Here is a 57,329-nt window from a genome sequence, read left to right as displayed (position 1 = left end):
TTGGAATGTATTGAAATTCCAAGAAGAAATCGATCCAACTTATCGCAGGGCACAAATGAGGTATATCGGCCGCGGCGCTACAGCCAACAATGATGCGAATGTGATTGCCGCTGAACACTTTACATTAAGCACAATGGTTTTACCTGCAGGATGCCAGGGACCGCTTCACTTACATGACGATGTGGAAGAAGTTTTCTTTGTGATCAAAGGAAGCATTACAGCACTGATCCAAGAAGAAGGCGAAAGCGAAGTTCATGAAATCGTCTTAAATGAAAGGGATTGCATTAGTTCACCTCCTGGGGTATATCGCGGACTTCGCAATGATGGTGATGAAGAGGCATTAATGCTTGTTATGTTAGGAGCAGTAAAGCCAAATTTACCGACCTATCCAAAAGGAAGTGCGTTAGAAGAACTTCGAATCAATCGTGCTAAAGAAAGAGAAGCCATTATCAAAGGAATTTAATGTTAAAAAATAGGCGGATGTTTCATTTGTAAAACATACTTCTTGATTGTCGTTTAACTTAGGATGGTCCCCTTACGAATACGGGATCATCCTTATCGATTTTATAAAGATAAAAAATGGAGGTGGCAGGATGTTAGGGATCACTCATTTAAGACATATCAGCTTAATCACTCCCGTTCTCCAAGAACAGGCTGATTTTTACGAAAAAATTTGGGGTTTAGATAAAGTTTCGGGGGACGATCATTCCGTTTACTTTCGCGGAGCCGGACCTGAACATCATATATTAAGCCTGCATGCAGGTGAAAAAAGAGGTCTTCACCATATTGCGTTTGGAATGGTGGATAAAAATGCGGTCGACCGGGCAGCAGAAATTCTTGCTACAAAAGGTGTGAAGATTGTTTCACCTCCGGGGTATTTGGATGAGGAAGGCAAGGGGTACGGCCTTCGTTTTCTTGATCCGGAAAATCGCTGTATTGAATTATCCGCATGGGTGGAGATTCATACCTCCATTTGGAATAAGAAAAATGTGGACCCTGTAAAGCTTAATCATGTTGTGATGAATACGAAAGACCTCGATATGATTACTGATTTTTATACAAATATTCTTGGATTTAAGGTGACAGACTGGAGTGAGCATCAAATGTCCTTCCTGCGCTGTAACCGAAAACATCACTCGATTGCCTTCAATCAAGAAAATCATGCCTCTGTTAACCATATTGCCTATGAGGTCGATACGGTTGATGAAGTGATGAGAGGAATCAGCAATGTAAGAAAAGCCGGGTATCAAGAGCTTTGGGGTCCTGGACGCCATGGTCCTGGAAACAATGTATTTTGTTACTTTCAAGACCCTGCTAAGTTTGTGATGGAGTATACCTGTTATTTGGAAACGATTGAAGACGAATCAGAATGGAGAGCGCGTGTTTGGAAGCGTGTCCCGCACTTAATGGACCAATGGGGAATTGCCGGACCGCCAAAACCGGAAGCCCGTGCTGCCATGGGCGGAGAGCCTGATCCTGGCTGGGTTAGCGAAAAGACTTTGGTTTAAAAGGGGTGTCATGATGGAGTTAGGTCTAAAAGATAAGGTAGCGGTCATAATGGGCGGCACATCTGGAGTCGGTTTAAAAACAGCAGAATTGCTTTTACAAGAAGGTGCAAAAGTTGCAGTTTGCGGAAGAAATGTGGAGCGAAAAGAAAAAGCATTTGAACACCTGCTGCAATTTGGGACGGCAGAATCCATTTATACAGCTTCATGTGACGTTACCAATAAAGAGGAAGTAAATGATTTTATTGGCGGAACCGCTTCCTATTTTGGCGGGATCGATATTCTCGTAAATGCTGCAGGACAAAGCGTGATGGGCTATTTCTTTGATGTGACAGATGAGCAGTGGCAGCAGCAAATCCAGCTGAAATATTTTGCGATCATTTACGCTGTCAAAGCGGTCCACCCCTATTTAGTCCAGCGCGGCGGCGGACGAATTATCAATATCAACGCTACTTTAGCGAAAGAACCAGAAAGGCATATGATTGCTACGGCTGCAACGAGAGCCGGTTTATTGAATTTAAGTAAAACACTTTCTCAGGAATTGGCACCAGATAATATCTTAGTCAATTCGGTAAGTTTAGGTCTGATTCGTACCGATCAATGGGAGCGAAGAAGACTGAAAAATGCTCCGGAGATGAAACCAGAAGACTATTATGCGGACTTAGCCAAAAAGAGAAACATTCCTTTAGGAAGAGTAGGGGAAGCAGAAGAAGTAGCGAGTGTGATTTTATTTTTAGCATCCAATAAAGCAAGCTATGTGTCGGGTTCAACGATTGAAACAGCTGGAGCGCTCGGGAAAGCGCTTTAAATACAGAAAAGGCAGGAATTTATGATGAGTGAACAAAAGCAAATGGAATTTACAACAGCTGATGCGGTGGTAAAAGAACTTGTTCGTGCGGGCGTTGAAGTCGCATTTGGAATTGTCAGCATCCACAATATGCCAATCTATGATGCCATTCTTCGAGAGGGCAGCATTCATTTAGTATGTTCCCGCGGTGAAAGCGGTGCCGCCAATATGGCAGATGGCTATGCGCGCGCTACCGGTAAATTGGGGGTTGTGATTACGAGTACAGGAACTGGAGCAGGAAATGCAGCAGGCTCTTTAATTGAAGCATGGGCGGCAGGCGTCCCAGTTCTTCACCTTACCGGCGAGGTTGCTTCTCCCTACTTGGGAACGGGCAGGGGCTATATCCATGAGTGTAAGGATCAATTGTCGATGATGGAAGGTTCCTGTAAGAAAGCAATGCGCTTAAGAAGACCTGAGCAGGCAGCGGCCGTCGTCAGACAAGCTATCCAAGATGCTTTTGCCCATCCTGCAGGACCGGTAACACTTGAAATCCCCATTGATTTTCAATCTGCCATTATCCCTGATTCTTCGATTGAAGAAATGAGAATAACAGCTTCAGCGATTCCTTCCTTACCTGAAGAGGTACTATCCAAAATCAGGAGTGCCCGTAGGCCTGTTATTTGGGCAGGTGGAGGAGTGATTACCTCTGGAGCAGCCAATGAGCTTCAAGAGCTTGCCGAAAAAATGGGTGCGGCCGTCATCACGAGCCAATCCGGAAAAGGAAGTATACCGGAAGATCATCCGCAATGTATCGGACATTTTGCTGCAAATGCATTGACGAAACAATTCCTTAAAGAAGCTGACTTACTAATTAGTGTAGGCGTAAGGTTTAGGGGGAATGAAACCTCTAACTGGAAGGTCACTGTTCCAAACGAACATCTATCCATTGATGCCGATTGGCAGGCGATGAATCGTAACTATGAAGCCTCCATGGGTCTTGTCGGAGATGCGAAACAGATATTGCAAATCATTAATCAAGAACTATCGCAAAACTCGATGGTCCCGAACCATCAGTATCTCGAGGAAATCAAGTCGGTTCGGGAAGAATTACGTTCAGCGTTACGAGCGACGCTTGGACCATATGAACAAATCCTTGATGGAATGCGAAAAGTGTTGCCGCGAAACGCGATTTTGGTGCGCGATGTAACCGTCCAGGCAAATGTTTGGGGCAGCCGATTATTTGAAATTTATGAACCAAGAACATCGATTCATGCTTCTGGCGGCGGGATTGGCCAAGGCTTGCCAACCGCTATTGGCGCACAAATGGGCTTTAAAGATCGGCAGGTTGTGCTGATGGCTGGCGATGGCGGATTTATGGTCAATGTCGGAGAAATGGCCACTGCTGCTCAAGAAAATCTGCCGTTAATCGTCGTTCTATTTGATGATGCCGGTTATGGGGTCTTGCGAAACATTCAAAGCGCTGCCTATGGCCGTCAGGTAGCGGTTGATTTAATGAGTCCTGATTTTGTGTTATTAGCGCAATCCATGGGATTTGAGGCATCCCGAATCGGATCGCCTGAAGAATTTGTGACGGAACTGGAAAAAGCGGTCGATAACCAAAAACCAACGATGATTGTTGTCGATATGGAAGCGGTGGGACCAATGGCAAAACCGTTTGGAGGACCTCCAGGTGCCGCAGACGCATTCAAACCGAAAAAATTGTAGGGAGGCATGAAAATGATATCAACACATCCATTTGTTTCAGGAAAATATCTGATTGCTGGAAAGTGGGTTCAGGCTGAAAAAACGGCGAATGTTATCAATCCTGCAAACCATCATGAAGTGGTCGGTGAGGTTGCGATCTGTTCTAAAAACGAGGCAGAGGAAGCGGTTGGTGCAGCTGTAAAAGCCTATGAAAGCTGGTCACAAAGTGAAATTGAGGACCGGGCGAACCGAATGAAGCTTGCAGCCGATGAGATTAAAGCAATCATTGAAGAGAATGTCACATTGCTAGTTCGCGAGAATGGTAAGGTTTTAGTAGAAGCAAAAAAAGATTTGCTGCGCTGTGTCGATATCATGAAGCAGGGGGCAGAGGAATTACTCGAATGGTGGAGGCCTGAAAGCTTACCCGGTTACCAAAAGGTGCAAATTCGCAGGCGTCCACGCGGGGTTGCCGCCATCATTTCTCCATGGAATTCACCGATGATCCTTACTTTTAAGCGAGTGATTCCAGCCATTTTAGCAGGCAATACGGTGGTCGTTAAGCCGGCAACCAGCTGTCCCTTAACCATCATGACTTTCTTAAAAGTAGTTGCGTCCTATTTTCCAGATGGCGTCATTAATGTGGTAACCGGCTCAGGCCGTGTGATTGGAGATGCGCTTTGTTCGGATCCACGCGTTCGTACCATTGCTTTCGTCGGAAGCACTGAGACTGGAAAGGAAATTATGCGTGCTGCTTCCGGGACCGTAAAGAAACTCTATATGGAGCTTGGCGGCAATGATGCGGCGATTCTTCTTGAAGATGTTCATCTGGATCATGAAGCCATCAAGCGTCTTCGCTTCGGGATCCTTCGCGCTGCAGGGCAGGTATGCTCAGCCATTAAAAGAATCTATGTACATGAATCCAGATTTGAAGAAGTTGTTGAAAAACTTAAGAAGGAATTCAGTCATATCCGTGTGGGGAATGGGATTCAACCGGATGTTGAAATGGGTCCTTTAAATAATCAAGCGCAATACGACTATGTAAATGGTTTGATTGAACGCGCAGCGGAATCAGGAGCAACTGTGATATCCGGTGGTATTCAGTTAGATCCAGATACATGGGAGCAGGGTTATTATATTTTACCGACCATCATTACCGGTGTGGACCAAACAAGTGAAATTGTCCGTGCCGAACAGTTTGGTCCTGTTATTCCCATCCTGCCATTTTCAGAGGTTGATGAAGTCGTCCGCCTCGCCAATGACAGTGAATTTGGCTTACGGGCATCCGTTTGGACAGAGAATGAAGAAATGGCCTTAAATTTAGCTGACCGTTTAGAAGCAGGCGCAGTTTTTCATAATAACCACACCGTATTTCAGGATCTTCATCTGGATTTCCCTGGTCTAAAAGAAAGCGGTCTTTCTCGTGAAACTAGACATTGCGGACTGGAATATTTCGCAGATTCATATGGTTTGGCGAATTAAAGGGGGGCATCAGATGAGAATCGGGTTAATTGGCGGAGGTAATATTGGAAAATTCCTTCTTCAAAGCATCAATATCGATGGACTCCTTCCAGGCGCTAAAATTGTCGGTTTATTTACACGAAATGAACAGTCAGCGAAACAACTTGCCGTTCAATTCGACACAGAAAGCTATTCGGATATTCCATCGCTGATTCATTCAAATGTAGATATATTGATTGAGGCTGCAACAGTCCAAGTGGTAAAAGATATAGCAGAGCTTGTATTAGAAAGTGGTAAGGATCTGGTATTAAGCAGTGTCGGTGCCCTTGCTGATGTAGATTTTTATCATAAACTCGAAAGATTATGCCAAGACTATGGTACGAAAATTTACTTGCCTTCAGGAGCTATTGGCGGTTTGGATGTATTGAAAGCTGCAAAATCGATTGGAGAGCTTGATTCCGTTTCCATCGTTACAAGGAAGCCGCCCCAAGCCTTGCCAGGTGCTCCTGTAGACCGGGAACATGTGATGTTCGAGGGGTCCGCTTCTGATGCCATTGAATTATTCCCAAAAAATATTAATGTCTCCATCATCTTGTCCTTGGCTGGCTTAGGGGCGGAACAAACGAGTGTTAAAATTATTTCTGATCCTTTCGTAAAGAAAAATAACCATATAATAGAAGCAACCGGGTCTTTCGGGAAATTATCCTTGCAAGTGGAAAATAACCCGATGCCGAATAATCCAAAAACAAGCTACCTGGCTGCATTAAGCGTCCTGTCTTCGCTGAAAAATAAGGATGCATCTATTTTAGTAGGATAAATGCTAAACTAAAAGAACCCCAATTGATGAATCAAAATCTATTACATAGGAGGGATAATCAGATGATAAAAACTAACGTGAATTTAGAAAACCTGTCGCAAAAAGAAGCGATTGAATACTTAAAAGAATCTGTGCAACCAGAAATTGGCGCTATTCCTGCCTATCTCTTAGGAGATCCTACTGTTTTTGATATTGAACACAAAAAAGTGTTTTTAAGAACATGGGTGTTCGTTGGTCATGAATCAGAAATCCCGAACAAAAATGATTTTATGACGAGAGATGTTGCCGGCTATTCCGTAATTATTACCAGAGGCGCTGATGGGGAGATTCGCGGTCTTTATAATATGTGTACACATCGCGGCATGAAGCTTTGCCGGGCAGATGCGGGAAATAAGGCTTCCTTTACTTGCCCATATCATGGGTTTAATTTTAAAAACAATGGTGATTGCATAGGTGTGCCGCTACAAAAAGATATTTACGGTGAGGAATTTGAAAAATCGCGCTTAGGGCTTTATAAAATCAGAATTGAATCCTATAAGGGGCTTCTATTTGGAACATGGAATGATGAAGCCGAGCCCTTAGCCGATTTCTTAGGTGATTTTAAATGGTATATCGATATTTTGGCGGGCCGTGCCGAAATGGAAGTATTAGGGCCGCCGCAACGATATGTCATTCACTCCAACTGGAAAATCGGCGCGGATAACTTTGTCGGTGATTCCTATCACACCATGGTTACACACGGTTCTATTGCAAAATTAGGAATGGTCCCGAGTGCTACCTATTCGAAAAAAGGATACCAAATCCACACCGAACATGGACATGGCCTTAATCTTGGCACACCAAATCCGGACTTTGCTTTCCCCGAGGAACTGAGGGAAGAGTACAAGGCGAATTTATCGGATGAGCAATATGATGTTTTGTGCAATTTGAAAAATATGATCGGTAATATTTTTCCGAATCTTTCCTTTCTCATTTCTCATACAAAGGTAAAAGGTCAGTTAATTTCGAATACCTCTATTCGACTTTGGCGACCAGTTGATGTGAATAAAATGGAAGTCATTACTTGGTTCTTAGTGGAGAAAAATGCTTCAGAGGACTGGAAAAGAAGATCACGTGAATCCTTTGTTTTAACCTTCAGCCCTTCAGGAATTTTTGAACAGGATGATACAGAGGTATTCACGGATATTACGGCGGCCGCTTCTGGTGCCATGCCATTAATGAAACAATTAACCTTTAATTATACAATGGGTTTACACAGAGAAACGGTTAAGAATTTTGTTGGTCCAGGTGTTGTCTTTGATGATAAGTTTACGGAAGCGAATCAAAGAAACTTTTATCGTTATTGGCTGGATTTAATGACGAAGTAATGATCATTCTTTAGAGATTGGAGGATTAACGATGAGTTTGGAGAAAATGCTGGCGACCTATGAATTTGAACAATGGCTCTACCAAGAAGCAAAATACCTTGATGATATTGATTTTGACGGATGGTTTAGCATGCTCCACCCGCAAATTTCCTATCAGATGCCGGTAAGGGTCAATAAAGAAGGGGTAGAACGCCCCGATTATTCGTTCGACATGTTTGCCTTTGATGATGACTATGAATTATTGAAAATTCGTGTCGATCGTTTAAAGACCGACTATGCTTGGGCTGAATTACCGCCATCCCGAACAAGAAGATCGGTAAACAATGTGCAGCTTCTTGAGTATATTCCTAATGAAAAAGCGGTAGTAAACAGTTATTTAACACTATACCGCAGCCGAAGCACAGATATTCACCATGATATTATTTCAGGTGAACGCCAGGACGAATTCACATATGCTGATGGGGCATGGAAGCTTTCCAAGCGAGTATTTATTGTCGATCAAACTACAATAAATACAAGGAATCTTGCCGTCTTCGTATAACCGTTACTAGATAACAAGAGAGGTTGGGTCTAATGCCAGAGATCTTACAAGATAAAGTAGTGTTGATTACAGGTGGAGCTTCAGGAATAGGAGAAGCTGTCACACGCCGTTTTATACAAGAAGGAGCAAAAGTGGGCATTATCGGCCGTTCTAAAGAAAAATTAGAGAAAATGAAAGAAGAATTTGGTGAAAATATTCTCACTTATCAGGGAGATGTTAGCAAATACGAAGACAATGAGCAAGCTGTTCAAGCTACTGTTAAGCGCTTTGGAAAGTTAGATGTTTTTATTGCTAATGCTGGCGTCTTCGATGGATTTGCTAAATTTGCTGATGTGACTCCTGATGCGCTTTCCGATGCATATGATTATCTTCTCAATATAAACTTAAAAGGCTCATTTTTCGGCGTGAAAGCAGCTCTTGAAGAACTACAAAAAACAAATGGCAATATTATTTTTTCTGTTTCAGGTGCTAGTTTCTATCCAGATGGCGGCGGCGTTTGGTACACAGCCAGCAAGCACGCTCAAGTCGGACTGATGCGCCAGCTTGCCTTCGAACTCGCACCAAATATTCGCGTAAATGCGGTAGCGCCAGGAGGCACACTGACAGACCTCTCGGTTATTCCACCACTGCATCCATTTGTTAAAATCGTGGATAATGAGACGAAAGCAAGCAGCATTAAAAAGCGAAACCCACTTCAACTCGCCCAGATGCCAGAAGATCACGTTGGGGCGTACCTATTGCTTGCTTCTGATCAGGCGCGAGCCATCACCGGTGAAGTGATTTCCAGTGATGGAGGTTTGGCTGTCCGCGGGCTAGGATAATTTAAGGGGTCTAAATTAAGGGGTCAGTCCCCCGGCGCTTTAAAGCGCCGGGGGACTGACCCCCATTTTTTGTGTAAAAATGGACGCGCTTTTTGCTAGTTGGTATGATTAAGAAAATCAATTAAAGCGAAAGGAGCTAATCCATGATGGAGAGAAAGGCATGTAGTGTGTCCAGAACCATTCAAACTGATCTTGTTTTACCGAATGATACGAACGTTCATCACACCTTATTTGGGGGTGCCCTCATGAGTCGGATTGACCGTGTTGCCGGAATAGCAGCGCTGAAACATTGTAAAAAGTCGGTTGTCACGGCAAGTACGGATTCCGTTGATTTTTTACATCCGATCACCCTTCAGGATGCGGTAACGTTAGAAGCCTTCGTTACTTGGACAGGGAAAAGTTCGATGGAGGTGTTTGTAAACGTGACAGCAGAGAACACGCGAACAGGGGAAATCCGGACGGCGGCGACCTCCTTTTTAACGTTTGTCGCTATAGAGGAAGATGGAAATCCTTCTGATGTGCCTTCTGTTTATCCGGAGTCAGAGGAAGAAAAATATTTGTTTGAAACGGGAGAAGAGCGGGCCCATGTTCGGCAAATGAGAAGGGGGCAGAGCAAACATTTTGCCCACAAGTTCGGACGAAAGAAATAGAAAAAGACACAGTTTTAAAAAGGTAGGCACCTTAAAAGTGCCTACCCTTTTAAAACCTCATCCAGAGATATGATTCTATGTATTAATTCTTCATTTGAGTTTAAAACACCGATTACAATTTGATTATCTTTTGTAATGGTCGCATATCTGAATTGTTCTTCCCCGTTAAGGAATAAAGCGGATGCCTGTTCTGCCTCCATCTTCCCAAAGACACTTTCTGTGTACTCAAGTGGAAGAAAATCATCTAATCTTTCTGTTTGTCCACCCACCCATTTAAAGAGGATATCTTTAATTGCAGCTTGTTCAATCATCGTTAAATTTTCCTTAAATGCCAGCTGATCCACGGATACAGTTTTCACCTTAATCACTCCTCAAATAGTAAGTAAAGTGTATACTTTCAATTTCCTAACATCAACTGCATTACGGTGACAGAATATTTACATTTTTATTTCAAGCAAAAGAAAGACACTCCTGATTTCAAGAATGTCTTTAATTAATTCCCCTTATAAAAGCCCCGCTTAAGTAACTCCATCTCTAAAGAAAAGGTTCTGATTGCTTGGTTCATATTTAATTCCTGTGCAAAGGCATGAACAAGATTTTGCAAGGTTACGGCTAACATCATTTTAATGATGTGGTATACTTCTTCTTCGTTGGTTACGTTTAAATTTTCGGTGTTGATGGAGCTGGCTATTCCTAAATAGCGGCTTTTTACTTTTTCGTCATACATATTCTGGGTAATGGTTTTTTCAATTTTATAATTCATATTTAAAAAGGCATTTTTCAAAAATTGTCGATTTTCCGGTTCTTCCATGAGGAGAAGAATAGATTTAAACCAATCAATAAAGGACTCAATTAAATCTCCATTGTTCATTATGATGATCGAATTGAAACGCTCATAATTTCGTTTGGAATACTCATCTAATAAAAAAAAGAATACATCTTCTTTGTCTTCAAAATATTGATAAAAACTTCCCCTGGGTATTCCGGCGTCTTTAATGATATTTGAAATGGATGCTTCATTTAATGAAACCCTCGAGAATTCCCTCTTGGCAGCACTGATCAATACTTCTTGTTTTTCTTTGGATAAATTTAAAAAGGTTGGTTTCGGCATTGATTTTACTCCCTTTTCCAAACGACATTTTGTCATAGCTACTCATAAATATATGATAATAGACCTATAAATGATTGTCAACGAACGAATGACAGTGTGTCACTTTTTTGTTGACACCTAACGATTCACTGTTTATAATTTATTGCTATAAGTGATATTTCGTATACGAAATGTTTTAGATAGAAAGCTTAGGAAAACAAAGGAAAGGAGATTGGTGATGTTCGTTTTAAATAATGAGATTTTTGAGTCATTCTGGGTGATCCAAAAAGCCATTAGTCGACTGATTAAAGTTGATGCGGATCGATTGGGGATTACCACGGTCCAATTAAGAGTCATATACAAGCTCGCCTCAAACCCCAATATTAGTTTAGGGGAGCTCGCTGAAAAATTAAAAATGACGAGCAGTACCACCAGCAGTGTGATTGAACGCTTAGTCCAAAATGGTTTAGTTGAAAGGGTGATTCCTCCAGAAAACAGGAGGGCTGTCTCCATTCGCCTAACAGAAAAAGGAAAAATGACATTAGATCACTTTCATTCTTCGGATTCGCTATTGATTAAAAAAATAAACGAGGTCCAGGCATTACCGAAGGAGGATATCTCTGAATTACTGCGTCTGCAAAAGCTTGTTTTAAATAAACTATCCATAGAGGAGGAAGCAGGTAAATGAATACAAAAAGATTGGTATTAATGAATATTATTATTTTGCTAGTTTTAGTTGGCGGAGGTTTTGGGAGTTATGCCTATTACAATAAAACGGTCAATTATTTAACGACCGATAATGCCCAAATTGCCGGTCAGCAAGTAACGATTGCCGCAACGGCAAACGGGAAATTAACAGATTGGAAAGGCAATGTTGGGGGCCATTTTTCAAAAGATGCTACTGTAGGAACCATTGCAACCACGGGTGCAGATGGAAAGCCAGTCAATGTGAATGTGACTTTTCCAACTGCTGGAACAATTGTCCAAAATAATGCCGTGCAAGATTCGTTTGTTGCCGCCGGTACTCCGCTTGCCCAAGCGTATGATCTAAATCATTTATGGGTAACCGCAAATATTGAGGAAACAAGTATTGATGAAGTGGCAGTAGGGCAGGATGTCGACATTTATGTGGATGCTTTCCCAAACAGCACATTAAAAGGAAAAGTACAGCAAATCGGCTTAGCCACAACGGGAACGTTCTCGCTCTTACCAAGTTCAAACACAACAGGTAATTACACAAAAGTGACTCAAGTCATTCCTGTAAAAGTATCCATTGATGATAATAAAGGTCTTGCCATTGTCCCTGGTATGAACGTAACCGTAAGAGTTCATAAGTAGGTGATGATATGTCAATCTATATCACAAGTTATGTAATATTAGCCATTTTGCTGTTGCTTCTTATCAATTTAAGGATGATAAAAACAAAAAAACCGGGGATCAATGAAGCGATAAGCAAGGATATGGCTCAACCTCTTCCAAAGGATCAAGAAAGTGTTTCTCGAACCGATGCTGCACAGGTGCAATTTTCCGCCATACCTGAACCGGTATTGGAAGATGTCAAAGAGGATATTCAGCCGAAAGAAAGCTTGAAAAGGCGGCACCAACCAGCTGCTGAAAAAGATTCAGGAACTGGAAAAGTGCTTGTGGCTTTAATGCTCGGAGCGTTTGTGGCGATTCTAAACCAAACGTTATTGAATGTAGCCATTCCGCATATTATGAATGATTTGGGTGTTTCGGCCAATACCGTTCAATGGCTTTCGACAGGTTATATGCTGGTAAACGGAATTGCGATTCCTATAACTGCCTACCTGATTGAAAAGTTTGGAACCAGGAAACTATTTATCGCCGCTATTTTTCTTTTCACATTAGGATCGCTGGCTTGCTCCTTGTCCGCCAACTTTAGTATGCTAATGGTGGGGAGGGTCATCCAGGCTTGCGGTGCTGGTGTTATTATGCCCCTATTAATGACTGTCTTTTTCGCGTTGTTTCCTCCGGAAAAGCGCGGCAAGGCAATGGGAGTCATGGGCATTGTGATGATTTTTGCTCCTGCCATCGGCCCGACCTTATCGGGGTGGCTGATTGGCCATTATTCCTGGAGATTATTGTTTGACATTGTCATTCCAATCGGAGTGCTTGATTTAATTCTCAGCTTCCTATGGATGAAGGACGTAACGAAGGTTACCAATCCTAAATTTGATTTTCCGGGCTTTTTATTTTCAACCTTAGGTTTTGGGTTCTTGTTATACGGCTTTAGTGAAGCGGGAAATGATGGCTGGGGCAGTACCACGGTGATCGTCTCCTTAGCGGTGGGGATTATTTCCTTAGTGCTCTTTGTCTGGCGTGAATTAACCACTGACAAGCCGATGCTTGATTTGCGAGTTTTTAAGTATGATATTTTCGCTTTAACGACGGTTATTAGTATGATTGTCAACATGGCAATGTTTGGAGCAATGATCCTGCTTCCAATCTATTTGCAAAATCTTCGTGGCTATACAGCCCTGCAATCGGGGCTGTTGATGCTTCCCGGAGCCATTGTGATGGGGATTATGTCGCCGATATCAGGTGCTCTTTTTGATAAAATCGGGGCAAGATGGCTGGCCGTCACCGGTTTAACGATTACAGTCATCACCACATGGCAATTTAGCAGTCTGAGTATGACCACAAACTATAGCCATATCCTGCTTCTTTATGTGCTGCGGATGTTTGGGATGTCGTTCATCATGATGACGGTCATGACGGAGGGTCTAAACCAGCTGCCACGTCACCTTGGGGCACATGGGAACGCGGCCTCCAACACAGCACGGCAGGTGGCTGGCAGTATTGGGACGGCACTCCTTGTGACGATCATGTCGACAAGGCAGGGGGTGCATTATGGTGAGTATACCAATACGATCACAAGCTCCAATCCGTTTATCGCAAATAGTTTTTCACAGCTTAGCCAAGGCTTATCGGCCGTCACACACTTGCCGGCTGCAGCAGGCGGACAGCTTACTACCTATCTGATGTACGGTCAAACGATGCAGAAAGCTACCATTGATGGAATTAATGATGCCTTTATTTTTGCTACTGGAATCGCCTTTGTTGCATTAGTATTATCGTTCTTTATTAAACGGGCGAAAGTTAAAGAACAGTAAATGGAGGGGATAGGGTATCTCGGGAGGGTTCATTCCTTCCCTGGGCTAGCTTGTCCTTCTTCCATTTTATATAGGAATATAAACAAGATAATAGGGCGAAGATTTTAATACAAATATCGTTTTAAAGAAAGAAGGGGTAGACATGGCAGATTTAGGACTTCTGATCATTCGGCTGGCCGTTGGCTTGACGTTCATTGGGCATGGGGCGCAAAAATTATTTGGCTGGTTCGGCGGACCGGGCATAGTCCGGTTTGGTGAGTTTTTAGGGTCGATTGGAATCAAGACTGGCGGGAAAACATGGGCGATATTAGCCGGATTGTTCGAACTGATTGGCGGTATCCTTTTTTCAGCCGGTATCCTTACCTGGTTGGGCGCCATCCTGATCATCATCGTGATGATTGATGCGATTTTCACCGTCCATGGAAAAAATGGCTATTGGATAACCGAAGGGGGCTTTGAATATAACTTTATTTTGATAGCCGTCGTCCTCGGAGTAGCCCTCATTGGTCCTGGCAGTTTTGTATTACTTTATAAACTGTAGATACCGTTGGGGGCCAGTCCTCCACTTGGTTAAAGCGGTGAAGTGTGGGAAGGCAACTTTTTTGATTCGCCGATAAAAGGCTTAGATTCGCCGATAAATGAACGGAATTCGCTGATAAAAGGATTTTGGCTCGATTTTATAACATTAACAAGTGTAACTTTTCACTTTATGCTGGTTCCGAATGAAAAAAAGACCTCCAATGAAGGTCTTTTTTTCGTTTAAAGCCTTTTTAAGAACACATAGCTGGTTTTGTCATACTCCATCTTATCTTCATAAAAACGATGGGCATCCACTCGTTGCAGACCTGATGAGAGTGAAACAACACCATAGCCATTTTTCTTTGCCCAATCATGAACAAAATTTAACAGGGCTTCCCCATACCCTTTTGAACGGTTGTCGGCATCAGTCACTAAATCACAAACCCAGATGAACCGTCCATTATATAAGGTGATCATCGGCATAAAGCCTGTTACGGCGACGATTGTTTCTTTTTCATATAAAGCAGCAATTTTATACCCTTCCTTTTGAGCTGCTTCCTGAACCAATTGGAGAAAGCTTGCTTCATCCAAATGGGTCCGCAATTGTTTCATGACCAAAAAAGCTTCCTTCCATTCCTTCTCATTAGTTAATTCCTTTATCAAAATATCCATTTTTTTCATCTCCTTTATCATAATTTAATCGCACACTGGTATAATCGAAAGTACCAGATTTGATGAATTTAATGGTACCAGTTAAGCGGCGGGGGAGGAGAAGTTATGATTGAACTAACACCTGTATTGGATAGCAATAGCCCTATTCCGTTATATATCCAGCTAGCCAACTACATGAAACAGGAAATTTTATCAGGAAGAATAAAGCCTAAGGAAAAATTACCGTCCAAACGAAATTTGTCCCATTATCTTGGAGTGAGTTTAAATACCATTCAATCAGCCTACGATCAATTGTGTGCAGAAGGCTATGTGGAAAGTAAGCCCCGCACAGGAATATTTGTGACCACATTGGATGATGAACTCATCTCAAACCCACAATTCCCTCAAAAATTAGAGCTAAAAAGAGAGCAAGGCCAAGCGAATATTCAGATTGATTTCAATTCGGGCAAGGTCGACTTGGAACACTTTCCCTATGCTATATGGCGAAAATTAACGATGCAATCTTTATACGAGGATCAAGGCGAATTATTTTATAGTGGAAACCCTCAAGGGGAATTGCTTCTTCGAGAACAAATTGCGACTTATCTTTTTGCGTCCAGAGGTGTCAGGTGCTCTGCCGATCAAATCATTATAGGTGCCGGTACGCAGGTGCTGATGTGCTTACTAAGCTTGATCATCGGTAAGGACCATCTCTATGCACTGGAGAATCCCGGTTTTCACCGAACCAGAATCGTTTTACAGGATCAGGGGGTCCAGACGGTTTCCATCCCTCTTGATGAAGATGGGATTCAGATCCATCCTTTAAAAAATAGTGAGGCCGATGTTGTTTATGTTACACCCTCCCATCAATTCCCTTATGGAATGATCATGCCAATCTCACGCAGAATGGAGTTGTTAAAGTGGGCGGAGGGGAAGAACGGGTATATTATTGAGGACGATTATGATGGTGAATATCGTTATAAAGGGAAGCCGATTCCTTCCTTGCAGGGACTGGATACAATAGGAAGTGTAGTATACTTAGGAACGTTTTCCAAGTCTTTGATTCCCTCGATTCGGATCAGTTATATGGTTTTACCGCCAACTCTGCTTCAGAAATACCAAGAGCATTTTACGATTTATAAACAGACGGTTTCCCGTCTTCACCAGGATACACTTTATCGTTTTATGTATGAGGGGCACTGGCAGACTCATTTGAATAAAATGAGAACCCTTTACCGTAAAAAGCACGGAGCCTTAATGTCAGCGATTAAAAAATATTTTGGGGACAGGGTAAAGATCATTGGTGAAAATTCCGGGCTTCATATTGTTTTGGAAGTGAAGAATGGGATGGAGGCAGACCAGTTAATTCGTTTGGCCTTACATGTTGGTGTAAAAGTCTATCCGGTATCGATCTATTATCAAGGGTTAATAGAAAGCATGAGTCCTAGAATCGTATTGGGTTTCGGAGGGTTGTCGGAAAGGGAAATTGATAAAGGAATTCGGTTATTAAAGAAGACTTGGGAACTCAAATAGCCTGCTTCCGCCATATAGTGAAATAAAGAACCGCTGATCTTCTTCAGCGGTTCTTTGTGTTTTATTCATGGGTATTAAAAATGAATTAATATATTCCCTTTTGAAAAAATAGATTTACAATCATTCAAATTATTGGTATTATTCTATTTAATAAATGATTCTAAAAATTTGATTATTTATGATTTTAAAATTGAAATCGTTTTCTAGCTACTTATTATTTTGAAAAAGGAGAGTTTAATATGAACGTTATGATAACCAATGAATACGAGAAAATGGCAGAAAAACTAGATTTGCGCACCCAAGCATTTATTGATGGTCAATTTGTTAATAGTATCTCTGGTGATACTTTTGAGACAACTAGCCCTGTAAACGGTCAAGTTATCACAAAGATTGCCAGTTGTGGAACAGAGGATGTGGAACTGGCCGTGTCAGCAGCGAAACGTTCCTTTGAAGCTCGTGTTTGGGCTGGGATCGAGGCAGTTGAGCGCAAAAGGCTCTTGCTCAAATGGGCTGACCTCATCGAGGAGCATTCAGAGGAACTCGCGATCATGGAAACTCTGGATAGCGGTAAACCTATTACAGACAACATCAATACAGATGTCCCTGAATCTATTGCAGTTATCCGTTTCCACGCCGAAGCCATCGATAAGCTTCAGGACGATATCACCCCTTCTAGTGACAAAGGACTAAACATCGTGGTACGTGAGCCAATCGGCGTTGTGGCAGCCATCCTTCCCTGGAACTTCCCGCTGCTTATGGCTGCATGGAAATTAGGGCCTATCCTTGCCGCTGGTAATAGCGTGGTCGTAAAGCCTGCAAAACCTACGACTCTAACCATCCTCAAACTTGCCGAGCTTGCCAAAGAGGCCGGTATCCCTGATGGTGTGCTCAACATTCTCCCTGGTAATGGGAGTGTGGTGGGTGGCGCACTGGCTCGCCATGGTGATGTACGACTCATTACATTTACCGGCTCTACGGAGGTGGGGAAGAAACTTTTGATTGACTCTGGTGAGTCCAATGCCAAACGAGTACTGCTCGAAATGGGAGGCAAAAATCCTGCTGTTGTCATGCCGGATGTAAAGGATCTTGATTATGGGGCTGACTGTCTTGTCTCATCTGCGTTTTGGAATATGGGTGAAAACTGCACGCAGAATTCGCGCATTTACATCCATAAAGACATCAAGCCGCAGCTTACCAAGCTGATTGTTGAAAAGACCAAGGGGCACAAAGTCGGTAATCCATTTGACCCTGTGACTACTATCGGTTCACTGATTGAGAAAAAGCATATGGAGACTGTTTTGTCTTATATTGAGATTGGTAAGGCTGAAGGCGCAAAGATTATTTGTGGCGGCAATCAAGTACTGGTTGAAACTGGTGGTAACTATGTGGAACCCACTATTTTTGACGATGTCGAGCACAATATGCGGATTGCCAAAGAAGAAATTTTTGGCCCTGTCGTTGCGCTGATTGAGTTTGAGGATCTAGACGAAGTAATCAAGATGGCCAATGATTCAGAGTATGGTCTCCAGGCTTCTGTGTATACCTCGGATCTCAATACGGCCAATAAACTCGCACGCGGTATTCAGGCCGGTGTCGTATCGGTAAACTGCTACAGCGAAGGCAGTACCAATGTTCCTTTCGGGGGCTTCAAGCAATCAGGTTTCTTCGGAAGGGATAAATCTGTTTGGGCAAACCTTTCCTATACTGAAACAAAATCTATCTGCATCGCATTAAATTAGTAGTTTTGACATGATTAAAGCCGATTTTCCTACGCTAGGGAATGATCGGCTTTATTTTATTGAATTAAGGGCTTTGCCCTCCTCCAGAAAAAAATTAAATAGCCTATGATTCAGAGGTGAATAGAAAACCATGATAGAGAGAAAGATTGCAGTCGGCCTTCAGCGCGGCCTCCAGGCTCAAGGTGCTACTGAGTTTGTAAAAAAAGCATCTTCATTTAGTTGTGACATCAACATTATTAAAGAAGGTAAATTCGTTGCAGGAAAAAGTATTATGGGCGTTATGTGCTTGGCTGTTAGAAAGGGAGAAGATGTCATTCTAATGGCAGATGGAAGGGATGAACAGGAGGCAATTGAAGAATTAACAAGTTTTCTTTGTTTTTCTGATGTTAAAATGGATGAATGAATGAAAATAAATATTCCCTTTTTAAAAAAACGGTTTACAATAATTCATTTATTTGTTATCATCTACTCATGAGATAATTCAGAAAATTATCTAATTAATAATTTTCAGAAAGATAGAAATATTGAGTTGTAGATTTTAATTTTATTAACATTTATGAGGAGGATAAATTATGTTGAAACCTTTTGGAATGATCCCAGCTTTACCTACACCGATGAATGAGGATAAAAGTATTGACTTTAAGGGGCTTGAACAACTCATTGAACATTTGATAGATGGTGGAATGAACTGTCTTTTAGTGGGAGGTAGTACTGGAGAATACTCACTAATGAGCTTGGAAGAACGAAAAGCAGTCATTAAATTTGTGTGTGAAACATCAAATGGCCGATTACCTGTTATGGCGGGTACAGGATGTCATCGAACAGAAGATACAATTGAACTTACGGGGTACGCAGCTGAAGTTGGTGCCGATTTTGCCTTGGTCATTAATCCTTACTATATGACAACGAGCAGAAAAGGAATTATTGATCATTTCAAGGCTGTTGCAGAAAGCGCTGACATTGGAATTGTCATCTATCATTATCCAGATGCTACAGGTGTTGAACTTGATCCAGAACTAATCTATGAATTAAGTCAAATAGATGGAGTTGTCGGTATTAAAAATACAGCTGATGGAATTCACACTTCAAAGCTTATTGCTTTAACAAAAGACAATCCAAACTTCGCGGTACTGACTGGATTTGAACATTTAATCCTACCTACATTAGCATTAGGCGGACATGGTGCTGTTGGAGTAGTCCACAACTTGGCTCCGAAAAAAATTGCCAAACTATATGATTTAATCGTTAATGAAAACAACTTAAAAGAAGCGACTAAATTAAATTTGGAATTGCTAGAGTTATATAATGCTATTGAAGAAGAAACGATTCCAGGAACAGTAAAGGCAGGCTTGGAAGCACTAGGATTATCAGGAGGACCAAGCAGATCGCCACTAGTGCCTGCTTCCGAAGAATTCAAATCAAAGATTGAAAGAGTATTAAATGAATTAGGGGAACTAAAATTAGTCCAACAATAATTGAATTGGGGAAATTATAAATACACGAGGGATGGGATGAATTCCAATGAAAGATGTCGTTATAATAGGCGGTGGACTTGCTGGTTTGTCTGCTGCCTGGCAGCTTAAACACCATGATATTTTACTTTTAGAATCTGATGATCGTATTGGCGGGCGTGTACGATCTGAGCGCCGAGGAGATTATTGGTTAAATTGGGGCGGACATTTATATGCTGGAGCTGGTTCAGCTACAGATGAATTATTTAAATCTGTAGGAATAAAGGCAGAATCTGTACCAGGAATATTAACGGCCATGTCTTTGAATGGGAAGCTGCTTAAAGATGGTCCGGTTGAACTGTATCCATTTAGGGCCCCTATGTCGTGGAAAGCTAGATTTGCGATGATCCGTGCAGGTGCTAAAGTGCGGGCAGCCGTTATCAAATATGGAAAAATGGCAAAAAAACGTCCGGGAGAGGACTATAGAGTTCAGCAACAACGAATTTTAGAATTTATGGATGATCGAACTTTTGCCGAATTTACTGGAAAATTACCACCAGATGCAGATGCCATTTTCAGACCTACGGTTAGCCGTTCGACAGGCAGCCCTGAGACCATGACGGCAGGGTCTGGTGTAGGATATTTCCACACTGTATGGAACAAGGACGATGGGTTAGGAAGAAATATTGTGGGGGGACCATCCACGCTTACGAACACGATTGCCACAACACTAGGCGACCGGGTTCAACTAAATGCAAACGTTTCAGAAGTTCTTCAGAAAGAAGACTCTGTTGTCGTACACTATATGCAAGATGGCGTGAAGCATGTGGTGGAAGCACGTTATGCCGTACTCGCGACTCCTGCCACCATTACAAAAAAAATAGCAAGAAACATTGACCCAGAAATCGCAGACGCTCTTGGAAAGGTTAAATATGGTCCACATGTTAGTGCAGCATTTTTAACAAATGAAACAGGACCTCAAGTTTGGGATGATGTATATTCTTTTGCAACGCCTAAAAGATCATTTGACATTATTCTTCATCAATCGAATCTAGTCCGTTCTTGGGAAACGGAGAGGAAACAAGGAAGTAGTTTTATGACCTTTTCACCTGGTGAAAGTGGGCGTCGGTTAATGGATAAATCTGATGATGAAATTATTCAAATGAAATTGAAGGATTTAAATGAAATATTCCCTGGTTTTAGTAATCATGTCGTTGAGTCTCACGTCATGAAATTTCCGTTCGGATCCGCTTATATCTTCCCAGGTCGTGCAGAACTACAGCCAATTTTAACAAAATCTGCGGGCAGATTGTTCTTAGCCGGTGATTATTTAGGCTCCAAATATACGGAGACAGCCATTCAGACAGGATTCACTGCAGCACAAAATATTAATAGCTTACTAGAATTCACGGTTCATGAATCTCAAAAAGAGAAGAAATTTAAGGCTGTGTCTGGTAATTAATTACTATGATTATAGTGAGTCATGCAGCTAAATTCATTATGTTATTATAATAAGACTTATATAGTTTGAAAAACCCCCTCATTAAATCCAATCATTTACAATCAATGATGTGGGTTTATGAGGGAATTCCCCAAACCTTTTAGGGGTAAATTCCTTAACAACGGAAAATGCAAGCGTTTACTAGGAGTGGGGGTTATTTGTTCGACTCATTTTCCCATTTTGAAAACTGAGCGAATAAATTTTCATAATATTTCCACAAAATTAATTGTGCTTTTTGGAAAGGGATGGCTTGAAAAAATTTATTTCAATAATAGGGGGAAAATCATGAATAAAGTCCGTACAATGGAAGATATGCCCTTAAGTCGATTTCATTTTAAAATGTTTGCCTATTCCAGTGGAAGTGCATTCCTCGATGGGTATATAATAGGAATTATTGGGGTAGCCCTTTCAGTCATAAAGAATCAATTCGATATGTCTTTAACCATTATGGGACTTCTTGGAACGGCCACTCTTGTGGGGATGTTTTTTGGTGGATTAATAGGAGGGTATCTTACAGACATTATTGGCCGGAAGAAGATGTTTCTCATCGATATGCTTGTCATGCTGGTTGTGTCAGTCCTTCAATTTTTTGCCCATGATCCTATACAGTTGGTCATTTTGCGAATTGTTTTAGGTATTGCGGTAGGGGCAGATTACCCCATTGCAGGAGCTTTAATGGCGGAATTTTCACCGAAAAAAAATCGTGGCGGCTTACTTGGAGGGATTAATTCACTCTGGTATGTCGGATATGCTAGTTCCTTTTTGGTCGGATACTTTATGCTTTCCATCGGTGATACGAGCTGGAGATGGATGCTTGCAAGCAGTGCGGTCCCAGTATTAATTTTGCTTATTGCTCGTTTAAATATGCCAGAATCCCCTCAATGGCTGGCTAGTAAGGGTAGGGAAAAAGAAGCAAACGCTATTATTCAGAAAATATTCGGGGATCATGTGGTCATAGCGGCCGAACCATTGTCTAAAGTGAAAACCAGCTTTCTTGATATATTTCGAAATGGTAATGGGAAATGGACCATTTTCGTATCGGTTTTCTGGTCCCTTCAACTTATACCCACTTTTGGAATAGGAACTTATATCCCTGAGATCCTTGGACAATTTGGTTTTGCTAGTGGAAAGATGGAATATCTTGGATCAGCAGTCCTTAATATCATCTATCTTGCTGGCTTGATTCCTTTTCTCTATTTGGTTGAAAAATGGGGAAGAAGACCGACAATTATTTGGCCCTTCTTTATATCTTCCATCTCTTTATTCATACTGGGAGCAACCTCTGGATTAAAAATGTCATTTGTTTTTGTCTTAGCACTCTTTGTTATCTATGGAATTTTTAATAATGCAATGGGAATGCATGAATGGATCTATCCGAATGAGCTTTTCCCAACCCATATTCGGGGTACGGCAGTAGGATTTACTACAGCAATAAGCCGTGCTGCCTCCGCTACTAGTACGTTTCTCTTTCCAACCATTCTGGCGAACTATGGTTTGGCAAATACGTTGTATATTTGTGGGGGACTGTTTTTCATTGGATTTTTAATCTGTCTCGTTATTGCTCCGGAGACAAAAAATATGAGTTTAACCCAATCTAGTTCAATAAAAAAAGCTAGTACTCTTGGGACAGAAAGCCCCGTAGCAAGGGAAACCGTTTAATAAAAAAGAGTAAAATTGAGTTTCTAAGGGAGGGTTTGACCCGGCTAGTGGAAAAGTGGCTGACCGGTGTCATTCCCTTTTTAAAATGAACTGAAATTAGCATACAACTTAATAGGAAGTGAATGATATGGAAAAACGGCCAAGTTTGAGAGTTTATCTTACTACAATTCTTGGTGCGGTATGTTGGGGACTTATTGGTTTATTTATTGCTCCATTGTATGCTCACGGCTTCACGGCTTGGGACGTAGTTGCGATTCGGGCTATTTTTACCTTTGTTTTCTTAATTCTGCTTATGGCAGTATTTTATCGTGATCAGTTACGTACCAGATTAAAGGATCATCTTTATTTCGCTGGTGCGGGAATTTTAAGCATTGCTTTTTTTAATTTTTTTTATTTTGAAGTTTTTTCAAAATCGAGTTTAGCTCTTGCCGTAACCCTTTTATATACAGGTCCATTGTTTGTCACCATTCTATCCCGGCTCTTTTTTAAAGAACCGTTGACCATTCGTAAAGGCATTGCACTTGCCGTTGCTATTATAGGTTGTGCTTTTGTTGTAGGTCTACTGCCATTCGGTCAGGAAGGTATACCTATGAAAACATTGGTAATGGGGATTTTATCTGGATTTTGTTATGCATTGTACAGTATTTTCAGTAAACCTGTAACTAAACGGTATTCTGGATTGACCATTACAACGTACACATTTCTTTATACGAGTATTTTTATGTTACTGACAAGTGACATCATAAGAAAGACCTGTCAATTTCAACATGTAGATGTATGGGTGTCAGCGCTATTGTTAGCGTTAGTATCAACGGTTGCAGCTTTTGTTTTGTACACTTCAGGTCTAAAACACTTAGAAGCTAGTAAGGCTTCCATTTTAGCAACGATAGAACCCCTTATTGCCGTATTATCTGGAGTACTTTTTCTTGGGGAACATCTGAGGGGGTGGCAGGTATTAGGGATCGGATTGGTTTTGTATTCAGCCATTCTTGTCTCAGAGAAGCGGTCTAAGGCTAAGAACCTTACCCCGGCTGCCTTAACCTATAAAAAAGGCTAATCAGATTACCCTTAATATGAACGGGCGCCATTCAGGTGGCGTCCTTTTTGAATTGGGCCATTTTCTTGAATATGGGATATAATAGACTAAAGATAAATCAATTTTGATGGATAATCTACAAATTGAAGGTAAAAAGGTGATTCAAATGATATTAGATAATCCAGGAACAACCATTCATAAAATCATGGAGATTAAAGATTCTTTACCAAAAAGACAAAGACAGTTATGTGATTATATTCTAAAAAATTATCAGTCATTAGGATTGATAACAGTTAAAGAGCTTTCGGAACATGCCAAAGTTGGTATTTCAACCGTGATGCGTACGATCAATGCTTTAGGGTATGAAAGTTTTAATGACTTACGTAAAGATATCTATGGTGAATCGGTGCCATCTGTCTCAAAATGGACATTAAAGAAGTCCTTGACAGAAATTCAAACAGATGAAGAGAAAGTTTCAACTTTGATGCAGGTTTGGAAAGAATCAGTTCATTTATTAAATAAATCATTGGATTCTAATTTAATGGAAAACTTCGAAAATGCGATTGATTTGATTTTAAAATCAAGTTATATCAATGTTTTGGGTACTCGGCCGTACAGAGCAACTGCCTTATATTTAGAACTGTTGCTTGGAGAATTCTATCCTAAGATTAGGCAACTAGGCCATGATACGGAAGTCATTTATGATAGGATTTTGCAATTTGAAAAAGATGAAATTTTAGTGGTTTTTGCATTCGAACCATACACAAATCGAATTATCGACGCGGTTAAGCTGGCCCATGAATTAGGTAATAGCATTATATTGATAACAGACCATATTTCATGTCCAATTATTTCATATGCATCTGTAACATTGAAAGTAGAAGTAAGTGAAGAACAATTTTCAGTCATACCTATTATGGCATTGATTGATGCATTGGTCATTGAAATCGGTAAACGATCATCAGAAGAATCAATTAAAAAGTTGAAAAGATTGGAAAAAACGCTTTTAGAAAAGAATATTACTTTTTCTTATTAAAACTAGATTAAATCATTATTTGAGAGGAGGAAAGCACAACATGAAAACACTAGAGCAGGAACAAAGTGTATATGATGTTTTAGAACAACTAAACATTCCTTTTAAGAGGTATGAACATATACCTGTTTTCACAGTTGAAGAAATACGTAATTTGGATATGACGATTCCCGGAGGACATACCAAAAATTTATTTTTAAGAAATCAAAAAGGGGATAAACATTTTTTAGTGATTGTGTCAGAAGATAAGAATGTAGATTTGAAAAGTTTACCTAATCTTATTGGTAGCACCCGCCTAAGTTTTGGTTCTCCTGAAAGGCTGGATAAATATTTAAAGGTTTATCCAGGAGCAGTCGGCGCTTTCGGATTGATAAATGATACGACTAACCATGTGCAGGTTGTATTAGACAGTGATTTACTTGATATAGACTCAATTAACTTTCATCCCAATGTAAATACAGCAACAGTTAATCTTTCAGTCCAAGACTTTAAAAGATATCTTGATTCGATCCATAATCCTGTTTCAATGATAAAATTTCCAGCGTCACAATTTTGAACATTTTTTTCATGGAATAAACCAAGATTATAAAGGAATCTTGGTTTAACCGCTTTCATTTTTTGCGAAATCAAGGAAACCTCTCGATTTTACTCTGTACTAGCCCCACCTACGCTAAATACTATGATGTTCACATTAACCATCCAACCCAGTATAATTATACAAATATATGTTTATATATTCAATGTTTATTAATATGCTAATATATTCCATGTTGCGATGGGGGTCAGTCCCCCACTACGTTAAAGCGTTAAAACTAGTTCATATAAATAACTCTAAACCTTCCAAATGCAGGATGTTGGAGGGTTATTTGGCGTGTGGATTTTTAGGAGTTACACATTTAATAGATTAGTAAGATAAATTTAATTTAATCTTTAGATGAAATTTAATACATTCTTCTACAATTATGTTTGGGCCTTTTACCAAACCGTCTCTATGCATTAAGGGCGATTATGAAAGGTTTTGAAAAAAAAATGAGGGTTATTGGAGGGACAATGAACCGATTAAAATCAAAATTCAAGTGGCAGTACCTGGGGTTATCTGCCATTTTATTCATTTCTATTATTCTTAATTTTTATAAGTTAGGGCAGGAGGGATATGGAAATCTTTATTATTCTGTTGCCGTAAAAAGCATGCTGGGCAGCTGGCATAATTTTTTCTTTAATTCATTTGATCCTAAAGGATTTATCACCATTGATAAGCCTCCGGTTGGATTTTGGCTTCAAGCCTTGAGTGCATACATTTTCGGATTTAAAGGTTGGAGCCTGTTTTTTCCACAAGCTTTGGCAGGCGTTCTATCGGTTGCATTACTATACCAGCTTGTAGCTCGTGTATTTGGTGTCGGAGCTGGACTGCTTTCAGCGCTATTTTTAGCCATTACCCCCATTGTGGTAGCGACAGACCGAACCAATGAGGTAGATAGTATGCTCATGTTTGTTACACTGTTGGCAACATGGGCACTAAGCAAGACAACAGGGGATAAGCCATTAAAATGGTTGCTGCTTGCTAATTTTCTAGTTGGGGTTGGGTTTAACATTAAAATGATGGAGGCATTCCTAGTCCTACCAGCCTTTTATCTATTTTATTTGCTTTCTGCTAAATTGACCTGGCGGAAAAAAATAGCCCATTTATTTTCTGCAACTATCGTTCTTGTTGTTGTGTCCCTTTCCTGGTCGGTCATCGTTGATTCGATCCCTTCAAACCAGCGGCCCTATGTAGGGAGTACGCAACATAATTCAATGGTAGAGTTGGCGGCTGGATATAATGGGATCAACCGCTTGATTGGGCAGCAGCATGGTTTACATGGAGGTTCATGGTCGCTGCAGGGTCAGCACGCCAATAGCCAAATGGGTGGCAGCCGAAATCATTATGCTTCAATTGGATCAAATGGTCACGATTCTACGATCATGTCTAAAGGAGGAAACCACGGTAATAGAAATTCGGGTTTTCTCAGGCTGTTTACCACTCCTCAGCTAGTTGGTCAGCTAAGCTGGTTATTGCCAATCGCCTTCATTAGTATAGTATCGCTTCTATGGGGTTTGCGTTTTCGTGCTCCTCTTGGTCGAAAGAGGAAGATGGCCATTTTTTGGACCGTGTGGGTTTTAACCATGTTCCTATTTTTCAGCCATATTGCCAATATGATGAACAGTTATTATATGGTTATGATGGCTCCGGGAATTGCTGCGCTGGCTGGTGTTGGTTTTAAAGGAATGTGGGATCAATGGAACAGGAAGGACAAAAAATGGTTTTTACCGATTGCTTTGGTAGGCAACGCTGCCTTTGAGATTTCAGTGGTTTGGATGTATCCGGCATTACGTACCCCGGTTTCTTTTGCCATTGGAGCACTGTCATTGCTTGCCTTGATTTGTTTGTTATTTATTCAAAAATTAAAGGATACTAGTAAGAGAGCCCTGTCTAACATTGCTGCCTTGGCAGCTGTTTTGGCTATCATTTTTGCTCCGACGGCATGGGCCATGTCGCCAATTCATTATGGAGGCTCAGAAACAAAACCGTTTGCGGGACCGGAGCTTAAAACTCAAAGAATATGGAATGAGAAGACAGCCAGCCCTAAACTTGAAAACTTTTTAAAAGCTAATTATCGAAAAGGAACTTTCTTGGCTGCCACAATGGATGCTCCTACAGCCGCGCCTATCTTACTCGATACCAATCTGCCTGTTATGGCAATGGGTGGGTTTAAGGGGAGCGATCCGGCATTAACGGTTGAGAAATTACAAAAGATGGCCATGGAAGGTCAAATCCGATATTTCTTGCTTCAGGGCGAGTCGCGTGGAAATGAACAAGCGGCTATAATCAACTGGATCCAAACCAATTGCCGTGTTGTACCAGCTTATAAGTGGCAGGATTCATCTTTAATGAATCGTAGTTACCGGAGTTGGTCAGGCTTAGGAAACTCTACGATGAAGCTTTATGAATATGTGAAAAATGATTCTCTAGTTACGAAGAAATAGGTGAGGACATTCCCGTGACAGGCACATTTGGGAATGTCGAATCATTTCCCGACAAATAATTTACTATTTTTCAAGAGGAAATCCTTATTTAGCAAGGGTTACAGCTGTTTTAACCAAACGTTTGATTAATAAGCTATTTTGAAAGAAAAGGTCGAAGGACGTAAAACGAAATGTTTTTTATAGGCTAATGGGGAAACATGACTGAAAATGGAGAAGGTCAATAAGAGAGTTTAGTCCTTCCAGCAAAAGCTGGAAGGACTTTTCACTTTCTAGCAAAAATATGTCTGGCATTTACGGAAGGATATTGCCGGCAGCACGATAGATGCTATACCATTCTTCACGTGTCAGTTGAATTTCGCTTGCGTTACAACAGTCTCTTAATCTGTCAATATTCATTGTCCCGATGACCGGCTGCATTTTGGCAGGATGACGCAACAGCCATGCGATGGCGACCGTGGTGTTGCTGACTCCATATTTGGCGGCGATTTCATCAATCTGCTGATTTAATTCCGGGAATTTGTCGCTTCCGAGGAATACACCTTCAAAGAAACCATATTGGAATGGTGACCATGGCTGAATGGTGATATCGTTCAGTCTGCAGAAGTCAAGTATGCTCCCATCCCGGTTGATCGCCGCATCATTTTCCATGTTCACATTGATTCCATTGGAAATCATGTTGGCATTGGTGATGCTTAATTGCAGCTGATTGGCAACGAGCGGCTGCTTTACAGATTTTTTAAGGAGCTGGATCTGCATCGGATTCTGGTTGGAGACACCAAAATGACGCACTTTCCCGGAGTTTTCAAGAAGATCAAAGGCTTCTGCGACTTCTTCAGGCTCGACAAGCGCATCCGGACGGTGAAGCAGCAAAACGTCAAGATATTCCGTTTTCAGCCGTTTCAAAATACTGTCAACCGATTCTAAAATATGTTCTTTTGAAAAATCAAACATGCCATTACGGATACCGCATTTGGATTGAAGGAAGATTTTTTCCCGGACCTCTGCGTTCATGTGAATGGCATCGGCGAAGATTTCCTCGCATGTTCCGCCGCCATAAATGTCGGCATGGTCGAAGAAGTTTGCGCCTTCATCCAAGGCTGTTTGGACAAAGCGCTCAGCCTCAGCTTTTTCTAAAGAGTTAATGCGCATGCAACCGACTGCAACGACCGGCACCTCTAATCTGCTGTTTCCCAGTTTCATTGTTCTCATGATTCCCTTGCCTCCAATTTATTAGGATTTCTTGTTTGACCTAAGTGAAACCATTCATGCCTATTCTTATTTTACACACGCGAATAGTAGGAACCAATTATACTGCCTGACCTAAAACATGAAAGCCCATTTCAGCTAAAATAGTTGAAAATGGGCTCTATGATTGAATTAGCTACTTAGCGCATATTCATATCGTTCGGATGGGGCCCTTTACGTCGATTGCGGTTAAGTTGGTTAATTTCCTGCATTTCCTCTGCTGTTAGTTCGAAATCGAAGACATTGAAGTTTTCTTCGATTCTCGATGGAGTGACGGATTTTGGGATAGCGATGGTATTATTTTGTAAATGCCAGCGCAGCACCACTTGGGCAGGAGTTTTGCTGTGTGACGAGGCAATCCTTGTAATCACTTCATCACGCAGGACGTCTCCGCCCTGTTCAAGAGGACTCCACGCTTCCACAAAGATTTCATGCTTTGCACAAAAATCCTTTAGCTCATTCTGAGCAAGGTATGGATGGCATTCCACTTGGTTTAAAACCGGCTTTACTTCGCATTCCTTTAATAGGCGCTCCAGATGCTCGATTTCAAAGTTGCAAACGCCAATCGCTTTTACGCGTCCATCATGATAGAGCTTTTCCAGTGCTTTATATGTATCAACATACTCATCAAATTGAGGGGTTGGCCAATGGATTAAATATAAATCTACATAATCAAGGCCTAATCTTTCCAGGCTTTCATCAAATGCCCGTAATGTATTTTCATAGCCCTGGTCAGTGTTCCAAACCTTTGTTGTAATAAACAGCTCTTCGCGGGGAACAGAAGCTTCTTTAATCGCTTTCCCAACGCCTTTTTCATTCTTATAGATCATTGCCGTGTCAATGGAGCGGTAGCCCGTTTCAATGGCTTTTGCCACTGCCGCAGCGGCTTGGTCATCGGCAACCTGCCAAACACCGAATCCAAGCTGCGGCATCTTTAATCCGTTGTTAAGGGTAACAAAATTCATTTTGTCTTTCTCCTTTTATAAAATATTTTGATTCAAAGCTGCATAGGTAGTGTCCCCCGATTTTGGAAAAACACCCCAATAAATCGTCTTTATATTATACTGCAGTAAAAGGTGGGTGGGAAAGTATTTAGTATTACGAAAATTTCGGCATGGTGACAGGCACCGAAAAGGCACCGAAAAAGAGAGTGTCTTTTGGACACTCTCTTGCATTAATTCGACTATTTATTAGTCACATTACCTTGTGCATCGCGTTGTACTTTCATTTGTGTTACAGGAATATAGCCTTGTTTAGTCACAATATTTGTTTGTACTTCATCACTCATCATGTAGTCAAGGAATGCTTTTGCAATTTCGTTTGGTTGGCCTTTAGTATAAGCGTGCTCATAAGCCCAAACTGGGAATTTACCAGTTGTTACATTCTCTGAAGTTGGTTGAACTCCATCAATTGAAAGTGGTGTTACCGTGTTATCAGTTAAATAGGAGAAGGCAAGGTATCCAATTGCGCCTGGTGTTTGATTAATAATTTTCTTCACTGTGTTGGATGAATCTTCTGTAATGCCTTCTGCAGGTGTTGCGCCATCTAAAGCTAATTTATTGAAAACTGCACGTGTACCAGAAGAATCAGGACGGTTTACAAGAGTAATTTTTTGATCTGGACCGCCAAGTTCTTTCCAGTTTGTGATTTTACCAGTGAAAACTTTGATAAGGTCAGCTTTTTTAATATCTTTAATTCCAACTTTAGGATTAACGGCAGCTGTAATACCAACTACGGCAACTTGGTGGTCAACTAACTGGGTCGCATCTACCTTTTTTTCTTCAGCAAAAAGGTCAGAGTTACCAATTTGAACTGCACCTTGGGCAACCTGTGATAGACCAGTACCAGATCCACCGCCATTTACTTGAATGCTAACTTTTGAGTTTTTATTCATAAATTCTTCTGCAGCAGCGGAAGCTAATGGCTGTAATGCAGTTGAACCGGAAATAACCAATGAGCCGGATAGTTCTTTTGTTTGGGTTGTAGTATTGTTTGAAGTTTGACTTGATGCAGCTTTATTTGTGTTGCCACCACATGCAGCCATTACTACCATTAACGCTGCTAGAATCGTTATCAGACTAAACTTTTTCAAACTTTTCATTTACTTATTTCCCCCTAAGGATTTTGATTAGTTGCTTGTTCTTTCTTACATGTTTCATAATAACTTCAAAGTATTAAGTCGGTTTGAATTAGATATAAAGGGTTCGTAAATAAATGTTGAGTTATTGTAAATATTATTTCTTTTGTTAAATCTATTGAAGGATTACATCAAGAACTAAGGATAATATTATGGGTAATTATGGTAATGTTGGCTTATTTAGAATAAGAATTAGATTTTCAAACACCTTATAAGAAACTGGAAATGACCGTTTGTTCAAAAGAAAGGTAAGCTATCAGATGAAACTTTCTCTTTTTATCGATGTCTCTGTCATTTTGATTATTTGCGTAGTTATGTATAATAAAAAACTTCCTTTACTCGAGAATATATTTATTATGATGGTATTGGAATTCATCGTCTCCAGTTATTGTGCCATTTTGTACATTAATTTAGATGTATGGGAGGTGGCAAACGGGACGGAGCTTTTTATTATTTTCCGAGTATATGAAGCAATCATGAACCCGTTTATCTGGCTGCTATATTTCAATTTGCTGCCCAGGATGGTATCCCGAGTGTCTAAATCGATCGTGACGCTGTTTTTTGCCGGGCTTCAATATTCTGTGGAACAATGGATGGTACGATGGGACGTCATCACGTATAGAGGATGGCATTTTTGGCAGTCACTTTTTGTCCAATTGATGGTCTTAGCGATCACTAGCCTTTGCCTCATGTTGTACCGTCGTATATTACAAAAAGAAAGGATTCAATTCTAGATGATGCCTCTCCCGCAAAGATTTGACCAAAATGAATGGTTTCTTATTATTTCTATCGTTATTTCTTATTCCATTATTCTATTTTTACCAAGGAGATTTCCTTTAGGGATTACGATCCTTCTTATGTTCTTTGGTTCGGTTGTGGCAAGGCTCTCGGATCATTTCTTGGCTTCACCCAAACTTGATTTATATAATTTAATGGATACACCAAACTACGATTTATTCGACCTCGTTACCTATCTTTTATATGCCCCATTTTCCTATCTTTTCATTTACTTTTATGATAAATGGAAGGTGAAAGGACTTTGGAACCTGCTTTATATTTTCCTATGCACAGTAGCTGGTACTCTATACGAATGGGTATGTAAAGTATTTCATCTCTTTACGTATAAAGGCTGGCATCTTTCTTATTCTTTTACTATTTATTTAATCGTTCAATGTTTAGCCTTACTTTTTTATCATTTGGTTAAACGGAACTACCAATTATTACTTAAAAGCAGATAGGTAGGAATACCTGTTTATCCACTTATTCCAGCAAAAAAGGTATTTTTTTCACCCTTTTGGGGCATTACTTGACCATAAACCGTTAAAGAGAAAAATGCTTTAAAATGTAGGAGGGGAAGAAATGAAAAGAGAATTAGATGAAGCGATTATCGAACTGAATCATCTTATCGCCGCCAAAAAGAAAGACATTGAAGATTGTGAAAGAGAACTGAATTACTTGCATCACGAATCCATCGTTAGAACCGCCCTATTGTTCTACCGATCCGAGTCACAATACCAATTAAACAGATATACAAACAAATTAAATACTGCCCTTATGGAATGGGGTCAGTCCCCCGTCACGGTAATGCGGTAAAGTGAATATGAACAAAATATAAAAACCAGCCTGTTGGCTGGTTTTTATATTTTTATTTACAGCCAGACCACTTCGAATCCTCTAGTAGAGATCGCCATAATAGAAATTATAATTTTCGTCTAATTCTTCCTCATAATCTTCATCGAGTTCATCGTCAGCTAGTTTGTTTTTAAACCAATTAAGGATTGTTGATAGCATTTGGACCACTCCTTGAAGTATATATTTTTGGAACCTTGTACTACTTTAGAATACAGCTCAATTGTAAAAGGAGTATTAACTCAGTTTTAAAATCGTATTAATTTTACTTTTCAAAAAAGTCGCAAGCAAATTCGTTTGAGATTTGTCTGCCGTCCAATTTTTATAAAAATGTACTTATCAGGATGATTGCTCCTACTGCCCAACAATAGATGGCAAAGGGTCTCATTGCATTAATTTCTTTTGTTTTAAACCATTTCATTAGGATATAGACACTGATAAAGGCAAAGATCCCAGAAAGAATCCCACCAACAATGGACATTTGCAGCAAACCGTGTGTTCCGCCTTTTGCTAATTTGGGGATTTCAAGGACGCTTGCTCCCAAAATCACCGGTGTGGCCAATAGCATCGATAATTTCGCGGATGCCTCGTGCTTGAGCCCCATCCAAAAACCAGCAGTCATACTAGAACCGGAGCGGGAAAAACCAGGTATTAAGGCCAATGATTGAAATAAACCGATGATAAAGGCTTGTTCATATTTAAGGTCCTTGATCTCCTTGGTTCCACTTGAACGCAGTTTTTCACCGAAATAAAGGAAGAATCCGTTTACGATTAAAAAGATGGAGGCACTTGTCACGCTGCTAAAGATAAGGGTTAGCTTTTTCTCAAAGACAACGCCGATAATGGCTGCTGGTAATGTTGCGACAATTAGCAGCAGTAAAATTCTACGATTCGTTTTGGCGTCTCCGTTGAAAAGAGAGCGAATGAGGTCAAGCCAATCTCTCCAAAAGAATAAAAGCAAGGCTACGGCGGTCCCTAAATGGAGCATAACCACATAGGGTAAGAAGTGTTCTTTTAGGAACTCTGGGCTAAGATTCCAATGGAAAACATAAGGAGTTAATACGCCGTGAGCCACACTGCTAATAGGGAAAAGCTCAGTAATACCCTGAATAATAGCAAAAACAATTGTTTTAATAATAACCACTTCAAATTCCTGCCTCTCTAATGATCAATCGACTTCATTATAGCAAGGGGATCATTGGATAAAGTGGACCTATTCGATTCTTTACCGTAACTTTACATCTTCTTTACTTTTCTTTAAGTCCCTCATCACCTTTTTGTATTGTTTTAACGAGTTTAACTTGCCTATATAGCCCCTCTTGTTTTTGAAATCAGCGGAAATGAACAGGATGGCGCGGTATGGGAAAAATTTATTTGTCCGAAAGCGGAGGTCATGCCAATCTACAAAAAAGCCGCTTTTGCATTCACGAACAAATGGATACGCAAAATGGGTACTCGCAAGAAAGTCTGAAACGGCTGGGTCCTTTTTGCTGTCTGAAATCAATTCCGGAGTGTATGCATTTTTTGAAAGGGTGTGTTCAATAAAAAGACTGTCTTCAGAATAATTACCGAATAGGAAGGCTTCATTCGACTCAATGATGACATCCCATTTAAACAAAGCTGTCTGTGGGATTAGTTTGATGCGAATGGCATTTCGGAAGTGATGCTGTAATTGCTTTTTCACTAAAATTGCGGTAAACGTTCGAATGACAAGGTATATAAAAAGGAATAAATAAATCGCCAGAAAGGTTTTCCCGCTACGAAAAAACGGGAGTAAACTGAAGCCGAGAAAATGGAGCATTAAAATATATGGATCTACTAAGGGAATAGCATCAAAAGCAATCCATTTTCGGGAAAAAGGAAGGAGGATCTGTGTTCCATGGACATTAAATAAATCAAAAAGGCAATGGAACATAACGGCTAAAAATGTCCATAAAAATAAATGAAGAAAATTGGCAGATGGGAAGAATAGATAAACGCCACAGGAAACTACCATGCCCCATAAGGGAAGGGCAGGAAGTGAATGGGAAAAACCTCGATGATTTCTAATATAGCTGCCTTTCCCTCGCAATCTATAAATAAAGTCAAAATCAGGAGCATTTGAACCAATGACCGCCCCGATAATAACTGCTTGTGTTAGCGTAGAATGATCGGAGACGGATGGATCGAGCTGTGCAAGGGCACCAATTCCCAAGCCGATGACAATATGCGAAAAAGTATCCATAGGATCACTCCTTATTAAAATCATCCATATATTTGTATCTTAGGTTTCTCGATCACGTCATGGTAATGCCAAAGCAAATGCGTGAAGATGTGGTCCCAGTTTTTTGTCAGCGCATAATTTCTTCCTTCGATTCCTAATTGCATTCTTAAACTATCATTTTCTAATAGCTCAAGAATAGCTTTTATAAATGCATGTACATTCCCTGGTTCACACAAATACCCTGTAACCCCTGATTTAATAATATTTTTTACACCGCCTGAATGGGCGGCAATCACCGTGGTACCACTTGCTAGTGCTTCTATCACAACATTTCCGAAAGTTTCGGTAGGAGAAGGAAAAATAAAAAGGTCTGATGTGGAGTAGAATTGGGCTAATTGTTCCCCTGTTAAATATCCCGTAAAAGTCATGTTCGCCGGCGCTTTTTGTTGAAGCTCTTCCTTTAGCGGACCGTCTCCAATTACGAACCATTGAATTTGCTCTTTGACCTTAGAAGGCAGTGCATCTGCAATCGCCAGGAGTGTATGGACATCTTTTTCAGGTGCGAGCCTGCCTACAAACGTTAGGAGGTATTTTTTTGTGATTCCGTATTGCTTTCGAACAGCTTTTTTATCATAAAAAGGATGATAAATCTGGCAATCGACGCCACCCGACCAGATTTCCAGATTCGAGAATCCGTTCGATTTTAGCTGTGTTAACGTTTCATGGGAGGGGACAAATAATTTTATACATGGTTTATAGAACCATTTCATGTATTTCCAAAGGATTTTTGAAAGAAATTGAAGATTGTAAAATTGCAAATAATTGTCAAAATCGGTGTGATAGGAGCCGACAAGCGGAATGTTTAATTTTTTGGCCCAATAGACGCCGCAAAGCCCTGCGTTAAAGGGGGTAGCGACATGAATAATATCAGGAGAAAAATCTTGCAATTCTGCTTTAGTTTTAAGAAGGTTTGGAAAAGCAAGCTGGCATTCTGGATATAAGAAAAAGGAAAGGCTTTTAAAGCGGCGGATGTGTTCAGAAATATATTCGTTTGAATGAGAATCAGGTGCAAAAACTTTATAGGATATGTTTTGGTCATCTAAATAATTTGTCAATTGTTTTAGTGTTCGGGCCACCCCATTGATGTCAGGATAGAAGGTATCCGTGAAAATCGCAATTTTCATACATATCTCCTCCTTAACCATTTCCAAATCCTAGTACCATCCCCCGTAGAATTATTCTTCATCCAATCCCTCCAAATGATAAGGTCACTTTTATTGTACTAAAGAAAACGCATGTCAATTATTAAGAATTGTTTGAGTTTTTGTAAAACTACTGTTTCACAAGTATAAATACGAATTATTTATGTTATAAATGGATTGAAATGAAGGTTGGAAAGTAAAAAAGAAAGGTGCTGTTCTATTTTGTTAAATAATGCCGTTCTGCAAAATGATTTTAGTGTACATACCTATAATCCCATCATTCATCATCAATTCAATCGAGGGAAGAAAGTCAAAAATGTTATCCTACTGATCGGCGATGGGATGGGCTTTTCTTACACCACCGGCCTTCGATATTTTAATCATGATCCCCAAAAGGGGCTGATGAATCCTACCATATTTGATCAATTTTTTGTTGGCACACAATCCACCTATTCTTTGGATAAAAATAGTAATATTACAGATTCAGCAGCGGCAGGCACCGCCTTATCAACTGGTTTTAAAACGTATAATGGCGTCCTTGGACTCAATATCGACAGTCAATCGGTTCCAACGATTTTAGAATATGCTAAATTTCGCGGCAAATCGACTGGACTAGTGGGAACGTGTCAGATCAATCACGCGACCTTGGCAGCGTTTGCCGTACACCGGGAATCCAGAGAGCAATATTTGAAAATCGCGGACGATTATCTGGACGAGCGAATCAATGGCAAGCCGAAAATAGATGTCATGCTAGGAGGGGGCAATTCTTATTTCCTTCGTGATGACCGAAATTTAATAGAAGAGTTTGTTAAAAATCGTTTTGGCTATGTCACAAATTTTAAAGAACTGCTCACCAATAAAAATGAGCAGCTTTTAGGTTTATTCGCGCCTATTGAGCTGCCTAAACAGATCGACAAGGGCCCCGATGTTCCGTCACTTGCACAGATGACAAGAGCTGCGCTAAAACGTTTGCAGCAAAATCAAAATGGTTTTTTTCTATTAGTGGAAGGAAGTCAAATTGATTGGGCGGGGCATGATAATGATATAGTAGGTGCCATGAGTGAGATGAAAGATTTTGAGGCGGCCTTTAAAGCGGCACTTCAATTTGCCTTAAATCGAGAGGATACGATTGTAATTGCCACGGCTGATCACTCAACCGGCGGAATGAGTATCGACCGAAATGATAATTATAAATGGAATCCAAGTGTCATTAAATCCATTACTGCAACCCCACATGTGATTGCGGCAAAATTGCATCAAACAAAAGATATGGAAACTTTAAAGGATTATATGCACGTTCCGCTTAGTAATGAGGATTTGCAAACCCTTCATGCGACATTAGAAATGGAAGAAGAAGATACCCGTCTTGCCCTCATTGACATCATTAATCACTATTCAAGTACAGGCTGGACAACAAAAGGGCATACCGGTGAGGATGTCCCCATCTATGCTTACGGTCTAAATCGACATTTATTCAGCGGAAGGATAGAAAATAGTGAAATTGCCAGGATTCTTTTTGAGATTATGGAATAAAAAATTTCCCAAAACAGGCTCGGTAATCTCCGGGCTTTATTTTATTTCAATTTGATTAAGAGTTATAATTTTCAGAATTATATGGTTGCCATCCTGTCCTATTTATTGATACGATTTTTATGGTAAAAGAAAAAGGAGGGGCATGGATGGTTCATTCAACATTAGATTATGCATTGCAGCAGGATTATGAGGATTCACTTCGACGGTTTCGCGGTGAGTTTTATCTAAAACCGGATTGGATTTACATGGATGGAAACTCACTGGGGCTGCTTTCCAAGCGAGCAGAATTATCACTCCTGGAGGTCGTGGAGGCTTGGAAGGATCATGGGATCGATGGCTGGACAAAAGGTCAATATCCTTGGTTTTCACTTTCTGAGAGATTAGGAGAATTGATGGCTCCGTTAGTGGGTGCTTCTAGTGAAGAAGTAATTGTAACCGGTTCCACGACCGTCAATCTCCATCAGCTTGTTGCGACATTTTACCAGCCAAAAGGCGCGCGAACAAAAATTTTGGCCGATGAGCTAAACTTTCCATCAGATATTTATGCACTGCAAAGCCAGCTTCGCATTCATGGATATGATCCGGATGAGCATTTGATTCGAGTGAAAAGCCGGGATGGCCGCGTAATCGAAGAGACGGACATTATTGAAGCGATGTCGGAGGAGGTTGCCTTAATTATTCTTCCAACCGTCCAGTATCGGAGCGGGCAAATCTTGGATATGAAACGCTTAACGGACGAAGCGCATAAAAGAGGGATCCTGATCGGCTTTGATGGATGTCATTCGGTGGGTGCTATTCCTCATTCATTTCATGAATGGGATGTTGACTTTGCTTATTGGTGTAATTATAAATACTTAAACGGCGGACCTGGAAGTGTCGGCGGTTTATATGTGAATAAGAAGCATTTTGGAACGAGCCCGGGATTAGCCGGATGGTTTGGTTCGCGCAAAGATAAACAATTTGACCTCGAGCATACGTTAACAGCTGCAGAAGCAGTGGGAGCTTATCAAATTGGAACACCGCATGTATTAAGCCTTGCGCCATTACTTGGTTCATTGCAGATTTTTGCCGAAGCTGGCATTGAAAATATCCGCCAAAAATCGCTTCGGATTAATCAGTATTTAATGGATTTAATAGAAGGAGAGCTGGCAGGATTCGGCTTTGCGATTGGAAATCCTCGGGACGATGTGCGCCGGGGCGGGCATGTCAGTTTGGAGCATCAAGAAGCAGCCCGGATCTGCAAGGCTTTAAAAGAAAATAGAATCATTCCTGACTTCCGGGCGCCAAACATCATCCGCCTGGCACCCGTGGCCCTCTATACTTCCTATGAAGAAGTTTGGAAAGTGGTTCAAACGTTGAAAGCAATCATGACAGAGAAGCAATATGAGAAGTTTTCGAATGAACGAGAGGTTGTCGCTTAATTACAAAATTAGGAGGGTATAAAATGAACAACTCAGAAAATAACAATCTTGAAAAAAGCATTCAATTAGATTTTCAAAAAGATATGTCGTACGGTGACTACCTCTGCCTTGATCAGATTTTATCCAGCCAGCATCGGCTATCGAATCATCATGATGAAATGCTTTTTATCATCATCCATCAGACAAGTGAGCTGTGGATGAAGCTGATTTTACATGAATTAAATGCGGCAACCCAGTGTATCCGCCGCAATGATTTGGAGCCGTCCTTTAAAATGCTCTCACGGGTGTCGCGTATTCAGCAACAGTTAATCCAATCATGGAGCGTTTTGTCGACATTGACTCCTTCTGAATATATGCAATTTCGTGATAAGCTGGGCCATTCCTCAGGTTTCCAATCCTATCAGAACCGCTTGATAGAATTTACGCTGGGAGGAAAGAACGCTCATACACTTGCAGTCTATCAGCATCAGCCTGAGTTATATCCGGCCATGGTCGAAGCTCTTCATGAACCGAGCATATATGATGCTGCAATCACTGCCCTTGTCGCTCATGGTTTATCGGTAGATGAAAAAGCCCTGGACCGCGATTGGTCTCAAAACTATGAAGAAAATGCGAGTGTTGAAGATGCGTGGCTGACCGTTTATCGCAACACCGACCAGTACTGGGATTTATATGAACTGGCGGAAAAGCTCGTCGATATAGGCAACCAGCAGCAGCTATGGCGTTTTAACCATATGACTACCGTAGAAAGAATCATTGGGTATAAAAAGGGAACGGGCGGCTCTTCGGGTGTTTCCTATTTAAAAAGAGTGCTGGACCAGCAATTTTTCCCTGAGCTGCTGAGTTTGCGGACGAAGCTTTAATCGTTTTTTGAAGAGGAGGGAAGATAGATGAATTCATGGATTGATATTTCCCAGCGGCTGGACGAGCATGTCGCTGTTTGGCCGGGGGACACACCTTTTACGTACAAGGTCAATTGGAGCAAGGAAGAAAGCGGTTCTGTCAATGTTGGGCAAATCCTCATGAGCACCCATACCGGCACCCATATTGATGCTCCCTTTCATTTTGATAATGATGGAAAAAAAGTAATCGATCTCGATGTGAATTTATACATTGGCAGGGCCAGGGTGATTCATCTACCAGATAAGCCATCGATAGGAGTCAGCGAACTAGCCGATTTTAACCTGGAAGGGGTAACCCGATTGTTAATCAGGACAGATGCATGGGGTGATCGGCAGCAGTTCCCAGCTGCTATCCCTGCGATTGAGCCAGAATTAGCGGCCTTTCTTTCAAAATGGGGAGTTCGTCTGATCGGCCTCGATTTGCCTTCTGTAGATCCTATCGATAGCAAAGAGCTTTCGGCCCACCATGAACTAACCCGACATGGAATCCATATCTTGGAGGGCTTGGTGTTGGATAAAATCCCTCCAGGTGACTATGAGTTGGCGGCTCTCCCACTTCCGCTGGCCGAGGCAGATGGGAGTCCGGTTCGTGCGGTGCTGCGGAATCTTTCAGGTGTCAAATAGGGATAAACTTTTTGCGGTGAGTTCTACGTGCCCGAACCTGCTATGAAAAAACAAAACAGGTCACGTAGAGGATCCTACGAGCCCAAACCCGGTAGGGAACACCAAAGCAGGTCACGTAGAGAGGTCCTACGAGCCCAAACCCGGTAAGAAACACCAAAACAGGTCACGTAGAGAGATCCTACGAGCCCAAACCCGGTAGGGAACACCAAACCAGGTCACGTAGAGAAGCCCTACGTGCCCGAACCAGGTAAGAAACAGCAAACCAGGTCACGTAGAGAGGTCCTACGTTCCCGAATCCAGTATGGAACACAAAACTAGGTCACGTAGAGAGGTTCTACATGCCCGAACCCGGTAAGAAACACCCAACTATGTAACGTAGAGAAGTCCTACGTGCCCAAACCTGGTAGGGATCACCAAAGCAGGTTGCGTAGAGAGGTCCTACGAGCCCGAACCCGGTAAGAAACACCAAACCAGGTCGCGTAGAAGAGATCCTACGAGCCCGAACCCGGTAAGAAACAGCAAAACAGGTCACGTAGAGAGGTTCTACGTGCCCAAACCCTGAAGGGAAAACCAAACCAGGTCACGTAGAGAGGTTCTACGTGCCCGAAACTGGTAGGGAACTACAAACCAGGTCATGTAGAGAGGTTCTACGTGCCCGAACTCGGTAAGGAAAACCAAACCAGGTCACGTAGAGAAGTCCTACGTGCCCGAACCCGGTAAGGAAAAGCAAAACAGTTCACTTAGAGAAGTCCTATGTGACCGAAATGAGGAGGAAGCTCAAATGAATCAAAATTATAAGAATCATACGAGGTATCATCCGCTTTTTCATTATATTTTATCGCTATTAATATTAATTACAATCATTTGTGCCATATGCTTTGCTGTTAAAAACGGACTGTGTCTGCCGTCTATCCTTGCTTTAGCCATTTCTATCATTCTGGCTATCATGTTTGTCTTAATTCGTACGTATCCATTAAAGGCGCAGGACCGGGCGATAAGAGCGGAAGAGAATCTTCGACACTATGTCTTAACGGGAAAATTGCTTAATCCAAGACTTACTGTAAGACAAATAATTGCTCTCCGTTTTGCTGATGATGCGGAGTTTCCTGCACTAAGTGAAAAGGCTGCTTCACAAAATTTAAGTCCGGATGATATTAAGAAACAGATTACCAATTGGAGACCGGATAATTACAGGATTTAGGATCTTGCCATTAAAAAAGACGATCGCGAAATTCAAGCAAAGAATTTCGCGATCGTCTTTTTTTAATAGGATTCATTTGTGATTGCAAAAGTGCCGCTGATCTTTAAAAATATGGGGTCAGTCCCCCGATACTGTAATGCGGTAAAGTGTTAATCCGCGAATAGTTTAATAAATTTCATTTAAAAAACACTGCAACCCCTTGGTACATAAAGGGGCTGCAGTGTTTTTTAGAATAGGCTAGTTTTAGTCATGTTAGTTTATTATTGTGACCTTTAAATGTTTTACGCCAAAATTGATGGCATCTTGTTCAGAAGGCATAAAGATATCAATTCTGTTTCCTTTAATGGCTCCACCAGTATCTCCTGCGATTGCTTCACCATAGCCTTCTACATAAACTTTACTGCCAAGCGGTATAACAGATGGGTCAACTGCGATGACTTTTTCATTTGGGTGTGCTTTAATGTTTATTCCCGTAGCCGTAATACCGGAACATCCTGCACACGAAGCCGTATAGGCTGTAGCTTTCACCGTAATTTCCTTTGAACTCGAATTACTTGTTGCTTCAGCTTTTACCGCAGGTGCACTTTCCTTGGGTGCCTGTGCTTCAGGATTTATAGATTCTGTATGTATCGATTCTGTATGGAATGAATGCTTCTTTAGTTTTACTGTTAAAGCATGATTAGTAGTTTTTAAGCCATCAAAAATTAATAGATTTAATCCAGGATGGATGAGATCGGTATTTAAATTGTTCCATTCTTTAATTTGCGAAACAGTTACCTGATGATCCATGGATATATCCCATAATGTGTCACCTGGTATAACCGTATGATGTTTTTCCGGTGCAATTGTTAGTACATCCCCAGGGTGAATAAGGTCTGTATTAAGGCGATTCACCATTTGGATATTTTTCACAGTCGTATTATTTACGCGTGATAGATCCCAAAGTGTATCCCCTTTTTTTACTGTAATCGTTGCAGCGTTTGCATTAGCACTTACAGTTACTGAGAGCACAGCAACTGCTATTATTGATAGAATTTTTTTAAGCATTTCTTTTACCCTCCGTGTTCTTTGGTTGCTAATTTTTCTTAATAGTAGCATAGAATTTTCTGAGAAAAAGAACAGGGAGGTGTTAAATCGTTTACATACGTGGCAAATATATTGCAGTAATATGTCTAAAATAATTGAATAATCAGAAAAAATGTCATTTTTTAAACCGTTTTCATAACAAAAAGCCCAGCACTATGCACTACGGAGCTCCATTTCTATTTATTAAAATAATATTACAAAATATGAATCTGATGGTAATTCATTCCCAAATATCCATTAAAAAAAATGGGGTCAGTCCCCCGCTATGGTAACGCAGTAAAGCGTATAACAAAAGAAATAGGAATAATATTCCAATTATTTTTCAAAAAAAAGACATGTTTTTATAAAAAAACATGCCTTGTAATATTTTATTCTACTTAGATCTTATAGTAGGAACGATTTCATTTTTAAGAGCGTTCAATAAGTTGGTTCCATCTGGACTACCCAGACCTGTGCATGGATCCCAACCTGGCCCGGCGGTATAAGCCCCTCTTACACTACTTGATTCATTGTTTCCCATTGTAATATCATGATAGGCATTGCTATCAGTCGATAGTTGATAAAGAGTTGGGTTTATAAATCCTACCGGCTTACCGATTTGTTGGTTTATGAGAGCAATCAAGCCTGCCCAGAGTGGGGCAACTGCGCTAGTTCCACCATATACAGCCTTCTGTCCATCGACAAGAACTTCATAGCCGGTAGCGGGGTCAGCGTTTCCAGCAACATCCGGAACACCTCGTCCTTTTTTTCCTTTGAGATTTGCTGAAGAAGGGACATTGGCTGACGCCTGCCAAGGAGGCAGATTAAATACGGCACTAACCCCGCCTCCGGTACTGCTGTCAGGTCCTTCATTCCAAACATCTTCGCTCGTAATGGTTTCTCCCAAACTCTCAAGCTTTGTCCCGCCGCAGCCGAGGACATGGGGGCTGGAAGCAGGGAAATCAACATGAACGAGACCGTCATTCATGCCATCGGCGGAGCCGCGGTCACCAGAGGAGCAACAAATGGTGACACCTAGTGCTGCTGCATCTTGGAAAGCGCGATCCATCGCAATCATTGCCTGGTGAGTCCATTGATCTTCCGCGGCACCCCAACTAATAGAAATGACAGAAGGCTTATTGACGGTGTCGTGAATAGCCGTCGTAATGGCGTTCAAAAATCCTGCATCTGTGTTGGGGGCAAAGTAAACCGCCATTCTCACTCCCGGAGCAACAGCTCCAGCCACCTCAATATCTAACGCTACTTCACCGTCAGGACCGCTTGGGTCTCCTGTCGGCTGATTCGTTGCCTCGTCTACCGATATGTCTACTAATACTGGTTCCGTTACTCCAAGCGAGGAGAAATATTGTTGCATTTCAGCAGGGTTATAGCCGCCGCCTAATTCAATAATACCGATGCACTGTTCGCTGCAATTAATATTCTCTGGAAAATTATAAAGGCTGGCCACTTGAGGTGGGGTATAAGACTTCCTTGATGTTTGATCTCTATGGGGCACGATCTTTTCCTCAAAAATCTGAAAATGGGGCCGAAGCTGTGGACGGTTGTCCAGTCCAACCACTGCCTCAACAATATCGGCAAGGTCCTCTGGAATATGAATGGGCCCGGTACGTCCCCGATAGTTAAATTTTAGATGTTCGTAGTTTGTGAGCTTTACTTTAAAGGCATTACTAAAAGCTGATGCTGATCCAGAAAGCAAGATGGTACCTGCAGCCGCGTTCATTTTTTTAATTGATAGGCCACGGTTTTTAGCGAAATCTTTCACTTTCAATAGATCATTTTGATCTACCCCATGAGCTACCACAAATTCTTCACGGCTAAGATGCTGTACTTTGGTAAAAGGGAGAGTGCTCTTCTTTTCTAAAAAACTAGTAACCGGCGGTCGACGAACTAGTAAAGTTACAGACATTTCTTCATCAGGATGAACTGGAGTCAATTTAACGGCAAATGGTAGCGGGGTTCTCTCACTTCCAGGTATCTGCACGTACCCGGATTCTTCTTGGCTATTTGAACGATTTTCCTTTTCCATCTTTTCATCCTCCTTAAATTTGTCCTAGAACTCTATTATATATAGGAAAATTTTAACATGATAGGAGCAAAAGTATGATTTAGGAAGTTTTTTTCCACGACGATACAGATCCACAGAATAAAGGGCTGACGATGACCATCGCCAGCCCTTATTCAAGATCCTTATTCAATCTACCCTATGCGGGTTTCGCCTGTTTTTGGTCTAAGCGATGACTTAGGAAGGTTAGAAGGCTTGCCCCTATTGCGACCAGCCCGCCGACCAATGTCACACTCATCAAATTTCCTTGATTGTAAACAATGCCGCCTAATGCTGAACCCAAGGCGATCCCGATATTGCTTGCAACTGGCATCAGTGAAGCAGCGAGTCCTGTCGCATTTGGCTGATATATACCGGCAAGGTCAATCAAATAAAGCTGGGTAGATGTGGTTAACATGATGGCCATTAATGACATCAAGCCAATATTAATCAATCCATAGATAAAATGATTGGTTGTCCAATACAAGCTAGCCAGTACTATTGCCTGTACGAGGAAAACCAATCGCAGGCGGCCGATCGCATTGTGAGAGGCAATTTTACCGGCGAGTATGTTGCTGAAAATCGAAATAAATCCGTAGCCAAACAAGATTAAACTGATTGAACTGCTAGGAGCATCCATTACTTTCAGGATTGGAACAAGATACGTATAAACGGCATACGTCGATCCAAATCCAAGAGATGGAATGAAAAAAGCCATTAAAATTCGCGGGTGTGTCAACAAAGAAAATTGATCACGCATCGAGCTGCGAAATTGACTGAGCTTATTAGGCAAAGTTAAGAAAGATGCCAAAAACGCAATTCCACCGAGAAAAGTCGTTAACAGGAAGGTTGCATTCCAGTTGTACCTTTCAGCGATGACGGTGCCAATGGGCACTCCAATCACGTTCGCTAGAGTAAAGCCGCCAAAAACGAATGATATAGCAAGTCCTCGTTTGGCAATTGGCATGGTTTCACTTGCCACAATCATAGCAAGTGAAATTAAAACTCCTGTTACAATTGCCGTCATCATCCGAAGTGTGAGGATCATCATGTAGCTTGTCGAAATCACACATAGAGCATTGAGAATGATAAACAATCCGATCAAAAACAGCATCCATTTACGCTTTGGAAAATGACTTGTTGCCGACATCACGAGTGGGGTGCCAATGGCAAAGGTAATGGCAAACGCAGAAACAAGTGTGCCTGCTTTTGCATTGGTTATATGAAGACCCGAGGAAACATCGGTTAAGATCCCGACGATGACAAATTCGCTTGTCCCGAGAACAAAGGTTAATAAAGTAAGTGTAAAGATGAGCAGCCAATGCCGCTTAGATAATTCTGTGGTGTTCATAAATACCTCTTTTCTTAGATGAATGTAAATGTGTCACAAGGCAGGTAAACAATTTAATTATCATACCATAAAACATTTTTATGAGGATAGTTCAATCTTATTAGAAACTAGTTTAGGAGGAAAAACTATTTCCTATATTGGAAAGGTTTCTCTGAAAAACATATACAAATGATTTTGCTTCCCTATATAATGAAACTATCATAAAAAAATAATAGAAGCATAGGTGCTAAAATTCTTTCAAAGATATTTAGCTTAAAAGGGAAGTTAGGTGAAATACCTACGCGGTCCCGCCACTGTAAATGGGAGCAACCTATAATATGTCACTGTCGAATCGATGGGAAGGCATAGGGAGCGATGATCATGAGCCAGGAAACCTGCCTATTTTTTCATGCGCCAAAAAACCTACGAGGATAGGGAGGGGTGGAAGCTTAGGCCACGATTACTCTGCATGAGTAACAGAATCTAAACAAACCAACATCTCCATGTCAAAATGGGGATGTTTTTTTATTGGTGCAAAATTTTATGATAGTCGAAAAAACAGGAGGAAGTAATGTGAAGAAATGGTATTCACTATTGTTTGCCGTGTTGCTGACAATAGCAGGTAGGGCATGAATCAACAGTCCAAACCTCGAAAGAAATTGACTTTTCGATTTTCGTTATTGTTACAGCAAATGTTGGAAATGTGGACGAAATGGTGCCTGTCACTGTCCATACATGGATTTTTGTGAATGGCGAACTGACAGAAGAGGCCTTTATTCAAAGCATTATGACGGCAACGGAAGCAAAGCTAAAGCCAAGCTTTTCTTAAATATATTGGATTCCGTAACAGGGATCTCTTCGGATCGTATTTTAATCGCTTCAAGTCAAACAGGAACAGTGATTGAATCTGCAGGAACGAACAATTCTTTAGGAAAACTGATCAGTGAAGCTGTCTATCAATGCACGGCCAAAGCGATTAAAAATTCACAAAAAATAGCAGCAAAATGAGGTGTTTATCCGGTGGTGTCATCTCCATTATTCATTTTTATAACAGGAGGAGTGCGAAGCGGGAAAAGCAGCTTTGCAGAAAGGAAGGCTGTAGAAATCGCCAGCGAAACAGGAGGACAACTCATTTACCTGGCAACAGGCGTTCCTTCCGATTACGAGATGGAAGAGAGGATTTGCAAACATAAGCGAGATCGAAGGGCCATGAAGGATCATTGGAAAACGATTGAACAGTCCGTGAATATAAGGGAGCTTGCAGAAGATATCCGTGAAAAAGATATCATTTTACTCGATTGTGTGACAACACTTTTGAATAATGAACTGTTTTCTAACGAACGTGAATTGGTTCCGCTTGATGTTGAAAAGGTTAAGAAAAGCATTGTTGCGGGAATGATCGATTTAAAGAAAAGGGCAAACGCATTGATTGTTGTCAGTAATGAAGTTTTAAACGAACCGTTAGTCGGAAATACTCTCGTTTTTACATATAAAAGATTACTAGGACAAATCCATCAGCAATTGGTAAGAGAAGCAGACGAAGTCTATTTAGTGGAGTCGGGCATTCCAATTGTCATGAAAAAAGAAAGTAAATGAAGGATGGGCAAAAATGAAATTCATCAAAGGATTTTTGATTAATCTTCAATTTTTCACAGCCATTCCCGTTCCCATTGAAATACCGATGGAGCAGGATCTTCTCAGAAGGGCGGTTCAAACCTTTCCATTATTAGGCCTTTTTCAAGGTCTCATTTATTCCGTTCTTTTTTATGTATTAAAGGAGTGGACGCCGTTTTCTCATCTTGCTGATGCCTTTTTCCTTTGGCTAGCGACGATTCTCCTAACCGGCGGAATCCATCTCGATGGCTGGATGGATGCGAGTGATGCGTATTTTTCCTATCGTGATCAAGAAAAGCGGCTCGAAATTATGAAGGATCCACGAACAGGAGCATTTGGGGTGATATCCATCCTTGTTTTACTCAGCTGCCGGTTTCTATTTATCTATGAAAGTACGATGAACATAAAGTCCATATCATATATCTTAATGGCTGCCATTCCTTTTTTGAGTAAAAGCGTGATGGGTGTCCTGCTCGTAACTGTTAAATCAGCTAAAAATGAAGGGCTGGGTTCCTTGTTTCAACGTGCAGCATCACCTAAAGTGTTAGGGATTTATCCTCTGTACATTCTGGGTCTTCTGTTTCTAGCGTATAAAAATATCTTATTGGCGGGATTATTGGTCATTGTTTCTGCTGGGTGTGTCTTCTTTTGCAGGCGGAAAGCCGTGAAATGGTTTGGCGGGATTACGGGGGATGTATTGGGGGCCTCTATAGAAGGGACTGAGTTAGTGCTGTGGATGACTGTGTGGTTATTGCATTATTTCGTCATGGCTTAACAATCGCTAATAAAAGAAGAGCCTATTTAGGCTGGAGTGATTCTCCTTTATGTGAAGAAACAAAGGACTTGAAGACGCATAATCGGTATCATTGCTATTTTGCCAGTGATTTAAAAAGATGTTTGGATACAGCCAAAATATTGTTTCCACATACAAACCCTTATCCATTAACTGAATTACGCGAAATGAATTTCGGCGATTGGGAAGGGAAAACATACGAAATTTTGAAGAATGATTCACGATACTGCCGGTGGTTGAAAGACCCTGTCAATTATTCCCCGCCAAATGGAGAGTCTTTTCAGCAATTCACTCAAAGAGTTCTAGGCGGCTGGAGAAAAATAACGGAGGAAGTTCTCGCTAAACCTATCGAGCGCTGTGCCGTTATTACACATGGCGGGGTAATCAGATATTTATTATCTCAATTTGCATCTGAAGAAAAGGAATTTTGGTCATGGCAGGTACCACATGAACACGGATTTGAGCTTGTTTTTGATAGGGAAATGTTAAGGGGGGGTAATCGATGCACTTCATTACAGGTGGTGCCTTTAATGGGAAACGACTATGGGTAAAGAACAGATACAACGTAACAGAGGCTGCTTGCTGGCTTTCCGCTTATGATCACGCTCCTCTCCCAACCGATTTAGCTGAAATGAAAGCGGATTTGATTATTCTCGAAGGAGTAGAAATATGGCTGAAAAAATTAACGAAGGAATTTGATTCCTACCGGTGCCGTCAAATCTGGAACAGCTGCTTAGACAATTGGCTGACCTGGGAACGGTCACGCGTCAATCGAAAATTGGTCGTCATCGGAACAGATATGACAAAGGGAATTGTTCCGCTGGAAAAAGAAAATAGATTGTGGCGGGATGTAACCGGGTGGGCTTATCAAGATTGTGCCAAAATGTCAGAAAAAATGGATATCATCTGGTATGGAATCAATCAAACGATTAAATAAAGGGGATGAGTAACATGAGAATTTATACGAAAACAGGTGACAAAGGGAAAACAAGTATAATCGGCGGTCGAGTAGACAAAGACGACACGCGAGTGGAAGCTTACGGAACGGTTGACGAAGTGAATTGCTTTGTTGGACAAGCGATCACCGAGCTGGATGGGGACCTTTTTAAGGACATACTTGAGGATCTTGAAAAAATCCAGCATGAATTATTTGACTGTGGCGGAGTGCTTGCTGATATATCGGAAAAACGCAGCCAGATGCTTCATCAAGAGTCCATCGATTATTTGGAAAAGAAGATTGATGAATTTATCGCTGAAGCCCCGGAGCTGGAACGATTTATTTTACCTGGTGGTTCCAAGCCTTCCGCTTCGATTCATATTGCTAGAACGATCACGAGAAGGGCAGAACGATTAGTGGTCAAACTGTTGAAGGCGGATCCAAAAACACCCGAAATCGCACTCAAATACTTAAATCGTCTATCTGACTATTTCTTTGCATTGGCAAGGGTAATGAATCACCGGCTACAGGTCAAGGACGTTGAATATGTACGAAGTGCAAACGTATTTAGCGTTAGAAAACGCAGGGGAGGACAGGCAGAATGAAGGGGAAAATGATCAGCTGGCTTGCGATTATGATTGCTCTTTCTGCTGTTGGAGCCGCTATCAAGATTCCAGCTGTCGTAGGAAGTGTCGCTTTAGATGCATTTCCAGCCCTGTTGGCTGCAGCCCTATTTGGCGGCGGGGCAGGAGCGATTGTCGGTGCATTAGGTCATTTGTTGTCTGCCTTATTAGGCGGTTTTCCATTAGGCTCGATGCACTTTTTAATTGCTTTAGAAATGGCCCTACTCGTATGGATATTTGGGGTTCTTTACAAAAAACATAAAATGGCAGCTAGTATTCTATTTGTTCTTGGAAATTCATTTGCCGCTCCATTGCCATTTATTTTATTAATCAATAAAGGTTTTTATTTTACCATTGTCCCTTCACTTTTCATTGGATCCATCCTTAATAGTGTCATAGCATTCATTGTGATTCCAAGGATTTCCCCGCTGGTTAGATCGATGATTCCGAAGAATGGGGTCAAATCATGAGGGATATTCTCAGCATTCCTTTTGATGGGGAATTCTCCCTTATCATCGCCAGTGATAATAGCGGTGCCATTGGAGCGAAAAAGGATGATCTGATCCATGTCCCGTATGATACGGTCGCTTATTATTCGTTTAGAGTCGCTGTCATGGAATGCATTGCAGCAGGAGGTGTTCCTGTTTCAGTTGTGATCCATAATTTTTGCGGGAATGAACAATGGAAGGAACTCGTAAGCGGCGTACAAAAAGGATTACTTGAACTTGGTTTGACCGAGGTTTCCATTACAGGCAGTACAGAAAGTAATTTTTCGTTATTACAATCTGCCGTTGGTTTAATCGTTGTTGGAAAAAAGCCTTATTGCGAAAAGACAGATATAGCTTACACTGGCCAATTAAAGTTTGCAGTCATAGGAATGCCGCTAGTTGGAAATGAAGTAATTGAGCAAGACCATCATGTGGTTCCTTTGTCGGTTTTTCAAGAGATCAGCCGACTGAAAAATGCGGTGATTTGGCCTGTCGGATCAAAAGGAATTTTACACGAGATGAACCAAATTTTTTCCGAGCGGAAGTTTACAAAAGAAAGTCTGACCACAACCTTAGATGTGTGTAAATCATCCGGTCCTGCCACGTGTTTTATTGTCGTTTATCCAGAAAAGCTCGAAGAAGAGATAAGGAAGTCAGCAAAAAGCTATTTCCATCCACTATAGGGGGTCAGTCCCCCGATTCGTTAAAGCGGGAAAGCGTTACTCACCCGGACTAGAGTTGAAAATCCAGCTGTCATTGTGACGGCTTTTTTTTTTGAATTGCAATTTCAGAGTGTTATCTTATGTTAGTGAATTTGCTTTTTTTCAAATTTATTTTTACATAATTTCATTTTTGGGATAAAATTTGAATATTTTTATATTTCTTAAATAATAATGGGCATTTTTAAGCGAATTGGTAAAAAAAACATTTACATTTCGTTCAATTATCATTTAACATTTGTTCAAAATGTGTGTTATATTTACTTATGCAAATGAAAGCGCTCGCGTAAATAATTAAATTAATAAATCCTTTGGGGGTAAAATAATATGTCAATCTTAATCGGAATCGCTGGTATTCTTGCTTTATTAGGCATTGCTTGGTTAATGTCAAACGATAAGAAAAATATAAACTACCGAGCTGCTGGTATCATGGCAGTCATTCAGTTATTTATAGCGTGGTTTATGCTTAATACTTCAATCGGTAAAAAAGTTCTAAACGATATCGTAAATGTCTTTAACAAAGTTCTTTCTTTTGGTAATGACGGTATTTCATTCGTATTCGGCAGCCTTACAGGAAAGAATTTATTCTTTGTCGATGTTCTCATGATGATTGTATTCGTAACAGCTATTCTCGGTATTTTAACTTATTCAAGAATATTGCCATTAGCCATAAAATACATTGGTGGTGCAGTAAGTAAAATAACAGGTCTTCCAAAAGTGGAATCATTTGTTGCTGTTAACTCCATGGTATTTGGTGATACTTCTGCTATTCTTTCTGTAAAATCATTCATACCTAAGCTTTCTGGTAACCGCTTGTTCGTTGTTGTTACTTCTTCTCTTGTTGCAGTAAGCTGTTCAATCTTAGGTGCATACATGCAAATGATTCCTGCGGGGTTCGTATTGGTGGCGTTACCAATTAACGTATTCTCTGGACTTATCCTATCAACGATTGTATGTCCTGTTCGTAAAGAAGAAGATGAAAAAATCGATATTAAGGGAATGATTCCTGAGAAATCTCTTTTCGAAGCAATCGGCAACTGGACATTGCTCGGGGGAAAGACGGCCTTAATCGTGGGCGCTATGCTGATCACTTATGTAGGCTTGATCGCGGCAGTTAACTGGATTTTCACTACAATCTTTGGTCTCTCTTTTACTGGCGTACTTGGATATATATTCGCGCCAATCGCTTGGATTATGGGAATTCCTGCGAATGAGATTGTTAAAGCTGGCTCCATCATGGGTACGAAGGTAGCTGCTAACGAGTTCGTCGCGATGTTAGACTTCATGAAAATGATCCCTCATATGTCTCATAAAACTGTAGGTATCGTATCATCATTCTTAGTATCATTTGCCAACTTCTCTTCTATTGGTATTATTCTTGGAACTGTACAAGCTATCAATAATGAAAAGGCAAGTGAGTTAGCTAAGGTTGGTTTAAAGGTATTGTTAGTAGCAACAATGGGATCAATCTTAACTGGAACTATCGTAGGTTTGTTCCTATAATAATTAGCATTCAAAAAGGCGCCTCAAAGGAAAGCGCCTTTTTGTTATGTTACATACTCCTATATTTAGAAGTCAAAGTTGTCCGGGTCTGGCCCGACTCGAAAATTTTGATTAAGTTGATCAATTCTTTTCATATCTTCATTTGCCAGCTCGAAATCAAATACTGTTGAGTTTTCGATTATTCGATGTTCCTTTGTAGATTTTGGTATGGTCACCACTCCATTTTGCAAATCCCAACGTAGAATAATCTGTGCAATCGACTTGTTGTATTTATTGGCTATTTCCAATAAATCTGGGTGATCCAATAACTGCCCTTGCATTAAAGGGGACCATGCTTCAAGCTGTATTCCATTTTCTTGACAAAAGGCCTGAATGTTTTTTTGTGTTAAGCGTGGATGGTATTCTACTTGATTGACCATCGGTTTTATGTCTGCATCCCTCATTAATTCTTGTAAATGATGGATTTGGAAGTTGCTTACTCCAATCGCTTTTACTTTTCCTTCTTTATAGAGAGTTTCCAAAGCACGCCATGCCTCTTTGTATTTTCCCTCGACCGGCCAATGAATCAGATATAAATCTAAATAATCAAGACCAAGATTATTTAAGCTTTTTTCATATGCAGCGATGGTAGATTCGTAGCCTAAGTCCTCGTTCCAAACCTTTGATGTGACAAAAAGGTTTTCTCTAGAAATTCCTGCTTCCATCATTCCCATTCGGATACCTTGTCCAACGCCTTGCTCATTTCCATAAATGGCCGCTGTGTCGATACTCCGATAACCATGGTTAATAGCAAATTTAACCGCATTAACTAGTTCTGGTCCTTCTTCCACTTTGAATACCCCAAGCCCAAACCAAGGCATTCTAACCCCATTACTTAGTGTAGTTGTATCTTGTAAGCTTTTTAACATAATATATATCCTCCTATTTTTTAAAATCAAGCACATTTTTGGTGCAGTACACCTGCTGCTTTTTGATCTTTTTTTTCCAGAATCCGGCTCCAGCCTGTCAAGAAAACAGCAGCTAGAACCATTAGGGCTCCAATCCAGGTGGTTTGAATCAGACCTATTGAATCAGTGATCATGCCGCCTAACCATGATCCAAGTGCAATCCCTGCGTTAAAAGCAGCAATATTCATGGCTGAAGCGACATCTACACCAGTCGGTACAAAGCGCTCTGCTAACATAACCACATATACTTGTAATCCAGGGACATTCATAAAAGCGAGAAGACCCATGAAGAAAACGGTAATGACGCCAGCTATTTTAAATGGTGCGGTAAACATGAAGATAAAAAGAACAACGGCTTGAATGATGAACATGTAAAATAGAGCTTTTGTGGGATTTAGATTCGATAATTTTCCGCCCATCATGTTTCCAATCGCAATCGCTATTCCATAAACGAGCAGAATCACAGCCACGGCTCCTTCTTTAAACCCGGTTATATCCTGAAGGATCGGTGATAAATAAGTGAAGACTACGAATGTGCCACCATATCCTAAGGCAGTAATCATAAATAAAAGCAGTAAACGTCCATTTTTCATCAATTTAAACTGATCATGGAAGGATGTCTGAGTCCCCTTTTTTAAGTCAGACGGAACAAGGATACTGTTCGCGATTATAGCCAGGACACCGACTCCAATAATAATGATAAAGGCCCATCTCCAGCCGAATTGCTGCCCAATGAATGTCCCAATCGGTACACCAGTGACGGTGGCGACCGTGAGTCCTGAAAACATGATGGAGATGGCACTGGCTCTCCGACTTTCCGGTACTAAGTCAGCTGCAATGGTTGAGCCAATGGACATAAAAACTCCATGTGAAAAGGCAGATATCACACGAGCTGCCAGTAAAATTCCAATACTAGCGGCACTTGCTGCCATACTATTGCCGATAATAAAAATGATCATGATCCAAAGCAATAAAGCCTTGCGTGACATCCTCGATGTGAGGGAAGTCAGGATTGGTGCTCCAAAGGTGACGCCTATAGCATACAAAGAAACGGTTAAACCTGCTGTTGTAATGGGTATGTGTAAATCCTTCGCTATCAACGGTAATAGTCCGACACTAATAAATTCCGTCGTCCCAATTGCGAAGGCGCTCATGGCTAACGCGATTAGCGCAAAGGTACTTCTTTTTTTATTTATGGACATTGTTCTCCTCCTAAATTTTGTTTTAAAGTAAACTATATAAATAGATCATTTCATTCATTTCAACCGGCAAATGTTATTATGAGATATACCGAAATAAATGAGAAGTACGCACTTTAAAGTGATATAGGCACTTTAGGGTTCTATAGGTACTTTTTTGTACCTGTCTTTTAGGAGGAGATCGATGATGAAGGAAAAGAAATACAATATATCAGTCGAAGCGACACTGGAAGTGATTGGGGGGAAATGGAAATGTGTGATTCTCTGTCATCTGACACACGGCAAGAAACGGACAAGTGAATTGAAACGTCTTATGCCATCTATCACGCAAAAGATGTTAACTCAGCAATTACGCGAATTAGAGGAAGATGGGGTCATTAATCGAATCGTCTATAATCAAATCCCTCCAAAAGTGGAGTATGAACTAAGCGAGTATGGAGGAAGCTTGAGGGGGATCCTAGATTCGCTTTGTACCTGGGGAGAAAAACATATCACAAAAGTATATGGAGATAAATTTGCAGTCTTAGAAGAGAATGTATTAAATGAGCATTTAAGGGAGGACAAGTAGGGGGTCAGACCCCCATTCTTTTAAAGCGGTAAAGCGTTAATCCTGTGGATCAATCACGGTGAACCGTACTATAAGTAAATGAGGTTTTGGGTTAGAATTCAAGCTTGGACAATGTCTTTTAAGTCCAAGCTCTTATCCATTAATAATCATTCCGCCGTTTATATGAAGAATTTGTCCTGTTACATTTGAGGAGTCGTCCGACGCCAAATAAACATATGCAGGTGCGAGTTCGAAAGGTTGTGCAGCACGTTTCATTGGGGTTTCACTCCCAAATGTTGCATAAGTTTCTGGTGGGCCGCTTGAAGGTATTAAAGGGGTCCATACTGGGCCTGGAGCGACACCATTGACCCGGATTCCTTGATGAATGGCCGATAATGCTAACGAGCGGGTGAATGCAACAATTGCTCCCTTGGAAGCGGCATAGTCAATCGCGTATTCATGTCCGCTGTACGCAGCGATAGAAGCCGTGTTGATAATGGAGCTTCCATTTTTAAGATAGGGAATGGCTGCTTGTGTAAGATAAAAAAATGAAAAAATATTTGTTTGAAAAGTGCGTATAAGCTGCATAGCTGATATGTCGCTGATACTTGCTTGTGGATGTACTTCCCCTGCATTATTGACGAGGATCTCCAGATGGCCAAATTCCTCAATTGTCTTCTTAACAACATAATGACAAAACATTTCATCCCCAATATCTCCTGCGATCGTAAGACATTTCCTTCCCAATTGCTCTACTCTGCCTTTTGTCTCAAATGCATCCCCGTGTTCATTTAAATAAACAATCACAATATCCGCGCCTTCTTTTGCAAAAGCATAAGCGACCGCCCGGCCGATACCGCTGTCTCCTCCAGTAATAATGGCGGTTTTGTTCAATAGTTTATTACTTCCAATATAATTTGGATTTTCGGAAAGAGGTCTTGGAATCATAAAAGATTCAATACCTGGGTGCTGGGGTTGATATTGTGGGGGAAAGGAGATAGGAACTGTCTCACACTTTTGTATATATCCAAAATGGCGATCCATAATAAGCCTCCTTCGTTTATGTGCCATTTAGCATATTCGTTAAAAATAGGATAGGTGAATGCCTTATAGCTTTCTATACTTCCTCAAAAAAGAAACAGTTTTGCGAAATGGTATTTTTTTTGCGAATAAGAGGAAATTAAAGATGGTTTTCAACAATCATTTCTGTAAAGGAGGTATAGAGTGAAAACAAGAAAGTGTATGCAATGTTTAGGTGTATTTCTAGCCGTCATTTTCGTTTTAAGTGAGCCAGTGTATGCTTTTATTCCTTCTAAAGATCAAATTGTACAACCTGAAAAGGTAACATCGCAGAAAGACGAAGACCAACCTGCCTTTGACCTCTG

59 protein-coding genes and 1 riboswitch (2 of these 60 running past the window's edge) are annotated in these 57,329 nt (G+C 40.9%); of the genes, 44 read left to right on the top strand and 15 right to left on the bottom strand.

Translation table 11 applies throughout. The features are described from left to right. From ACZ5XR_RS24655 to ACZ5XR_RS24610, 10 genes are all read left to right on the top strand, one after another. Positions 1-463: the 3' portion of a cupin domain-containing protein gene (locus tag ACZ5XR_RS24655; protein ID WP_464499108.1), read on the top strand. It extends 74 nt beyond the left edge of the window; 463 of the gene's 537 nt are visible here — the last part of the coding sequence; the start codon falls outside the window, past its left edge; its stop codon occupies positions 461-463. Between the two features lie 130 nt (positions 464-593). Continuing rightward, entirely contained in the window at positions 594-1,508 is a 915-nt protein-coding gene (locus ACZ5XR_RS24650; protein WP_464499107.1) for a VOC family protein, read from the top strand. 10 nt (positions 1,509-1,518) lie between these two features. After that, on the top strand, positions 1,519-2,313 hold the full coding sequence (locus tag ACZ5XR_RS24645; protein ID WP_464499106.1) for an SDR family oxidoreductase: 795 nt from the start codon (positions 1,519-1,521) through the stop codon (positions 2,311-2,313). A gap of 24 nt (positions 2,314-2,337) precedes the next feature. Beyond that, entirely contained in the window at positions 2,338-4,017 is a 1,680-nt protein-coding gene (locus ACZ5XR_RS24640) for a thiamine pyrophosphate-binding protein (protein ID WP_464502431.1), read from the top strand. Between the two features lie 12 nt (positions 4,018-4,029). Then, positions 4,030-5,475, top strand: a complete 1,446-nt coding sequence (locus ACZ5XR_RS24635; RefSeq protein ID WP_464499105.1) for an aldehyde dehydrogenase family protein — start codon at positions 4,030-4,032, stop codon at positions 5,473-5,475. 13 nt (positions 5,476-5,488) lie between these two features. Then, positions 5,489-6,271 (top strand): aspartate dehydrogenase, encoded by a 783-nt coding sequence (gene nadX / locus ACZ5XR_RS24630; protein WP_464499104.1) that lies wholly within the window; start codon positions 5,489-5,491, stop codon positions 6,269-6,271. A 62-nt stretch (positions 6,272-6,333) separates the two neighbouring features. Then, entirely contained in the window at positions 6,334-7,638 is a 1,305-nt protein-coding gene (locus tag ACZ5XR_RS24625; protein WP_464499103.1) for an aromatic ring-hydroxylating dioxygenase subunit alpha, read from the top strand. Positions 7,639-7,669: 31 nt separating this feature from the next. Next, positions 7,670-8,179 carry an aromatic-ring-hydroxylating dioxygenase subunit beta gene (locus ACZ5XR_RS24620; protein ID WP_464499102.1) on the top strand — a complete coding sequence of 170 codons (510 nt, stop codon included), beginning with the start codon at positions 7,670-7,672 and terminating at the stop codon, positions 8,177-8,179. Between the two features lie 32 nt (positions 8,180-8,211). After that, positions 8,212-9,000 carry an SDR family NAD(P)-dependent oxidoreductase gene (locus tag ACZ5XR_RS24615; protein WP_464499101.1) on the top strand — a complete coding sequence of 263 codons (789 nt, stop codon included), beginning with the start codon at positions 8,212-8,214 and terminating at the stop codon, positions 8,998-9,000. Positions 9,001-9,146: 146 nt separating this feature from the next. Further along, positions 9,147-9,650, top strand: a complete 504-nt coding sequence (locus ACZ5XR_RS24610) for an acyl-CoA thioesterase (RefSeq protein WP_464502430.1) — start codon at positions 9,147-9,149, stop codon at positions 9,648-9,650. Positions 9,651-9,691: 41 nt separating this feature from the next. On the opposite strand, the gene ACZ5XR_RS24605 is transcribed toward ACZ5XR_RS24610, so the two are convergent. Further along, complete coding sequence (locus ACZ5XR_RS24605) at positions 9,692-10,009, bottom strand: hypothetical protein (protein ID WP_464499100.1); 318 nt, start codon at positions 10,007-10,009, stop codon at positions 9,692-9,694. 134 nt (positions 10,010-10,143) lie between these two features. Beyond that, positions 10,144-10,761, bottom strand: coding sequence for a TetR/AcrR family transcriptional regulator (locus ACZ5XR_RS24600; RefSeq protein WP_464499099.1), 618 nt, complete (start codon positions 10,759-10,761; stop codon positions 10,144-10,146). 217 nt (positions 10,762-10,978) lie between these two features. Here ACZ5XR_RS24600 and ACZ5XR_RS24595 point away from each other — a divergent pair, with 217 nt between their 5' ends. The 4 genes from ACZ5XR_RS24595 (at position 10,979) to ACZ5XR_RS24580 (ending at position 14,415) form a co-directional block, all read left to right on the top strand. Further along, a complete protein-coding gene (locus tag ACZ5XR_RS24595; RefSeq protein ID WP_464499098.1) occupies positions 10,979-11,428 on the top strand; it encodes a MarR family winged helix-turn-helix transcriptional regulator in 450 nt (149 codons plus the stop codon). Next, the gene (locus ACZ5XR_RS24590) at positions 11,425-12,078 is read left to right on the top strand and encodes an HlyD family secretion protein (protein WP_464499097.1); all 654 of its coding nucleotides are present in this window, start codon (positions 11,425-11,427) and stop codon (positions 12,076-12,078) included. Before ACZ5XR_RS24595 ends, ACZ5XR_RS24590 begins: the two co-directional genes overlap by 4 nt. 8 nt (positions 12,079-12,086) lie before the next feature. Further along, positions 12,087-13,874: a DHA2 family efflux MFS transporter permease subunit gene (locus ACZ5XR_RS24585; protein ID WP_464499096.1), complete on the top strand. Its 1,788-nt coding sequence runs from the start codon at positions 12,087-12,089 to the stop codon at positions 13,872-13,874. A 142-nt stretch (positions 13,875-14,016) separates the two neighbouring features. Further along, positions 14,017-14,415 (top strand): DoxX family protein, encoded by a 399-nt coding sequence (locus ACZ5XR_RS24580; RefSeq protein WP_464499095.1) that lies wholly within the window; start codon positions 14,017-14,019, stop codon positions 14,413-14,415. 218 nt (positions 14,416-14,633) lie between these two features. Here ACZ5XR_RS24580 and ACZ5XR_RS24575 read toward each other — a convergent pair whose 3' ends face one another. After that, on the bottom strand, positions 14,634-15,065 hold the full coding sequence (locus tag ACZ5XR_RS24575) for a GNAT family N-acetyltransferase (protein ID WP_464499094.1): 432 nt from the start codon (positions 15,063-15,065) through the stop codon (positions 14,634-14,636). A gap of 105 nt (positions 15,066-15,170) precedes the next feature. On the opposite strand from ACZ5XR_RS24575, the gene pdxR reads away from it, so the two are divergent. From pdxR to ACZ5XR_RS24525, 10 genes are all read left to right on the top strand, one after another. Further along, positions 15,171-16,577, top strand: a complete 1,407-nt coding sequence (gene pdxR / locus ACZ5XR_RS24570) for a MocR-like pyridoxine biosynthesis transcription factor PdxR (RefSeq protein WP_464499093.1) — start codon at positions 15,171-15,173, stop codon at positions 16,575-16,577. Positions 16,578-16,816: 239 nt separating this feature from the next. Then, positions 16,817-18,316 (top strand): aldehyde dehydrogenase, encoded by a 1,500-nt coding sequence (locus ACZ5XR_RS24565; protein WP_464499092.1) that lies wholly within the window; start codon positions 16,817-16,819, stop codon positions 18,314-18,316. Positions 18,317-18,446: 130 nt separating this feature from the next. Further along, on the top strand, positions 18,447-18,719 hold the full coding sequence (locus tag ACZ5XR_RS24560; protein WP_464499091.1) for an HPr family phosphocarrier protein: 273 nt from the start codon (positions 18,447-18,449) through the stop codon (positions 18,717-18,719). Positions 18,720-18,888: 169 nt separating this feature from the next. Further along, positions 18,889-19,791, top strand: coding sequence for a 4-hydroxy-tetrahydrodipicolinate synthase (gene dapA / locus ACZ5XR_RS24555; protein WP_464499090.1), 903 nt, complete (start codon positions 18,889-18,891; stop codon positions 19,789-19,791). A 46-nt stretch (positions 19,792-19,837) separates the two neighbouring features. After that, a complete protein-coding gene (locus tag ACZ5XR_RS24550) occupies positions 19,838-21,229 on the top strand; it encodes a protoporphyrinogen/coproporphyrinogen oxidase (RefSeq protein WP_464499089.1) in 1,392 nt (463 codons plus the stop codon). A 324-nt stretch (positions 21,230-21,553) separates the two neighbouring features. After that, positions 21,554-22,927 carry an MFS transporter gene (locus tag ACZ5XR_RS24545; RefSeq protein WP_464499088.1) on the top strand — a complete coding sequence of 458 codons (1,374 nt, stop codon included), beginning with the start codon at positions 21,554-21,556 and terminating at the stop codon, positions 22,925-22,927. 127 nt (positions 22,928-23,054) lie between these two features. Further along, positions 23,055-23,984: a DMT family transporter gene (locus ACZ5XR_RS24540; protein ID WP_464499087.1), complete on the top strand. Its 930-nt coding sequence runs from the start codon at positions 23,055-23,057 to the stop codon at positions 23,982-23,984. Between the two features lie 106 nt (positions 23,985-24,090). Continuing rightward, the gene (locus ACZ5XR_RS24535; RefSeq protein ID WP_464502429.1) at positions 24,091-24,999 is read left to right on the top strand and encodes a MurR/RpiR family transcriptional regulator; all 909 of its coding nucleotides are present in this window, start codon (positions 24,091-24,093) and stop codon (positions 24,997-24,999) included. Between the two features lie 40 nt (positions 25,000-25,039). After that, a complete protein-coding gene (locus tag ACZ5XR_RS24530; protein ID WP_464499086.1) occupies positions 25,040-25,552 on the top strand; it encodes a prolyl-tRNA synthetase associated domain-containing protein in 513 nt (170 codons plus the stop codon). 494 nt (positions 25,553-26,046) lie between these two features. Continuing rightward, the gene (locus ACZ5XR_RS24525) at positions 26,047-28,020 is read left to right on the top strand and encodes a glycosyltransferase family 39 protein (protein ID WP_464499085.1); all 1,974 of its coding nucleotides are present in this window, start codon (positions 26,047-26,049) and stop codon (positions 28,018-28,020) included. Between the two features lie 291 nt (positions 28,021-28,311). Here the strand turns inward: ACZ5XR_RS24525 and ACZ5XR_RS24520 are convergent, their stop codons facing one another. From ACZ5XR_RS24520 to ACZ5XR_RS24510, 3 genes are all read right to left on the bottom strand, one after another. Next, a complete protein-coding gene (locus ACZ5XR_RS24520; RefSeq protein WP_464499084.1) occupies positions 28,312-29,229 on the bottom strand; it encodes an aldo/keto reductase in 918 nt (305 codons plus the stop codon). A gap of 176 nt (positions 29,230-29,405) precedes the next feature. Continuing rightward, positions 29,406-30,230 carry an aldo/keto reductase gene (locus ACZ5XR_RS24515; RefSeq protein WP_464499083.1) on the bottom strand — a complete coding sequence of 275 codons (825 nt, stop codon included), beginning with the start codon at positions 30,228-30,230 and terminating at the stop codon, positions 29,406-29,408. Positions 30,231-30,448: 218 nt separating this feature from the next. Continuing rightward, entirely contained in the window at positions 30,449-31,366 is a 918-nt protein-coding gene (locus tag ACZ5XR_RS24510; protein WP_464499082.1) for a phosphate ABC transporter substrate-binding protein, read from the bottom strand. A gap of 296 nt (positions 31,367-31,662) precedes the next feature. Between ACZ5XR_RS24510 and ACZ5XR_RS24505 the strand changes: the two genes are divergently transcribed. The 3 genes from ACZ5XR_RS24505 to ACZ5XR_RS24495 all read left to right on the top strand — a co-directional run bounded on the left by ACZ5XR_RS24505 (position 31,663) and on the right by ACZ5XR_RS24495 (position 32,995). Beyond that, positions 31,663-32,136 (top strand): hypothetical protein, encoded by a 474-nt coding sequence (locus ACZ5XR_RS24505; protein WP_464499081.1) that lies wholly within the window; start codon positions 31,663-31,665, stop codon positions 32,134-32,136. Then, positions 32,137-32,640 carry a hypothetical protein gene (locus ACZ5XR_RS24500; protein ID WP_464499080.1) on the top strand — a complete coding sequence of 168 codons (504 nt, stop codon included), beginning with the start codon at positions 32,137-32,139 and terminating at the stop codon, positions 32,638-32,640. Positions 32,641-32,761: 121 nt separating this feature from the next. Then, positions 32,762-32,995, top strand: coding sequence for a hypothetical protein (locus ACZ5XR_RS24495; protein ID WP_464499079.1), 234 nt, complete (start codon positions 32,762-32,764; stop codon positions 32,993-32,995). Between the two features lie 358 nt (positions 32,996-33,353). Here the strand turns inward: ACZ5XR_RS24495 and ACZ5XR_RS24490 are convergent, their stop codons facing one another. From ACZ5XR_RS24490 to ACZ5XR_RS24480, 3 genes are all read right to left on the bottom strand, one after another. After that, positions 33,354-34,175: an undecaprenyl-diphosphate phosphatase gene (locus ACZ5XR_RS24490; protein ID WP_464499078.1), complete on the bottom strand. Its 822-nt coding sequence runs from the start codon at positions 34,173-34,175 to the stop codon at positions 33,354-33,356. Positions 34,176-34,256: 81 nt separating this feature from the next. Then, positions 34,257-35,255, bottom strand: a complete 999-nt coding sequence (locus ACZ5XR_RS24485) for a metal-dependent hydrolase (protein WP_464499077.1) — start codon at positions 35,253-35,255, stop codon at positions 34,257-34,259. A gap of 20 nt (positions 35,256-35,275) precedes the next feature. Continuing rightward, entirely contained in the window at positions 35,276-36,418 is a 1,143-nt protein-coding gene (locus ACZ5XR_RS24480; RefSeq protein WP_464499076.1) for a glycosyltransferase family 4 protein, read from the bottom strand. A gap of 240 nt (positions 36,419-36,658) precedes the next feature. Here ACZ5XR_RS24480 and ACZ5XR_RS24475 point away from each other — a divergent pair, with 240 nt between their 5' ends. The 5 genes from ACZ5XR_RS24475 (at position 36,659) to ACZ5XR_RS24455 (ending at position 42,117) form a co-directional block, all read left to right on the top strand. After that, positions 36,659-37,969 (top strand): alkaline phosphatase, encoded by a 1,311-nt coding sequence (locus ACZ5XR_RS24475; protein WP_464499075.1) that lies wholly within the window; start codon positions 36,659-36,661, stop codon positions 37,967-37,969. A 146-nt stretch (positions 37,970-38,115) separates the two neighbouring features. After that, a complete protein-coding gene (gene kynU / locus ACZ5XR_RS24470; RefSeq protein WP_464499074.1) occupies positions 38,116-39,390 on the top strand; it encodes a kynureninase in 1,275 nt (424 codons plus the stop codon). A 23-nt stretch (positions 39,391-39,413) separates the two neighbouring features. Then, entirely contained in the window at positions 39,414-40,253 is an 840-nt protein-coding gene (gene kynA, locus ACZ5XR_RS24465; protein WP_464499073.1) for a tryptophan 2,3-dioxygenase, read from the top strand. A gap of 27 nt (positions 40,254-40,280) precedes the next feature. After that, complete coding sequence (kynB, locus tag ACZ5XR_RS24460; protein WP_464499072.1) at positions 40,281-40,916, top strand: arylformamidase; 636 nt, start codon at positions 40,281-40,283, stop codon at positions 40,914-40,916. 781 nt (positions 40,917-41,697) lie between these two features. After that, positions 41,698-42,117 (top strand): DUF6526 family protein, encoded by a 420-nt coding sequence (locus tag ACZ5XR_RS24455; protein ID WP_464499071.1) that lies wholly within the window; start codon positions 41,698-41,700, stop codon positions 42,115-42,117. A 252-nt stretch (positions 42,118-42,369) separates the two neighbouring features. Here ACZ5XR_RS24455 and ACZ5XR_RS24450 read toward each other — a convergent pair whose 3' ends face one another. The 3 genes from ACZ5XR_RS24450 to ACZ5XR_RS24440 all read right to left on the bottom strand — a co-directional run bounded on the left by ACZ5XR_RS24450 (position 42,370) and on the right by ACZ5XR_RS24440 (position 46,595). Continuing rightward, positions 42,370-43,164 carry a 3D domain-containing protein gene (locus ACZ5XR_RS24450; RefSeq protein ID WP_464499070.1) on the bottom strand — a complete coding sequence of 265 codons (795 nt, stop codon included), beginning with the start codon at positions 43,162-43,164 and terminating at the stop codon, positions 42,370-42,372. 412 nt (positions 43,165-43,576) lie between these two features. Then, a complete protein-coding gene (locus ACZ5XR_RS24445) occupies positions 43,577-45,229 on the bottom strand; it encodes a S53 family peptidase (protein ID WP_464499069.1) in 1,653 nt (550 codons plus the stop codon). Positions 45,230-45,404: 175 nt separating this feature from the next. After that, on the bottom strand, positions 45,405-46,595 hold the full coding sequence (locus ACZ5XR_RS24440) for an MFS transporter (RefSeq protein WP_464499068.1): 1,191 nt from the start codon (positions 46,593-46,595) through the stop codon (positions 45,405-45,407). 204 nt (positions 46,596-46,799) lie between these two features. Next, a riboswitch (cobalamin riboswitch) is annotated at positions 46,800-46,991 on the top strand. Positions 46,992-47,277: 286 nt separating this feature from the next. Here ACZ5XR_RS24440 and ACZ5XR_RS24435 point away from each other — a divergent pair. From ACZ5XR_RS24435 to ACZ5XR_RS24390, 10 genes are all read left to right on the top strand, one after another. Then, positions 47,278-47,403, top strand: coding sequence for an adenosylcobinamide amidohydrolase (locus tag ACZ5XR_RS24435; RefSeq protein ID WP_464499067.1), 126 nt, complete (start codon positions 47,278-47,280; stop codon positions 47,401-47,403). 68 nt (positions 47,404-47,471) lie between these two features. Beyond that, entirely contained in the window at positions 47,472-47,582 is a 111-nt protein-coding gene (locus ACZ5XR_RS24430) for a hypothetical protein (protein ID WP_464502428.1), read from the top strand. Between the two features lie 12 nt (positions 47,583-47,594). After that, positions 47,595-48,170, top strand: coding sequence for a bifunctional adenosylcobinamide kinase/adenosylcobinamide-phosphate guanylyltransferase (locus ACZ5XR_RS24425; RefSeq protein WP_464499066.1), 576 nt, complete (start codon positions 47,595-47,597; stop codon positions 48,168-48,170). A gap of 13 nt (positions 48,171-48,183) precedes the next feature. Then, positions 48,184-48,963, top strand: a complete 780-nt coding sequence (cobS, locus tag ACZ5XR_RS24420) for an adenosylcobinamide-GDP ribazoletransferase (protein ID WP_464499065.1) — start codon at positions 48,184-48,186, stop codon at positions 48,961-48,963. After that, positions 48,933-49,532 carry a histidine phosphatase family protein gene (locus ACZ5XR_RS24415; protein ID WP_464499064.1) on the top strand — a complete coding sequence of 200 codons (600 nt, stop codon included), beginning with the start codon at positions 48,933-48,935 and terminating at the stop codon, positions 49,530-49,532. The genes cobS and ACZ5XR_RS24415 overlap by 31 nt, the downstream gene beginning before the upstream one ends. Continuing rightward, a complete protein-coding gene (locus ACZ5XR_RS24410) occupies positions 49,484-49,918 on the top strand; it encodes a bifunctional adenosylcobinamide kinase/adenosylcobinamide-phosphate guanylyltransferase (RefSeq protein ID WP_464499063.1) in 435 nt (144 codons plus the stop codon). The genes ACZ5XR_RS24415 and ACZ5XR_RS24410 overlap by 49 nt, the downstream gene beginning before the upstream one ends. 14 nt (positions 49,919-49,932) lie before the next feature. Further along, a complete protein-coding gene (locus tag ACZ5XR_RS24405; RefSeq protein ID WP_464499062.1) occupies positions 49,933-50,523 on the top strand; it encodes a cob(I)yrinic acid a,c-diamide adenosyltransferase in 591 nt (196 codons plus the stop codon). After that, positions 50,520-51,011, top strand: coding sequence for an ECF transporter S component (locus tag ACZ5XR_RS24400; protein WP_464499061.1), 492 nt, complete (start codon positions 50,520-50,522; stop codon positions 51,009-51,011). Before ACZ5XR_RS24405 ends, ACZ5XR_RS24400 begins: the two co-directional genes overlap by 4 nt. Next, the gene (locus ACZ5XR_RS24395; protein WP_464499060.1) at positions 51,008-51,712 is read left to right on the top strand and encodes an ATP-binding protein; all 705 of its coding nucleotides are present in this window, start codon (positions 51,008-51,010) and stop codon (positions 51,710-51,712) included. Before ACZ5XR_RS24400 ends, ACZ5XR_RS24395 begins: the two co-directional genes overlap by 4 nt. A gap of 363 nt (positions 51,713-52,075) precedes the next feature. Then, the gene (locus ACZ5XR_RS24390; protein WP_464499059.1) at positions 52,076-53,251 is read left to right on the top strand and encodes a NupC/NupG family nucleoside CNT transporter; all 1,176 of its coding nucleotides are present in this window, start codon (positions 52,076-52,078) and stop codon (positions 53,249-53,251) included. Positions 53,252-53,316: 65 nt separating this feature from the next. On the opposite strand, the gene ACZ5XR_RS24385 is transcribed toward ACZ5XR_RS24390, so the two are convergent. Together ACZ5XR_RS24385 and ACZ5XR_RS24380 are read right to left on the bottom strand one after the other, a co-directional pair. Then, on the bottom strand, positions 53,317-54,159 hold the full coding sequence (locus ACZ5XR_RS24385; RefSeq protein WP_464499058.1) for an aldo/keto reductase: 843 nt from the start codon (positions 54,157-54,159) through the stop codon (positions 53,317-53,319). 26 nt (positions 54,160-54,185) lie between these two features. Further along, positions 54,186-55,400 carry an MFS transporter gene (locus ACZ5XR_RS24380; protein ID WP_464499057.1) on the bottom strand — a complete coding sequence of 405 codons (1,215 nt, stop codon included), beginning with the start codon at positions 55,398-55,400 and terminating at the stop codon, positions 54,186-54,188. 184 nt (positions 55,401-55,584) lie between these two features. Between ACZ5XR_RS24380 and ACZ5XR_RS24375 the strand changes: the two genes are divergently transcribed. Then, entirely contained in the window at positions 55,585-55,965 is a 381-nt protein-coding gene (locus ACZ5XR_RS24375) for a winged helix-turn-helix transcriptional regulator (RefSeq protein WP_464502427.1), read from the top strand. Positions 55,966-56,097: 132 nt separating this feature from the next. Here ACZ5XR_RS24375 and ACZ5XR_RS24370 read toward each other — a convergent pair whose 3' ends face one another. Continuing rightward, on the bottom strand, positions 56,098-56,988 hold the full coding sequence (locus tag ACZ5XR_RS24370) for an SDR family oxidoreductase (protein WP_464499056.1): 891 nt from the start codon (positions 56,986-56,988) through the stop codon (positions 56,098-56,100). A 180-nt stretch (positions 56,989-57,168) separates the two neighbouring features. Here ACZ5XR_RS24370 and ACZ5XR_RS24365 point away from each other — a divergent pair, with 180 nt between their 5' ends. Then, positions 57,169-57,329: the start of an electron transport protein gene (locus ACZ5XR_RS24365; RefSeq protein ID WP_464499055.1), read on the top strand. The gene runs 1,789 nt beyond the window's last position; only the first 161 of its 1,950 coding nucleotides appear in the window; its start codon is at positions 57,169-57,171; its stop codon lies beyond the right edge, outside the window.

This window comes from Neobacillus sp. Fa239 (genome assembly GCF_055395235.1).
This window is presented reverse-complemented; position numbering and strand designations above follow the sequence as displayed.

What these genes read in the sequence shown, in the direction of transcription:
- ACZ5XR_RS24650 (WP_464499107.1), top strand. Translation starts at nt 594, where the DNA reads ATGTTAGGGATCACTCATTTAAGACATATCAGCTTAATCACTCCCGTT.
- ACZ5XR_RS24645 (WP_464499106.1), top strand. Translation starts at nt 1,519, where the DNA reads ATGATGGAGTTAGGTCTAAAAGATAAGGTAGCGGTCATAATGGGCGGC.
- ACZ5XR_RS24640 (WP_464502431.1), top strand. Translation starts at nt 2,338, where the DNA reads ATGAGTGAACAAAAGCAAATGGAATTTACAACAGCTGATGCGGTGGTA.
- ACZ5XR_RS24635 (WP_464499105.1), top strand. Translation starts at nt 4,030, where the DNA reads ATGATATCAACACATCCATTTGTTTCAGGAAAATATCTGATTGCTGGA.
- nadX (WP_464499104.1), top strand. Translation starts at nt 5,489, where the DNA reads ATGAGAATCGGGTTAATTGGCGGAGGTAATATTGGAAAATTCCTTCTT.
- ACZ5XR_RS24625 (WP_464499103.1), top strand. Translation starts at nt 6,334, where the DNA reads ATGATAAAAACTAACGTGAATTTAGAAAACCTGTCGCAAAAAGAAGCG.
- ACZ5XR_RS24620 (WP_464499102.1), top strand. Translation starts at nt 7,670, where the DNA reads ATGAGTTTGGAGAAAATGCTGGCGACCTATGAATTTGAACAATGGCTC.
- ACZ5XR_RS24615 (WP_464499101.1), top strand. Translation starts at nt 8,212, where the DNA reads ATGCCAGAGATCTTACAAGATAAAGTAGTGTTGATTACAGGTGGAGCT.
- ACZ5XR_RS24610 (WP_464502430.1), top strand. Translation starts at nt 9,147, where the DNA reads ATGGAGAGAAAGGCATGTAGTGTGTCCAGAACCATTCAAACTGATCTT.
- ACZ5XR_RS24600 (WP_464499099.1), bottom strand. Translation starts at nt 10,761, where the DNA reads ATGCCGAAACCAACCTTTTTAAATTTATCCAAAGAAAAACAAGAAGTA.
- ACZ5XR_RS24595 (WP_464499098.1), top strand. Translation starts at nt 10,979, where the DNA reads ATGTTCGTTTTAAATAATGAGATTTTTGAGTCATTCTGGGTGATCCAA.
- ACZ5XR_RS24590 (WP_464499097.1), top strand. Translation starts at nt 11,425, where the DNA reads ATGAATACAAAAAGATTGGTATTAATGAATATTATTATTTTGCTAGTT.
- ACZ5XR_RS24585 (WP_464499096.1), top strand. Translation starts at nt 12,087, where the DNA reads ATGTCAATCTATATCACAAGTTATGTAATATTAGCCATTTTGCTGTTG.
- ACZ5XR_RS24580 (WP_464499095.1), top strand. Translation starts at nt 14,017, where the DNA reads ATGGCAGATTTAGGACTTCTGATCATTCGGCTGGCCGTTGGCTTGACG.
- ACZ5XR_RS24575 (WP_464499094.1), bottom strand. Translation starts at nt 15,065, where the DNA reads ATGGATATTTTGATAAAGGAATTAACTAATGAGAAGGAATGGAAGGAA.
- pdxR (WP_464499093.1), top strand. Translation starts at nt 15,171, where the DNA reads ATGATTGAACTAACACCTGTATTGGATAGCAATAGCCCTATTCCGTTA.
- ACZ5XR_RS24565 (WP_464499092.1), top strand. Translation starts at nt 16,817, where the DNA reads ATGAACGTTATGATAACCAATGAATACGAGAAAATGGCAGAAAAACTA.
- ACZ5XR_RS24560 (WP_464499091.1), top strand. Translation starts at nt 18,447, where the DNA reads ATGATAGAGAGAAAGATTGCAGTCGGCCTTCAGCGCGGCCTCCAGGCT.
- dapA (WP_464499090.1), top strand. Translation starts at nt 18,889, where the DNA reads ATGTTGAAACCTTTTGGAATGATCCCAGCTTTACCTACACCGATGAAT.
- ACZ5XR_RS24550 (WP_464499089.1), top strand. Translation starts at nt 19,838, where the DNA reads ATGAAAGATGTCGTTATAATAGGCGGTGGACTTGCTGGTTTGTCTGCT.
- ACZ5XR_RS24545 (WP_464499088.1), top strand. Translation starts at nt 21,554, where the DNA reads ATGAATAAAGTCCGTACAATGGAAGATATGCCCTTAAGTCGATTTCAT.
- ACZ5XR_RS24540 (WP_464499087.1), top strand. Translation starts at nt 23,055, where the DNA reads ATGGAAAAACGGCCAAGTTTGAGAGTTTATCTTACTACAATTCTTGGT.
- ACZ5XR_RS24535 (WP_464502429.1), top strand. Translation starts at nt 24,091, where the DNA reads ATGGATAATCTACAAATTGAAGGTAAAAAGGTGATTCAAATGATATTA.
- ACZ5XR_RS24530 (WP_464499086.1), top strand. Translation starts at nt 25,040, where the DNA reads ATGAAAACACTAGAGCAGGAACAAAGTGTATATGATGTTTTAGAACAA.
- ACZ5XR_RS24525 (WP_464499085.1), top strand. Translation starts at nt 26,047, where the DNA reads ATGAACCGATTAAAATCAAAATTCAAGTGGCAGTACCTGGGGTTATCT.
- ACZ5XR_RS24520 (WP_464499084.1), bottom strand. Translation starts at nt 29,229, where the DNA reads ATGAGAACAATGAAACTGGGAAACAGCAGATTAGAGGTGCCGGTCGTT.
- ACZ5XR_RS24515 (WP_464499083.1), bottom strand. Translation starts at nt 30,230, where the DNA reads ATGAATTTTGTTACCCTTAACAACGGATTAAAGATGCCGCAGCTTGGA.
- ACZ5XR_RS24510 (WP_464499082.1), bottom strand. Translation starts at nt 31,366, where the DNA reads ATGAAAAGTTTGAAAAAGTTTAGTCTGATAACGATTCTAGCAGCGTTA.
- ACZ5XR_RS24505 (WP_464499081.1), top strand. Translation starts at nt 31,663, where the DNA reads ATGAAACTTTCTCTTTTTATCGATGTCTCTGTCATTTTGATTATTTGC.
- ACZ5XR_RS24500 (WP_464499080.1), top strand. Translation starts at nt 32,137, where the DNA reads ATGATGCCTCTCCCGCAAAGATTTGACCAAAATGAATGGTTTCTTATT.
- ACZ5XR_RS24495 (WP_464499079.1), top strand. Translation starts at nt 32,762, where the DNA reads ATGAAAAGAGAATTAGATGAAGCGATTATCGAACTGAATCATCTTATC.
- ACZ5XR_RS24485 (WP_464499077.1), bottom strand. Translation starts at nt 35,255, where the DNA reads ATGGATACTTTTTCGCATATTGTCATCGGCTTGGGAATTGGTGCCCTT.
- ACZ5XR_RS24480 (WP_464499076.1), bottom strand. Translation starts at nt 36,418, where the DNA reads ATGAAAATTGCGATTTTCACGGATACCTTCTATCCTGACATCAATGGG.
- kynU (WP_464499074.1), top strand. Translation starts at nt 38,116, where the DNA reads ATGGTTCATTCAACATTAGATTATGCATTGCAGCAGGATTATGAGGAT.
- kynA (WP_464499073.1), top strand. Translation starts at nt 39,414, where the DNA reads ATGAACAACTCAGAAAATAACAATCTTGAAAAAAGCATTCAATTAGAT.
- kynB (WP_464499072.1), top strand. Translation starts at nt 40,281, where the DNA reads ATGAATTCATGGATTGATATTTCCCAGCGGCTGGACGAGCATGTCGCT.
- ACZ5XR_RS24455 (WP_464499071.1), top strand. Translation starts at nt 41,698, where the DNA reads ATGAATCAAAATTATAAGAATCATACGAGGTATCATCCGCTTTTTCAT.
- ACZ5XR_RS24450 (WP_464499070.1), bottom strand. Translation starts at nt 43,164, where the DNA reads ATGCTTAAAAAAATTCTATCAATAATAGCAGTTGCTGTGCTCTCAGTA.
- ACZ5XR_RS24445 (WP_464499069.1), bottom strand. Translation starts at nt 45,229, where the DNA reads ATGGAAAAGGAAAATCGTTCAAATAGCCAAGAAGAATCCGGGTACGTG.
- ACZ5XR_RS24440 (WP_464499068.1), bottom strand. Translation starts at nt 46,595, where the DNA reads ATGAACACCACAGAATTATCTAAGCGGCATTGGCTGCTCATCTTTACA.
- cobS (WP_464499065.1), top strand. Translation starts at nt 48,184, where the DNA reads ATGAAATTCATCAAAGGATTTTTGATTAATCTTCAATTTTTCACAGCC.
- ACZ5XR_RS24410 (WP_464499063.1), top strand. Translation starts at nt 49,484, where the DNA reads ATGCACTTCATTACAGGTGGTGCCTTTAATGGGAAACGACTATGGGTA.
- ACZ5XR_RS24405 (WP_464499062.1), top strand. Translation starts at nt 49,933, where the DNA reads ATGAGAATTTATACGAAAACAGGTGACAAAGGGAAAACAAGTATAATC.
- ACZ5XR_RS24400 (WP_464499061.1), top strand. Translation starts at nt 50,520, where the DNA reads ATGAAGGGGAAAATGATCAGCTGGCTTGCGATTATGATTGCTCTTTCT.
- ACZ5XR_RS24395 (WP_464499060.1), top strand. Translation starts at nt 51,008, where the DNA reads ATGAGGGATATTCTCAGCATTCCTTTTGATGGGGAATTCTCCCTTATC.
- ACZ5XR_RS24390 (WP_464499059.1), top strand. Translation starts at nt 52,076, where the DNA reads ATGTCAATCTTAATCGGAATCGCTGGTATTCTTGCTTTATTAGGCATT.
- ACZ5XR_RS24385 (WP_464499058.1), bottom strand. Translation starts at nt 54,159, where the DNA reads ATGTTAAAAAGCTTACAAGATACAACTACACTAAGTAATGGGGTTAGA.
- ACZ5XR_RS24380 (WP_464499057.1), bottom strand. Translation starts at nt 55,400, where the DNA reads ATGTCCATAAATAAAAAAAGAAGTACCTTTGCGCTAATCGCGTTAGCC.
- ACZ5XR_RS24375 (WP_464502427.1), top strand. Translation starts at nt 55,585, where the DNA reads ATGAAGGAAAAGAAATACAATATATCAGTCGAAGCGACACTGGAAGTG.
- ACZ5XR_RS24370 (WP_464499056.1), bottom strand. Translation starts at nt 56,988, where the DNA reads ATGGATCGCCATTTTGGATATATACAAAAGTGTGAGACAGTTCCTATC.